Annotated in this window: 52 protein-coding genes, 1 tRNA gene and 1 riboswitch (2 of these 54 running past the window's edge); of the genes, 31 read left to right on the plus strand and 22 right to left on the minus strand. The window is 67.4% G+C overall.

Translation table 11 applies throughout. The features are described 5' to 3' along the window. On the plus strand, positions 1–893 hold the 3' portion of the coding sequence (locus tag Cte04_RS07580; protein ID WP_066474829.1) for an ATP-binding protein. Its footprint begins 331 nt before the window's first position; 893 of the gene's 1,224 nt are visible here — the last part of the coding sequence; its start codon lies beyond the left edge, outside the window; the stop codon is at positions 891–893. Positions 894–899: 6 nt separating this feature from the next. Here the strand turns inward: Cte04_RS07580 and Cte04_RS07585 are convergent, their stop codons facing one another. Then, positions 900–2,165 carry an O-antigen ligase family protein gene (locus tag Cte04_RS07585; RefSeq protein ID WP_066474839.1) on the minus strand — a complete coding sequence of 422 codons (1,266 nt, stop codon included), beginning with the start codon at positions 2,163–2,165 and terminating at the stop codon, positions 900–902. Between the two features lie 37 nt (positions 2,166–2,202). On the opposite strand from Cte04_RS07585, the gene Cte04_RS07590 reads away from it, so the two are divergent. After that, complete coding sequence (locus Cte04_RS07590) at positions 2,203–2,964, plus strand: glycosyltransferase family 25 protein (protein WP_066474841.1); 762 nt, start codon at positions 2,203–2,205, stop codon at positions 2,962–2,964. 15 nt (positions 2,965–2,979) lie between these two features. On the opposite strand, the gene Cte04_RS07595 is transcribed toward Cte04_RS07590, so the two are convergent. Continuing rightward, positions 2,980–4,125: a glycosyltransferase gene (locus Cte04_RS07595; RefSeq protein ID WP_066474846.1), complete on the minus strand. Its 1,146-nt coding sequence runs from the start codon at positions 4,123–4,125 to the stop codon at positions 2,980–2,982. Between the two features lie 122 nt (positions 4,126–4,247). Here Cte04_RS07595 and Cte04_RS07600 point away from each other — a divergent pair, with 122 nt between their 5' ends. Further along, positions 4,248–5,183 carry a glycosyltransferase family 32 protein gene (locus tag Cte04_RS07600; protein WP_083526551.1) on the plus strand — a complete coding sequence of 312 codons (936 nt, stop codon included), beginning with the start codon at positions 4,248–4,250 and terminating at the stop codon, positions 5,181–5,183. Positions 5,184–5,239: 56 nt separating this feature from the next. Here the strand turns inward: Cte04_RS07600 and Cte04_RS07605 are convergent, their stop codons facing one another. The 4 genes from Cte04_RS07605 to radA all read right to left on the minus strand — a co-directional run bounded on the left by Cte04_RS07605 (position 5,240) and on the right by radA (position 8,649). Next, the gene (locus tag Cte04_RS07605) at positions 5,240–5,449 is read right to left on the minus strand and encodes a zinc-finger domain-containing protein (protein WP_066474847.1); all 210 of its coding nucleotides are present in this window, start codon (positions 5,447–5,449) and stop codon (positions 5,240–5,242) included. Between the two features lie 136 nt (positions 5,450–5,585). Continuing rightward, a complete protein-coding gene (locus tag Cte04_RS07610) occupies positions 5,586–6,524 on the minus strand; it encodes a branched-chain amino acid transaminase (protein WP_066474849.1) in 939 nt (312 codons plus the stop codon). A gap of 94 nt (positions 6,525–6,618) precedes the next feature. Then, entirely contained in the window at positions 6,619–7,071 is a 453-nt protein-coding gene (locus Cte04_RS07615; protein ID WP_066474853.1) for a glycerate kinase, read from the minus strand. 192 nt (positions 7,072–7,263) lie between these two features. Next, the gene (radA, locus tag Cte04_RS07620) at positions 7,264–8,649 is read right to left on the minus strand and encodes a DNA repair protein RadA (RefSeq protein WP_066474856.1); all 1,386 of its coding nucleotides are present in this window, start codon (positions 8,647–8,649) and stop codon (positions 7,264–7,266) included. A 194-nt stretch (positions 8,650–8,843) separates the two neighbouring features. Here radA and Cte04_RS07625 point away from each other — a divergent pair. Then, positions 8,844–8,920: transfer RNA gene (locus Cte04_RS07625), tRNA-Met, on the plus strand. Between the two features lie 167 nt (positions 8,921–9,087). Here the strand turns inward: Cte04_RS07625 and Cte04_RS07630 are convergent. After that, complete coding sequence (locus Cte04_RS07630; protein WP_066474862.1) at positions 9,088–10,395, minus strand: Glu/Leu/Phe/Val family dehydrogenase; 1,308 nt, start codon at positions 10,393–10,395, stop codon at positions 9,088–9,090. Positions 10,396–10,603: 208 nt separating this feature from the next. Between Cte04_RS07630 and Cte04_RS07635 the strand changes: the two genes are divergently transcribed. Continuing rightward, complete coding sequence (locus tag Cte04_RS07635; protein WP_083526552.1) at positions 10,604–11,527, plus strand: fumarylacetoacetate hydrolase family protein; 924 nt, start codon at positions 10,604–10,606, stop codon at positions 11,525–11,527. A 131-nt stretch (positions 11,528–11,658) separates the two neighbouring features. Here the strand turns inward: Cte04_RS07635 and Cte04_RS07640 are convergent, their stop codons facing one another. Continuing rightward, positions 11,659–12,756: a PPK2 family polyphosphate kinase gene (locus Cte04_RS07640; protein ID WP_370671020.1), complete on the minus strand. Its 1,098-nt coding sequence runs from the start codon at positions 12,754–12,756 to the stop codon at positions 11,659–11,661. A 54-nt stretch (positions 12,757–12,810) separates the two neighbouring features. Then, entirely contained in the window at positions 12,811–13,725 is a 915-nt protein-coding gene (locus Cte04_RS07645) for a LysR family transcriptional regulator (RefSeq protein ID WP_066474865.1), read from the minus strand. Positions 13,726–13,797: 72 nt separating this feature from the next. Here Cte04_RS07645 and Cte04_RS07650 point away from each other — a divergent pair, with 72 nt between their 5' ends. The 3 genes from Cte04_RS07650 (at position 13,798) to metH (ending at position 17,779) form a co-directional block, all read left to right on the plus strand. Then, positions 13,798–14,316, plus strand: a complete 519-nt coding sequence (locus Cte04_RS07650) for a PACE efflux transporter (protein ID WP_083526554.1) — start codon at positions 13,798–13,800, stop codon at positions 14,314–14,316. Between the two features lie 148 nt (positions 14,317–14,464). Continuing rightward, positions 14,465–14,785, plus strand: coding sequence for a hypothetical protein (locus Cte04_RS07655; RefSeq protein ID WP_066474868.1), 321 nt, complete (start codon positions 14,465–14,467; stop codon positions 14,783–14,785). Between the two features lie 95 nt (positions 14,786–14,880). Next, positions 14,881–14,994: riboswitch (S-adenosyl-L-homocysteine riboswitch) on the plus strand. A 34-nt stretch (positions 14,995–15,028) separates the two neighbouring features. Further along, complete coding sequence (gene metH / locus Cte04_RS07660) at positions 15,029–17,779, plus strand: methionine synthase (protein WP_083526555.1); 2,751 nt, start codon at positions 15,029–15,031, stop codon at positions 17,777–17,779. A gap of 53 nt (positions 17,780–17,832) precedes the next feature. Here the strand turns inward: metH and Cte04_RS07665 are convergent, their stop codons facing one another. After that, positions 17,833–19,200, minus strand: a complete 1,368-nt coding sequence (locus Cte04_RS07665) for a glycerophosphodiester phosphodiesterase family protein (protein ID WP_083526556.1) — start codon at positions 19,198–19,200, stop codon at positions 17,833–17,835. Between the two features lie 122 nt (positions 19,201–19,322). Further along, entirely contained in the window at positions 19,323–20,525 is a 1,203-nt protein-coding gene (gene trpB / locus Cte04_RS07670; RefSeq protein WP_066474873.1) for a tryptophan synthase subunit beta, read from the minus strand. Between the two features lie 159 nt (positions 20,526–20,684). On the opposite strand from trpB, the gene Cte04_RS07675 reads away from it, so the two are divergent. Beyond that, a complete protein-coding gene (locus Cte04_RS07675; protein ID WP_066474876.1) occupies positions 20,685–22,181 on the plus strand; it encodes a DUF2868 domain-containing protein in 1,497 nt (498 codons plus the stop codon). Further along, positions 22,178–23,761 carry a DUF3482 domain-containing protein gene (locus tag Cte04_RS07680; RefSeq protein WP_083526557.1) on the plus strand — a complete coding sequence of 528 codons (1,584 nt, stop codon included), beginning with the start codon at positions 22,178–22,180 and terminating at the stop codon, positions 23,759–23,761. Before Cte04_RS07675 ends, Cte04_RS07680 begins: the two co-directional genes overlap by 4 nt. Positions 23,762–23,797: 36 nt before the next feature. Here Cte04_RS07680 and Cte04_RS07685 read toward each other — a convergent pair whose 3' ends face one another. The 4 genes from Cte04_RS07685 to Cte04_RS07700 form a co-directional block, all read right to left on the minus strand. After that, positions 23,798–24,481 (minus strand): GntR family transcriptional regulator, encoded by a 684-nt coding sequence (locus Cte04_RS07685; protein ID WP_066474880.1) that lies wholly within the window; start codon positions 24,479–24,481, stop codon positions 23,798–23,800. A gap of 49 nt (positions 24,482–24,530) precedes the next feature. After that, entirely contained in the window at positions 24,531–26,360 is a 1,830-nt protein-coding gene (locus Cte04_RS07690; RefSeq protein ID WP_066474883.1) for a methyl-accepting chemotaxis protein, read from the minus strand. 98 nt (positions 26,361–26,458) lie between these two features. Beyond that, a complete protein-coding gene (locus Cte04_RS07695) occupies positions 26,459–27,742 on the minus strand; it encodes a C4-dicarboxylate transporter DctA (RefSeq protein WP_066474885.1) in 1,284 nt (427 codons plus the stop codon). Between the two features lie 282 nt (positions 27,743–28,024). Then, positions 28,025–29,320: an MFS transporter gene (locus tag Cte04_RS07700; protein ID WP_066474887.1), complete on the minus strand. Its 1,296-nt coding sequence runs from the start codon at positions 29,318–29,320 to the stop codon at positions 28,025–28,027. 189 nt (positions 29,321–29,509) lie between these two features. Between Cte04_RS07700 and argE the strand changes: the two genes are divergently transcribed. The 3 genes from argE (at position 29,510) to Cte04_RS07715 (ending at position 31,789) form a co-directional block, all read left to right on the plus strand. Then, positions 29,510–30,661, plus strand: a complete 1,152-nt coding sequence (gene argE, locus Cte04_RS07705) for an acetylornithine deacetylase (RefSeq protein ID WP_066474888.1) — start codon at positions 29,510–29,512, stop codon at positions 30,659–30,661. A 132-nt stretch (positions 30,662–30,793) separates the two neighbouring features. After that, entirely contained in the window at positions 30,794–31,288 is a 495-nt protein-coding gene (locus tag Cte04_RS07710) for a DUF3761 domain-containing protein (RefSeq protein ID WP_066474890.1), read from the plus strand. 144 nt (positions 31,289–31,432) lie between these two features. Further along, a complete protein-coding gene (locus Cte04_RS07715) occupies positions 31,433–31,789 on the plus strand; it encodes a zinc ribbon domain-containing protein YjdM (protein WP_066474893.1) in 357 nt (118 codons plus the stop codon). A 5-nt stretch (positions 31,790–31,794) separates the two neighbouring features. Here Cte04_RS07715 and Cte04_RS07720 read toward each other — a convergent pair whose 3' ends face one another. Together Cte04_RS07720 and Cte04_RS07725 are read right to left on the minus strand one after the other, a co-directional pair. After that, the gene (locus Cte04_RS07720; protein ID WP_066474895.1) at positions 31,795–32,415 is read right to left on the minus strand and encodes a pseudouridine synthase; all 621 of its coding nucleotides are present in this window, start codon (positions 32,413–32,415) and stop codon (positions 31,795–31,797) included. Positions 32,416–32,529: 114 nt separating this feature from the next. Then, positions 32,530–33,414 carry a LysR family transcriptional regulator gene (locus Cte04_RS07725; RefSeq protein WP_066474898.1) on the minus strand — a complete coding sequence of 295 codons (885 nt, stop codon included), beginning with the start codon at positions 33,412–33,414 and terminating at the stop codon, positions 32,530–32,532. Positions 33,415–33,490: 76 nt separating this feature from the next. Between Cte04_RS07725 and Cte04_RS07730 the strand changes: the two genes are divergently transcribed. From Cte04_RS07730 to Cte04_RS07770, 9 genes are all read left to right on the plus strand, one after another. Further along, positions 33,491–33,976, plus strand: a complete 486-nt coding sequence (locus tag Cte04_RS07730; RefSeq protein ID WP_083526558.1) for a CidA/LrgA family protein — start codon at positions 33,491–33,493, stop codon at positions 33,974–33,976. 2 nt (positions 33,977–33,978) lie between these two features. Beyond that, the gene (locus Cte04_RS07735) at positions 33,979–34,674 is read left to right on the plus strand and encodes an LrgB family protein (RefSeq protein ID WP_066474900.1); all 696 of its coding nucleotides are present in this window, start codon (positions 33,979–33,981) and stop codon (positions 34,672–34,674) included. Between the two features lie 60 nt (positions 34,675–34,734). Continuing rightward, the gene (locus tag Cte04_RS07740) at positions 34,735–35,721 is read left to right on the plus strand and encodes a YihY/virulence factor BrkB family protein (protein ID WP_066474902.1); all 987 of its coding nucleotides are present in this window, start codon (positions 34,735–34,737) and stop codon (positions 35,719–35,721) included. Between the two features lie 73 nt (positions 35,722–35,794). Then, the gene (locus Cte04_RS07745; RefSeq protein WP_066474904.1) at positions 35,795–36,742 is read left to right on the plus strand and encodes a LysR family transcriptional regulator; all 948 of its coding nucleotides are present in this window, start codon (positions 35,795–35,797) and stop codon (positions 36,740–36,742) included. 308 nt (positions 36,743–37,050) lie between these two features. After that, on the plus strand, positions 37,051–37,914 hold the full coding sequence (locus tag Cte04_RS07750; RefSeq protein WP_066474907.1) for a branched-chain amino acid ABC transporter permease: 864 nt from the start codon (positions 37,051–37,053) through the stop codon (positions 37,912–37,914). Position 37,915: 1 nt separating this feature from the next. Beyond that, positions 37,916–38,890 (plus strand): branched-chain amino acid ABC transporter permease, encoded by a 975-nt coding sequence (locus tag Cte04_RS07755; RefSeq protein ID WP_066474914.1) that lies wholly within the window; start codon positions 37,916–37,918, stop codon positions 38,888–38,890. Then, on the plus strand, positions 38,877–39,641 hold the full coding sequence (locus Cte04_RS07760) for an ABC transporter ATP-binding protein (RefSeq protein ID WP_066474921.1): 765 nt from the start codon (positions 38,877–38,879) through the stop codon (positions 39,639–39,641). Before Cte04_RS07755 ends, Cte04_RS07760 begins: the two co-directional genes overlap by 14 nt. Continuing rightward, on the plus strand, positions 39,628–40,335 hold the full coding sequence (locus Cte04_RS07765; protein ID WP_066474923.1) for an ABC transporter ATP-binding protein: 708 nt from the start codon (positions 39,628–39,630) through the stop codon (positions 40,333–40,335). Before Cte04_RS07760 ends, Cte04_RS07765 begins: the two co-directional genes overlap by 14 nt. 200 nt (positions 40,336–40,535) lie before the next feature. Then, positions 40,536–41,705: an ABC transporter substrate-binding protein gene (locus tag Cte04_RS07770; protein ID WP_066474924.1), complete on the plus strand. Its 1,170-nt coding sequence runs from the start codon at positions 40,536–40,538 to the stop codon at positions 41,703–41,705. A gap of 111 nt (positions 41,706–41,816) precedes the next feature. Here the strand turns inward: Cte04_RS07770 and Cte04_RS07775 are convergent, their stop codons facing one another. Both Cte04_RS07775 and Cte04_RS07780 read right to left on the minus strand, forming a co-directional pair. Continuing rightward, positions 41,817–42,626 (minus strand): IclR family transcriptional regulator, encoded by an 810-nt coding sequence (locus Cte04_RS07775; RefSeq protein ID WP_066475400.1) that lies wholly within the window; start codon positions 42,624–42,626, stop codon positions 41,817–41,819. Positions 42,627–42,771: 145 nt separating this feature from the next. Further along, positions 42,772–43,545 (minus strand): ferredoxin--NADP reductase, encoded by a 774-nt coding sequence (locus Cte04_RS07780; RefSeq protein WP_066474930.1) that lies wholly within the window; start codon positions 43,543–43,545, stop codon positions 42,772–42,774. Between Cte04_RS07780 and Cte04_RS07785 the strand changes: the two genes are divergently transcribed. The 5 genes from Cte04_RS07785 to Cte04_RS07805 all read left to right on the plus strand — a co-directional run bounded on the left by Cte04_RS07785 (position 43,544) and on the right by Cte04_RS07805 (position 48,638). Next, on the plus strand, positions 43,544–43,918 hold the full coding sequence (locus tag Cte04_RS07785) for a hypothetical protein (protein WP_157081881.1): 375 nt from the start codon (positions 43,544–43,546) through the stop codon (positions 43,916–43,918). The genes Cte04_RS07780 and Cte04_RS07785 overlap by 2 nt on opposite strands. A 2-nt stretch (positions 43,919–43,920) precedes the next feature. Further along, on the plus strand, positions 43,921–45,123 hold the full coding sequence (locus Cte04_RS07790; protein WP_066474931.1) for an ABC transporter substrate-binding protein: 1,203 nt from the start codon (positions 43,921–43,923) through the stop codon (positions 45,121–45,123). Between the two features lie 112 nt (positions 45,124–45,235). Next, the gene (locus Cte04_RS07795) at positions 45,236–47,146 is read left to right on the plus strand and encodes an ABC transporter permease (RefSeq protein ID WP_066475401.1); all 1,911 of its coding nucleotides are present in this window, start codon (positions 45,236–45,238) and stop codon (positions 47,144–47,146) included. Then, positions 47,143–47,904, plus strand: coding sequence for an ABC transporter ATP-binding protein (locus Cte04_RS07800; protein ID WP_066474932.1), 762 nt, complete (start codon positions 47,143–47,145; stop codon positions 47,902–47,904). The genes Cte04_RS07795 and Cte04_RS07800 overlap by 4 nt, the downstream gene beginning before the upstream one ends. Further along, complete coding sequence (locus Cte04_RS07805) at positions 47,901–48,638, plus strand: ABC transporter ATP-binding protein (RefSeq protein WP_066474933.1); 738 nt, start codon at positions 47,901–47,903, stop codon at positions 48,636–48,638. The genes Cte04_RS07800 and Cte04_RS07805 overlap by 4 nt, the downstream gene beginning before the upstream one ends. 9 nt (positions 48,639–48,647) lie before the next feature. Here Cte04_RS07805 and Cte04_RS07810 read toward each other — a convergent pair whose 3' ends face one another. Then, positions 48,648–49,508 carry a LysR substrate-binding domain-containing protein gene (locus Cte04_RS07810; RefSeq protein ID WP_066474939.1) on the minus strand — a complete coding sequence of 287 codons (861 nt, stop codon included), beginning with the start codon at positions 49,506–49,508 and terminating at the stop codon, positions 48,648–48,650. 149 nt (positions 49,509–49,657) lie between these two features. Between Cte04_RS07810 and Cte04_RS07815 the strand changes: the two genes are divergently transcribed. From Cte04_RS07815 to metC, 4 genes are all read left to right on the plus strand, one after another. Then, on the plus strand, positions 49,658–50,194 hold the full coding sequence (locus Cte04_RS07815) for a cysteine dioxygenase family protein (protein ID WP_370671022.1): 537 nt from the start codon (positions 49,658–49,660) through the stop codon (positions 50,192–50,194). Between the two features lie 79 nt (positions 50,195–50,273). Next, positions 50,274–51,854, plus strand: a complete 1,581-nt coding sequence (locus Cte04_RS07820) for a rhodanese-like domain-containing protein (protein ID WP_066474950.1) — start codon at positions 50,274–50,276, stop codon at positions 51,852–51,854. 190 nt (positions 51,855–52,044) lie between these two features. Continuing rightward, positions 52,045–53,043: a Bug family tripartite tricarboxylate transporter substrate binding protein gene (locus Cte04_RS07825; protein WP_066474963.1), complete on the plus strand. Its 999-nt coding sequence runs from the start codon at positions 52,045–52,047 to the stop codon at positions 53,041–53,043. A gap of 29 nt (positions 53,044–53,072) precedes the next feature. Next, positions 53,073–54,275: a cystathionine beta-lyase gene (gene metC, locus Cte04_RS07830; protein WP_066474967.1), complete on the plus strand. Its 1,203-nt coding sequence runs from the start codon at positions 53,073–53,075 to the stop codon at positions 54,273–54,275. Between the two features lie 6 nt (positions 54,276–54,281). Here the strand turns inward: metC and Cte04_RS07835 are convergent, their stop codons facing one another. Both Cte04_RS07835 and Cte04_RS07840 read right to left on the minus strand, forming a co-directional pair. Then, positions 54,282–55,154, minus strand: coding sequence for an HpcH/HpaI aldolase/citrate lyase family protein (locus Cte04_RS07835; protein WP_066474975.1), 873 nt, complete (start codon positions 55,152–55,154; stop codon positions 54,282–54,284). A gap of 7 nt (positions 55,155–55,161) precedes the next feature. Next, positions 55,162–55,543 carry the 3' portion of a tripartite tricarboxylate transporter substrate binding protein BugD gene (locus Cte04_RS07840; protein WP_066475402.1) on the minus strand. 635 nt of this gene lie beyond the right edge of the window, so 382 of the gene's 1,017 nt are visible here — the last part of the coding sequence; its start codon lies beyond the right edge, outside the window; its stop codon occupies positions 55,162–55,164.

Here is a 55,543-nt window from a genome sequence, read left to right on the forward strand (position 1 = left end):
GCGCCGTGGCCTTCTGGCTGCGGCCGCCGTTCGGCTTTCTGTGGATGCTGGGCCTGGTGGGCGTGGCGGTGGCGATCGGTGTCTTTCCCATCATCCGGCGCCTGCTCAAGCGATTGGAAAACCTGCAGCGCGGCGTCAAGCGCTTTGGCGAGGGCGATCTGTCGGTGCGCGTGCCCGAGCACGGGCATGACGAGGTGGCCGATCTGGCCCACCAGTTCAACGCGGCCGCTGCGCGCATCGAGGCCCTGGTGACCTCGCACAAGTCGCTGCTGGCGAACGCATCGCACGAGCTGCGTTCGCCGCTGACCCGCATCCGCATGGGGCTGGAGTTCATGGGCGAAGATCCTGTCAGCGCGCGCGCCAAGTCCGAGATCCAGCGCAACATCAACGAGCTGGACCAGCTGGTCGACGAGATCCTGCTGGCCAGCCGCCTCGACACCCGCGAGGTCGATGTGGGCACGGTGGAGTCCGTCGATCTGATCGGACTGGCCGCCGAGGAGTGCGCGCGCATCGGCGCCGAGCTCGAGGTGCAGGCCGGCGGCGCGCTGGAGGTGCAGGGCATTGCCAAGCTGCTGCGCCGCGCGATGCGCAATCTGCTGGAAAACGCGCGCCGCTACAGCCGGGGCGATATCACGCTCATCCTGTCCCGGCAGCATGCGCAGGCCGTGATCCGCGTGGAAGACCACGGGCCCGGCGTGCCCGCGGCGCAGCGGGAGCGCATCTTCGAGAAGTTCTACCGCCTGCCCGGCGCCAGCGAACGTTCGGGCGGCGTGGGACTGGGCCTGTCGCTGGTGCGCTCGATTGCCGAACGCCACGGCGGCAGCGCGCGCTGCGAAGGCCGCCTGGACGGCCAGGGCGGAGCCAGCTTCGTGCTGAGCCTGCCCCTGGCCTGAGCCCGTTCAGCGGCCGGATGTGCGGGCGCCGGTTCTGTCCAGCGCGCAGATGGCCCCCCAGAAGGCCGCCAGCGAGAAGATGTAGAACATCTGGCCGCTGTTGTGGGCAAAGAAGACCTGGGTCCAGCCAAAGCCGAAATAGGCCAGCGGCAGCAGCGAGGCCGCAGCCCTGAGCGCCAGCAGCCGCGGCTGCTGCGCGGCATCGGCCCGTGCCAGCCGCGAAGGGGTGGGCCAGAACGCATACAGCGGCGCCGCATAGAAAAACAGCAGGATCGCCAGCCCGGCCATGCCGCGCTTGACCCACATGTCCAGGATCTCGTTGTGCGCATGGCCGTAATCCATGACTGAGGGATGTGCAGCGCCCTTGTCCACCATGGTCTGCTTGGCACGGACATAGCCTTCCAGGCCCCAGCCCGTCACGGGACGCTCCTCGATCAGGTGGATGGCCAGCCGCCATTGCTCCAGCCGCTGGCCGATGGAGGTCTCTGCGTATTTCTGGGGCTCGGCCAGATAGTTCCGGGCTTCCTGGACAGCGGTATCCGCGCGCTGTTCGAACTTCTTGTAAGCGGGCAGCACCAGTGCCGCACCGCCGACTAGCATGGCCAGGATGGCGACGGAAGCGATGCGCCTGTAGCCATTGCGCCAGGCCATGAGCCAGAGCGCTGCCAGCAGCAGGGGCATGGTCACCCAGGAGCCGCGCGACTCCGACAGCAGTGCGGCCAGCACGCCGCACGCGCCGCACAGGCCCAGCGCCACGCGCTGCGGCCAGCGCCAGCGTCCCAGCAGCGCCATGGCCCAGGCGGCGATGCCCAGGTACATGGCGATGCCGCCATACTGGATGGCATTGGTGAAGCCCTGGGCCTTGTTCCAGTGCAGCACCAGATACTGGTAGGCTGCCACCGCCAGCGCACCGACGGCGCCGGCGGCCACGCCCCAGATCACCGCACCGGCGGCCAGCCCTCTTTGGCTCAGCACCCAGAGGCTGAGCGCCGCCAGCGCATATTTGGCGCCATAGGCCATGCCCGCGCCCGACCATGCACGGTCCAATGCCGCCGTCCACAGCAGGCCGGTCAGAAACAGACTTGCGAGTAAGATTTTTGTTTCCCGGGAGAGCACCTCGCGTGGAGCTTTTTGCCAGCACCCCGCAATCGCCAGCAGCGCGAGCATGGCCGAGCCATAGGAGTAGCCAGACGGTACGGCCAGGCACAGGGCGAAAAACAAAAATGCCGAGAGATTCAATCCCCCGGCCAAGAAGTTCTTATACGAGTTCACTCAAGTTTCCTATCCAAACAGTCGTCGGATTTTCCGAATGTCCAACATTCCCATTGTTTATATCAACCTTGCCAAGGACACCGAGCGACATCAGCGCATGCAGGCGCAGTTCTCCCGGCTGGGATTGGAGGCTACCCGTCTTCCCGCCGTGTGGTGGAGCGATCTTCCGGATGAAGTCCAGGCGCGCCATTTCAACCCGGCGCTCAATTCCCATCAATACTTCAAGCCCATGGGCAATGGCGAAAAGGGCTGCTATTGCAGCCATATGACGGCCTGGCGCCAGTTGCTGGACGGCAATGCGGCCGCCATGGCCGTGTTTGAAGACGACGTGCGGCTGCTGCCGGCCCTGCCTCAGGCGCTGCAGGCGGTGGCCGCACTGCCGGCCGGCAGCTGGGACATGGTCAAGCTGTTCGGGCGCGCGCAAGAAAAGGTCGCCAGCCGGCGCCCCCTGGCGGAGCCCTCGCTCGAACTGATCACCTACCGCCGCGTGCCCAGTTTTGCGACCGGCTATGTGGTCAGCCGCAGCGGCGCGCGCAAGATGCTGGCAAGCCGCCAGCCCTTCGGCCGGCCCGTGGATGTGGACATGCGCTTCTGGTTCGAGAACGGCATGCGCGTTTTTGGCGTCCATCCCTCGGTCATCGCCCTGGACGACACCAGCGAGGTCAGCAGCATCTGGCAGGTGAAGGAGCCACCGGCATCCCTGATGCAGCGGCTGCGCAAGTTCAGGATGAAGCTGCAGCTGACCTGGGGCAATGCCAGACATAGAGCCAGTGCTCCCCATGTGTCCGAGACTCTGTGATCCGGCGGCCTGGTTTCAGGCACCGTCCCGGACCGGCTGGGCCAGCAGTGCGCGATAGTGCTCCCACATGTGCTCCCGGCCATAGGCGCTCAAGGCCTTTTGCCGGGCCGCCTGCCCCAGCCGCTGCGCAAGCAGGGGCTCCTGCAGCAGGCGCTTGAGCGCGGCAGCCATGGCCTGCGCGTCGGACTCCGGCACCAGCAGCCCGCTGCCTTCATGATCAATGACTTCGCGCACCCCCAGCACATCCGAGCCTACGCAGGCGCAGCCGGCGGCCATGCCCTCCACCAGGGCCAGGGGCATGCCTTCCCAGTGGGTGGACAGCACGAAGATCCGCGTGCGGGCCAGGCGCTGGGGCAAGTCGGAGACATTGCCCAGGAAATGAACCTGCTCCTGCAGGCCGAGCTGCTGCACCAGCCGCTCGGCCTGCGTGCGCTGCAGCTTGCGGCCGGCTCCGGCCAGATACAGCTGCGGCGCCAAGCCTTGCGCGCGCAGCAGTCCCAGCGCCTTGATCAGCGTGGCCTGGTCTTTTTGCCGCGCAAAGCGCGAGGCCATGAGAATGGCGGCTTCGCGATCCTCCCAGCGTGCCGGAAGCATCTCTTGCGGAAAGCGCGCCAGGTCGATGCCGTTGCAGATCGCTACGCAGCGGTCCGCGGGAAAGCCGCGCTGGACCAGGCTGGTGCGCACTCCCTCCGATACGCCGATGCTGGCCTGGGTGAAGGGGGCCAGGGCCAGAGCCTGCCTCAGGCGGCGCGGCGTGTAGCGCTCCCGCGAGTTGTGTTCCACATGGAAGATGCGCGGCACGCCTTCGGCGACCGCAGCGCGGCGGCCCCAGATGTGGTCGCTGAAGCCGTGGGCAAAAACCACGTCGGGCTTCCAGGCGCGCAGGATCTTGCGCAACTCCCACACGGTCATGGCATGCAGCCAGTTGGAAACGACATGGACCTGCAGCCCCTGCTCGCGCAGCGCCTGGACCTTGGCATCGGACGTGCTGCGCTTGCGGCGCAGCACCAGCATGACGTCCATGTCCGGGCTTTTCCGGGCAGCAAAGCACAGATCGATGGCGACCTGGGTCGCACCCGAAAAGCCGCCGGTCACGAAATGCAGAATCCGGGTCGGGCGCTGTGTGCAAGGCTGGTGCGATGCCGCCAAATTGTTTTCCATGGGTTCTGACGGACAATCCGCCTGCGACGAAATTTGTGTATTCAACCTTCAGAGCGTGTTGAAGATCTCTACGCGGTGCGAGGAGATCGTCAACACGTTCCAACCCTGCTCAAACAGTCACCATGACGCGGATTCCAGCCAGCCTTTTCAAGGGCGTTCTGCAGCTTGTACAGCCCTCCAACCTCAAAGGCTCTGCCGGCTATGCGACACCGGCACCCGTCATGCTCGCCGGCAAGGAGCACGTCCTGGAAGAGTTCCAGGGCATTCCCAGGATTCTGTGGACCTACTGGAACCAGATCCAGCCTGATGCCTTCGTGCGCGAGTGCATCGACAGCTGGCGCCTGCAATGCCCGGATTATGAAGTGCGTTTGGTCCACCCGGGCAATCTGCAAGCCTATGTGGCCGCCGGCGATCTGCCGGCACAGTTTGCACAGCTGCATCCCACCAAGCAGTCGGACTGGCTGCGCCTGTATCTCGTGGCGCACCATGGCGGCTTCTGGCTGGATGCCAGCACGCTGCTGACTGCATCGCTGGACTGGATGCAAGCGCCGCCCGACGCGGCCGTGGAGTTCGTCGGCTTCTATCTCGAGAAGTTCACGCGCGAGGTGCGCCTTCCCGTCATCGAGAGCTGGGCGTTCGGCGCACGGCCGGGCTCGGCCTTCATCACGGCATGGCAGCGGGAATTCCACCAGGCGCTGGTCGTGGAGGGGACGCAGGAGTATCTGAAGCGCCAGCAGGATCTGCCGGCCCTGCAGCAGGGCATCGAGGACCCGCACTATCTACTGATCCACATCACGGCCCAGAAGGTGCTGCGCAGCCAAGCGTTCACCCGAATGGCGCTGTACAAGGCCGAGGATACGGCCTACTACTATCACCGGTCGCTGCGCTGGAAGTGGTATCTGCTGTACCCGCAGCTGTGTCTGGTGAGGGCACCGAAGGTTTCAGCGCCCATCGTGAAGCTGCGCGGAGGAGAGCGCAGGCACTTCACGGAAATGTTCGGCCTGCATGGCGGCGCGGTGCCCGGCAGCATCTGGCACCGCGCTTTCCAGCGGCCTTGAACGGGCTGCTGCTGGCCCTGCAGGTATGAAAAGCCCCGGGGCCCAGAGCCACATCTTCAGTGGCCGCCCTCAAACACCTCGCCGGCCTTGAGGCGGTAGGTGGTGCCGCAGTAGGGGCAGCGGGCTTCGCCGGTCTTGGCCACATCCAGGTAGACCTTGGGATGGCTGTTCCACAGCTTCATGTCTGCCTTGGGGCTGGGGCAAAACACGCCGCCCTGGTGGTTCAGATCCTTGGCGGCCAGTTCGACAACGGCGTTCGTGCTCATGTTTTCGTATCTTTCTCGTGATTTTCAATGATGCGCGGCCCGCGGAACCGGCGCAGCCCAAGCCAGGGGCGCCGAGCAAGGGCCGCCCCTCCCGGAGAGAGAGGGGGGGAAGCGGCGCAGCCGCTCAGGGGGATTCTTACACCGGGGTCAGCCAGTGCGCGTATTTGGGATTGCGTCCGCCGACGATGTCGAAGAAGGCCTTCTGGATCTTCTCGGTGATGGGGCCGCGGCGGCCTTCGCCGATCTGGATGCGGTCCACTTCGCGAATGGGCGTGACTTCCGCGGCGGTGCCCGAGAAGAACAGCTCGTCCGAGATGTACAGCTCGTCGCGCGTGATGCGCTTTTGCACGACTTCCAGGCCCAGGTCCTGGCAGATGTGCAGCACGGTGTTGCGCGTGATGCCGTTCAAGGCGCCGGCCGACAGATCGGGTGTGTAGACCACGCCGTCCTTGACCACGAAGATATTCTCGCCCGAGCCTTCGGAGACGAAGCCCGAGGCGTCCAGCAAAATGGCCTCGTCGTAGCCGTCGTCCAGCGCCTCGCTGTTGGCCAGGATGGAGTTGGTGTAGTTGCTCACCGTCTTGGCCTGGGTCATGGTGATGTTCACATGATGGCGGGTGTAGCTGGAAATCCTGGTGCGGATGCCGCGCTCCATGCCTTCCTCGCCCAGGTAGGCGCCCCATGCCCAGGCCGCGACCATCAGGTGGATGGTGTTGCCCTTGGGCGAGACGCCGAGCTTGCGGTCGCCGATCCAGGTCAGCGGGCGCAGATAGCAGGACTTGAGGCCGTTGGCCTTGACCACGTCGATCTGGGCCTGGTTGGCCTGGTCCTGGGTGAACGGGATCTGCATGCGCAGGATCTTGGCGCTGTTGAACAGGCGCCTGGTATGGTCCTGCAGGCGGAAGATGGCCGTGCCCTGCTCGGTCTCGTAGGCGCGAACGCCTTCGAAGGCTCCGCAGCCGTAATGCAGCGTATGGGTCAGCACGTGGATCTTGGCGTCGCGCCAATCCACCATCTGTCCGTCCATCCAGATTTTGCCGTCGCGGTCGGACATCGAGGGAACAACAGGACTCATAAAACCATCCTCTTGGGGTTGTGTTCATTGGGCAGACACCGGGTGCCAGGGCCTGCCCGGTCGGCTGTCTCCAGAGAGCGCCATTTTAGGGCGCTCAGGCCTTCGGCGGCGTGTCCGTCGTCTCTGTTGTTTCCGGTGCGGCGGCGGCCTCCTCGTCCTGCACGGGGCGCTGCAGTGTCCACTTCATCAGCCGGCCACCCACGAATTCGCAGGTGACATGTGAGCGGGTGCCGTCGGTCCAGCGGTAGATCTCGGGGTCCCGGCCTTCCTCGGACAGGCGCTCGCCCAGCGAGCGCGTCATGGCCACCACATGCACCAGCGGCACCTTGGGCTTGAGCTTGGCATTGAGCATCACCGCGCTGCCCACATAGCCCATGGGACGGTCCGCCGCTTTTTTCATCACGCTCATCAGGCGCGTGAAATGCAGCAGAACCCACATCAGAATGCCGCCCGCCACGGCCGCGACGCCGGGCCAGCCCGCCGAGCGGAAGGCTGCGAACACCAGCACGATCAGACCCAGGGGAACCAGAATATTGCGCAAATTCATGGGCTTATTGTCTTACGGAGGGCGGGGGAGCCGGCTGTGGGCAGTGCGTATGCCCATGCAAGCGTCAAAACACAGAGGCTTTCAAAAACAGGAGCTGCTTGTACCTGTCTTGGCAGGGTTTCAGAGGCTTTTGCCTTTGATAACCATGTATTCCAGGCGCAACATGCTTCCATTATAAAAGCGAGCAAGCGCTTACCCCATGCCGCGCACAATGTTCATGGCCTCGTCCACGCGCTCCACGGCGTGGATGGTCAGGCCGGGAATGGCCTTCTTGGGCGCATTGGCCTTGGGCACCACGGCCATGGTGAAGCCCAGCTTGGCGGCCTCCTTCAGGCGCTCCTGGCCGCGCGGCGCGGGACGCACCTCGCCGGCCAGCCCCACCTCGCCAAAGGCGATGAAGCCCTTGGGCAGCGCCTTGCCGCGCAGGCTGGAAGTGATTGCCAACATCACGGCCAGGTCGGCCGCCGGCTCGTTGATGCGCACGCCGCCCACGGCATTGACGAACACGTCCTGGTCGGCGCAGGCCACGCCCGCATGGCGGTTGAGCACGGCCAGCAGCATGGCCAGGCGGTCGCGGTCCAGGCCCACGGACAGGCGGCGCGCGGCCGGGCCGCCCTGGTCCACCAGCGCCTGGATTTCCACCAGCATGGGGCGCGTGCCCTCCAGCGTGACCAGCACGCAGGAACCGGGCACGGGCTCGCTGTGCTGGGACAGGAAGATGGCGCTGGGGTTGGTCACGCCCTTGAGGCCTTTTTCCGTCATCGCGAACACGCCGATCTCGTTGACCGCGCCGAAGCGGTTCTTGATGGCGCGTACCAGGCGGAAATTGCTGTGCGTGTCGCCCTCGAAGTAAAGCACCGTGTCCACCATGTGCTCCAGCACGCGCGGGCCGGCCAGCGCGCCTTCCTTGGTCACATGGCCGACCAGGATCACGGTGATGCCCGTGGTCTTGGCCGCGCGCGTCAGGTGGGCCGCGCACTCGCGCACCTGGGCCACCGAGCCGGGCGCCGAGGACAGCTGGTCCGAATACACCGTCTGAATCGAGTCGATGACCACCACGGCGGGCTGGGTGGCCTCCATGGTGGCCAGGATCTTCTCCAGCTGGATCTCGGCCAGCACATTCACCTGGCTGGCCTCCAGGCCCAGGCGGCGCGAGCGCAGCGCCACCTGGGCACCGCTCTCCTCGCCCGTCACGTACAGCGTGGGCAGGCCCAGGCGATGCAGCGCATCCATGGCCTGCAGCAGAAGTGTGGACTTGCCTATGCCGGGATCGCCGCCGATCAGCACCACGCCGCCCTCGACCACGCCGCCGCCCAGCACCCGGTCCAGCTCCTCGATGCCGCTGGGCGTGCGCGCCACGTCCTGGGCCTCGATGGCCGACAGCGGCGTGACGGGCTGGGCATTGGCAAGGCCCGCATAGCCCTGGGGCTGGCTCAGGCGGTTCTTGCCGCCCGAGGCCGAGTCGGCCACCGTCTCGACCAGCGAGTTCCAGGCGCCGCAGCTGGGGCATTTGCCCAGCCAGCGCGGGCTGGTGCCGCCGCAGGCATTGCAGGTGAAAGTCGTTTTGTCTTTGGCCATGGGCGGCAACTATACAGAGCCGCCTCGGGCAGCTGCGGCGCCCGGGAATGACTGGCCTGCCTTTGGCCGGACGACAAATTTCAGAGCCAATAGCCATGAAAAAAGTGAGCTCATATAACTTGCATGCATGACAACAGAATTTCAGCTACAATTGCGTCCATCGACACAACGACAAGTTGCTGTCCCGAAATTACCGCGCGATGGAGCAGTCTGGTAGCTCGTTGGGCTCATAACCCAAAGGTCGGAGGTTCAAATCCTTCTCGCGCAACCAACAAAAAAGCCTTCTGGAAACAGAAGGCTTTTTTCGTTGTGCTCGCGCTAAAACAGGCACACCCCAACAAAGAGATGCCGAGCAAGAGCCGCCTCGCGGCGAAGGCATCGTCCCCCTCCCTTGGCGCGAAGCGCGTAGAGAGAGGGAAGGTGCAAAGCGCCGGGGGCTTATGGATACAGGCCGCGCATTTCGCGGGCATGCAGCATGCGCTTGCAGGCCACGATGAAGGTGGCGGTGCGCAGCGTCACCTTATGCTCCTGAGCCACGGCCCAGACCGCGGCAAAGGCCTCCTGCATGATGCGCACCAGGCGGGCGTTGATCTCGTCCTCGGTCCAGAAGAAGCTGGAGAAGTCCTGCACCCATTCGAAGTAGCTGACCGTCACGCCGCCGGCGTTGGCGATCACGTCTGGCAGCACCAGCACGCCCTTGTCGGTCAGGATGTCGTCGGCCTCGGGGGTGGTGGGGCCGTTGGCGCCCTCGATCACCATCTTGGCCTTGATCTGGCCGGCGTTGTCCTTGGTGATCTGGCCCTCCAGCGCTGCGGGGATCAGGATGTCGCATTCCACGCCCCAGAAGTCCTTGGCATCCATGGCTTGCGCGCCGGCAAAGCCGCCCACGCCGCCCGTGTTGGTCACATGCTCGAGCAGGGCCGGCACGTCCAGGCCGTTGGCGTTATGAATGGTGCCGGTATGGTCCTGCACGGCCACGACCTTGGCGCCAGCCTCGGCAAACAGCTTGCCCGCCGTGCCGCCCACGTTGCCGAAACCCTGCACGGCGACGCGCGCGCCCTGCACCGACAGGCCCGTCAGCTTGGCGGCTTCCACGCCCACGGTGAACACGCCGCGGCCCGTGGCTTCCACGCGGCCCAGCGAGCCGCCCAGGTCGATGGGCTTGCCCGTGACCACGCCGGTGGCCGTGGCGCCGGTGTTCATGGAGTAGGTGTCCATCATCCAGGCCATGATCTGGCCGTTGGTGTTCACGTCGGGAGCCGGAATGTCCTTGGAGGGGCCGATCAGCAGGCCGATCTCGCTGGTGTAGCGGCGGGTCAGGCGCTCCAGCTCGCCCTTGGACAGGGTGCGCGGATCGACGCGGATGCCGCCCTTGGCGCCGCCGTAGGGCACGTTCACGGCGGCGTTCTTCACCGACATCCAGGCCGACAGGGCCATCACTTCGGACAGCGTCACGTCCTGGTGGAAACGCACGCCGCCCTTGCCGGGGCCGCGGCTCAGGTTGTGCTGCACGCGGTAGCCCTCGAAGTGGGCAATGCGGCCGTCATCCATCTCGATGGGCACGTCCACCACCAGAATGCGCTTGGGGCGCTTGAGCGTTTCCACCCAGCGGGCCAGCGAGCCCAGATACGGCGTGACGCGATCGACCTGCTGCAGGTAGATGCCCCAGGGGCCGAGATGATCGGGGTTGAGGTAGGAGGGAAGAGCGTGCGCCATGGCGGGCGCCGAAGAGTCTTTGGCTTGCATGATGTTGCCTGGTTGACTGAAACAGGCGCTGCCGTTTTGCGGCGGCACCGGCTAGGTAGAGCAGATTAGAGCGGCGGCCGGCCGCTGTCCAAGGCAAGTTGCTTGCAGCTTTATGCGTTTTGTGCATAAGCAAAAAAACTGCGTTTCCGCAGCCCCGATTCGCGCCTGAAAACCGCATAGATGCACGAAATTTGCCATCATTGCCTTCATGCCTGAAAACAATGAATGCGAAAAAAGTGGGTGCGGTCCCGCCCCCTTTGCCAACACGCCGCCCATCGGCCTGGCGCCCGAGCTGCAGGAGCAGCAGGATGTGCTGCCTGACTGGAAGACGCTGGCGCCCGCGCTGCACGAGGACAGCTATGCCACGGCCGATGCGCTGTGGTGGTCGCGCAAGCTCGGGCAGACCATGGCCCTGGGCGCCGACGTGGCGCCGCTGATGCGCGGCGAGGACGATGCGCGCCAGGTGCAGCGGGCGCTGGCCCGGGCCTATGGCTGGTGGCCGGCCGATCGGGCGCCGCGCTACTGGAAGTCCGGCGCTGCCAGCCGCGCCGCACGCCTGCTGCATGTGCCGCTGCCGGAGGACGGCGTGCACCTGGACCGGCCCGTGGCACCGGCGCCGCAGGCCGTGTTCAATCTGCGCGGCGTGGAGGCCGAGGTGGCCCTGCGCCTGGGCCGCGAAGTGACGGCCGAGCAGGCGCTTGCCCTGACGGCGCAAGGCGCACTGGAGCTGATCGACGGCGTGGCCGTGGCCATCGAATGGGTGGATGTGCGCTGGCGCGACGGCCTCCAGGCACCGGCGCTGGCGCTGCTGGCCGACGGCCAGTGCCATGGCGGGCTGGCGCTGGGCCCCTGGCTGCCGGCCAGCGTGCTGCTAGGCCGTGACTGGGCGCAGCAGGTCTGTACGGTACAGGTCAACGGCGGCGACCCCCCGCGCTTTGCCGGCACGCACAGCCTGGGCGATCCGGCCTGGCTGCTGGCGGACTGGCTGCAGCATGTGGCGGCCGAATACGGCAGCGTGCCGGCCGGCACCGTGGTGACCACGGGCACCTGGTGCGGCTGCCAGAAGCTGCAGGCGGGCGACCGTTTCGATATCGCGTTCGAAGGCCTGGGGCAGCTGGGCTGGCAGTTCTAGATTTTGCTTCTGAAATGGAAGCGTCTTACGCTGGGCAGGAAACGATTTCAGGTTTATCTCTCTCTCAAATCGATACGGATCCGGCGCTGCATGCTTCACTTATGTGAGCGCGGCATGGCCGCGCCGCGCCCCTATTTCACCTTGATCTTGTCGAGCGCCGGGGCGCCGGGCGGGTATTGGAGACCGAGGTTGTGCAGCACCTCGCGCAGCAGCGTGGCAATCATCAGGTTGCGGTGGGTCTTGGAGTCGGCCGGCACAATGGTCCATGGCGCCCAGGGCGTGTGCGTGGCCGCCAGCAGGCGGGCGTAGGCCTGCTGGTAGTCGTCCCACTGGGCGCGCACCTGGAGGTCGCCTTCGTCGAATTTCCAGTGCTTGGTCGGGTCGTCCAGGCGTTCCTGCAGGCGCTGGCGCTGCTCCTCCTTGCTGATGTGCAGCATGAACTTGACGACGACGGTGCCGGTCTCGCTGAGCATGCGCTCGAAGTCGTTGATCTGCGCATAGCGCTGGGCCTGCTGTTCGGGCGTGATCCACCGGTTGACCACGGGCACCAGCACATCCTCGTAATGGCTGCGGTTGAAGACCACGATCTCGCCGCTGGCCGGCGCCTGCAGGTGGATGCGCCACAGATAGTCGCGCGCCTTCTCGGTCTCGGTGGGCGCCTTCCAGCCCACGGTGCGCACGCCCAGCGGCGTCATCTGGCTGAACACGCCGCGCAGCGTGCCGTCCTTGCCGGCTGCGTCCATGCCCTGCAGGATGACCAGCAGCTTGAAGCGGCGATCGGCATAGAAGACGTTCTGCAGCCCGTCCAGGTCCTGGGCGAGTTCGCTGACCAGCGCCTTGTCGTGGGCCTTGCCCTTGCCCGAGGAAAACGGCTTGGAAGCGGGGGCATAGCGGAGCAGGTCGATCGGCGGTGGCATCGCGTCCGCGGCCCGGCCTGCATCGCGCGCCACACCGGGTTGCCACTGCTGCCACAGGACTTGCAGCGCGGCATCGCGGCTGACGAACGGCGGCAAAGGGGCGGGCAGTGCGGCGGCCTTGCCTGCCTTGACAGCCTGTTTGCCCGAGGGCTTGCGGACAGGGCCGGACGGGCTTTGCGCGGCCTTGACCGATGCGCTGGTGGGAAACGGCACGGCGGGCAGCACCGCCTTGGGCGGCCGGGTGGTCTTGCGGGTTTGCAGCATGGCTTTAGGCTCCGGGAACAAAAAGGGGCGCTGGGCGGTGCGGGGCATCGAGCGCTGTTTTGCCACAGCTTCGGTGCCGCCGCCGTCAGCCGACTTCCGCAGTCATGCCGTGTCGGGCGGGCGCTCGCGCAGCAACTGCACGAAGCGGCGCGCCGCCAGTCCCATCGGGCGCTCCTTGGACCAGACCCAGTCCACGAACAGCGTGGTGCCGTTGCTCAGGCTTTGCACGGGTATCTCCATCAGGCTGCCGGCCGCGATATGGGGTTCGACCAGGGTCCGGGGCAGCCAACCCCAGCCCAGACCCGCGCTGATGAGGGACAGCGCCGCCTGGTGGCTGTCCGTGCGCCAGCGCTGCTGGGCAAAGACAAAGCGCGTATCGATCTGGGCGGGGTCGCGGCTGGCCATCAGCACCTGGCGCGCGGCGGCCAGCTGCTCCACCGTGAGCCGGGCCTGGGCGCCATGCTCCGTGCGGGCCTGCTGCCACGGCGCAAAGCCGGGCGCCATCACGGCCACCAGGGTTTCGCGGCCCATTTCCTGGAAGCCTTCGCGGCCATCGATGGCGGGGCGCTCGAAGACCAGGGCCAGGTGCGCGCGCCCCGCATGCAGCAGTTCCAGGGCGTCGGTCTGCGGGGCGGCCAGCACCTCGACGGGCAGGGCCGGGAATTCCTGCACCAACTGGGCCAGCGTGCCGGTCCAGTGGGTGGACAGCAGCTCGGGCGCGATGGCCAAGGTCAGCCGTTCTTCCAGACCCTGGTGCAAGGCGCTGGCCTGCCAGTTGAGCTGCTGCAGCTGTTCGGCCAGCAGGCGGGCCTGGGGCTCCAGCGCACGGGCGGCGGCCGTGGGCACGGGCTCGCGCCCGCTGCGGTCGAAAAGCTGCAGGTCCAGCTCGGCTTCGAGCTGGGCAATGGCCATGCTGACGGCCGAAGGCACGCGCCCGAGCCGGCGCGCGGCCGCGGAGAAAGAGCCGGCATCGAGCACGGCCAGAAACAGGGGTACCTGATCGGCGGCAAAGGGCATGGCTTGGACTTGTCAGAAAAACTGAAAGAAGCTGACTTTTATCTTCAATTTTCAGAACATACACTGCATCCCATGTCTCAACAAGTTTCTGTTTCCACCGCAGCGGCCGCCGCTGCGTCGTCTTCGGTTTCCAGCGCTTCCCGCACGTCCGGTTCCCGGCAGGCCACCGGCCTGCAAGGCCCCAAGCGCCGCGTCATCTACGTTTCCCTGTATGAGGCCATCGCCATCGCCGTCTCCAGCCTGATCTTCATGGCCATCGGCCAGGAAGCCGGCGCATCCGGCGTGATGGCCGTGGCCGCGTCGGCCATTGCGATCTGCTGGAACCTGGGCTTCAACTACCTGTTTGAAAAATGGGAGGCGCGCCAGAGCGTCAAGGGCCGTTCCGTGCTGCGCCGCGTGGTGCATGCGATCGGCTTCGAGGGAGGCATTGCCGCCATGCTGATCCCGCTGATGGCCTGGTGGTTCGAGGTGTCGCTGTGGCAGGCGGCGGTGATGGAAGCCGGCCTCCTGGTGTTCTTCATGGTCTATACCTTTGCCTTCAACTGGGCGTTCGACCGGATCTTCGGCCTGCCGGCATCGGCGCAGGGCTGATGACCCGTTGCGCCTCCGCGCCGCGGCGTGGGCAGGCGCTTTCACTTTCCCGGATTTGGTTACAACCGGGAGTCAACCGGGCCGCCTGGTGTCTCGTTGGAATCTCCACAAGTCATGGCGATGCCTGCGCATCGCCGGAGAGGTCAAGATGAACTACAGAAAGCTCGCCTTCGCCGGTTTGCTGGCCATGGCGGCCACCGGTGCCTTTGCCAGGGTGGACCTGAACATCGGCATCGGCGTGCCGGGCCCCGTCATGGTGGCGCCTGCCCCCGTGTATATGCCGCCGCCAGCCTATGTGGTTCCCCGGCCCGTCTACACGCCGCGCCCGGTGGTGGTCATGCCGCAGCAGCCCGTCTATGCACCGGGATGGCGAGGCTATGACGACGACCGCTGGGAACGGTGGGACCGGGGCTGGCGCAGGCACCACCATCGCCACTGGCGCCATGGCGATGACGATGACGACGATTGAGCCGCCCGGCTCCACGCTGCAGGACGGATGGTCACAGGTGCTTTGCGCAAGCCCCGGGGCGGCAGCTGCCGGAGGCGCGCGCTAGAATAGCGCTCTCTTCCGAGGAGCGCTGCAGCGCCCGCCAGCCCGTCAGGGTCTGAGCCGCGGCGTCAGGCTCGGAAGCGGCGGCCCTGCATGCCGCCCTGCATTCACAACGGCGCTCACCTGTCCTGTTTCTGTCTTGGTTTTCTACAGGTGAGCGTGATGTCTGCTGCGTCCCCCGTTTCCATTCCCCCCATGCGCCTGTCGGGCCTGGAGCCCGTCTTCATCGGCGAAGGCACGCTGTTCGTCAATGTGGGCGAGCGCACCAACGTCACGGGTTCCAAGGCGTTCGCGCGCATGATCCTCAACGAACAGTACGAGGAAGCGCTGTCGGTGGCGCGCCAGCAGGTGGAAAACGGCGCCCAGGTCATCGACGTGAACATGGACGAGGCCATGCTCGACAGCAAGGCCGCCATGGTGCGCTTCCTGAACCTCATCGCCTCCGAACCCGACATCGCCAAGGTGCCGGTGATGGTGGATTCGTCCAAGTGGGAAGTGATCGAGGCCGGCCTGCGCTGCCTGCAGGGCAAGGGCATCGTCAATTCCATCTCCATGAAGGAGGGCGTGGACGAATTCAAGCGCCAGGCCCGGCTCATCAAGCGCTACGGCGCGGCCGCCGTGGTCATGGCCTTCGACGAGCAGGGCCAGGCCGACACCTACCGGCGCAAGATCGAGATCTGCGAGCGCGCCTACCGCGTGCTGGTCGACGAGGTGGGCTTTCCGCCCGAGGACATCATCTTCGACCCCAACATCTTCGCCGTGGCCACCGGCATCGAGGAGCACAACAACTACGCGGTGGAGTTCATCGAGGCCACGCGCTGGATCAAGCAGAACCTGCCTGGTGCCAAGGTCAGTGGCGGCGTGTCCAACGTGAGCTTTTCCTTCCGCGGCAACGACCCGGTGCGCGAGGCCATCCATACCGTGTTCCTCTACCACGCCATCCAGGCGGGCATGGACATGGGCATCGTCAACGCCGGCATGGTCGGCGTCTATGACGACCTGGAGCCGCAGCTGCGCGAGCGCGTGGAGGACGTGGTGCTCAACCGCCGCCCCGATGCGGCCGAGCGCCTGCTGGAGATCGCCGAGGCCGCCAAGGGCGCGGCCAAGGACGACAGCAAGAAGCTCGAATGGCGCGGTACCCCGGACGCCCCCAAGACCGTGGGCGAGCGCCTGTCGCATGCGCTGGTGCACGGCATCACCGATTTCATCGTCGAGGACACGGAAGAGGCCTACCAGCAGATCGTGGTGCAAGGGGGCGGTCGCCCGCTGCACGTGATCGAAGGCCCGCTGATGGACGGCATGAACATCGTCGGCGACCTGTTCGGCGCCGGCAAGATGTTCCTGCCCCAGGTGGTGAAATCCGCGCGCGTGATGAAGCAGGCCGTGGCCCACCTGATCCCCTACATCGAGGAGGAAAAGCGCCAGCAGGAAGCCGCGGGCATGGACGTGTCCAGCAAGGGCAAGATCGTCATCGCCACCGTCAAGGGCGACGTGCACGACATCGGTAAGAACATCGTCACCGTGGTCCTGCAGTGCAACAACTTCGAGGTCATCAACATGGGCGTGATGGTGCCCTGCCACGAGATCCTGGCCAAGGCCAAGGCCGAGGGCGCGGACATCATCGGCCTATCTGGCCTGATCACGCCCAGCCTCGAAGAGATGCAGTACGTGGCCGGCGAGATGGACAAGGACGAGTACTTCCGTATCAGGAAGATTCCGCTGCTGATCGGCGGCGCCACCTGCTCGCGCGTGCACACGGCCGTGAAGATCGCGCCCAAGTACGACGGCCCCGTGGTCTACGTGCCCGACGCCTCGCGCAGCGTGAGCGTGGCGCAGAGCCTGCTGGGCGAAGGCAAGCAGGCCTACCTGGACGAGCTGCAGGCCGACTACGACAAGGTGCGCACCCAGCACGCCAACAAGAAGAAGACGCCGCTGTGGCCGCTGGCCCAGGCCCGCGCCAATGCCACGCCCGTGGACTTCGCCGCCCACCCCCCCGTGGCGCCGCGCGTGCTGGGCCGCCGCGTGTTCAAGAATTTCGACCTGGCCGAGATCGCCCAGTACATCGACTGGGGCCCGTTCTTCCAGACCTGGGACCTGGCCGGGCCTTACCCCGCCATCCTCGACGACGAGATCGTGGGCACCGAGGCGCGCAAGGTGCTGGCAGATGCGCAGGTCATGCTCAGGAAGATCATCGAGGGCCGCTGGCTCACGGCCAACGGCGTGATGGCCTTGTATCCCGCCAACCGCGTGGGCGACGACATCGTGTTCTACAGCGACGAGTCGCGCAGCACCGAGCTCATGACCTGGTACGGCCTGCGCCAGCAGACCGAGAAGCAGATGGTCGACGGCGCGATGAGGCCCAGCCGCTGCCTGTCGGACTTCGTGGCCACCAAAGAATCCGGCATCAAGGACTACGCCGGTTTGTTTGCCGTGACGGCCGGCATCGGCGCCGAGAAGAAGGACAAGGAGTTCCAGGCCGCGCTGGACGACTACTCGGGCATCATGTTCAAGGCCCTGGCCGACCGCCTGGCCGAGGCCTTTGCCGAGTGCCTGCACGAGCGCGTGCGCAAGGACCTGTGGGGCTACGCGGCCGACGAGCAGCTGACCAACGAGCAGCTCATCAAGGAGCAGTACCAGGGCATACGCCCCGCGCCCGGCTACCCGGCCTGCCCGGACCACACGGCCAAGATCGATCTGTTCAGGCTGCTGGACGCCAGGGAGATCGGCATGGAGCTGACCGACAGCCTGGCCATGTTCCCGGCATCGAGCGTGAGCGGCTTCTACCTGGGCAGCCCCGAGGCTACGTATTTCAACGTGGGCCAGATCGGCGAGGACCAGCTGGCCGACATGGCCGAGCGCCGCGGCATGGACATCGAGGAGCTGCGGCGCCTGCTGGCGCCGAATCTGGGCTGAGCATAAAAAGAAAAGCCACCTCGCGGTGGCTTTCTTATGGGCGCAGGCCGGTGTCAGAACGGCTTGGCCTTGAGTTCCTGCTCATAGGCCTCGCGCGCCTTCACGCCGGTGGGCGTGAAGTCGGTGAACACGCCGTCGATGCCCAGGCGGAAATAGGCCAGGAATTCCTGTACGGGGTCACCCTTGTAGATGCCGGCCAGGCGACCGGGCTCGTTGCGGAAGGTGAAGCTGTGCACCACCAGGCCTGCCTTGTGCGCATTCGCGATGAGGCCGGTATCCTTGAGCGTGTTCACGTCCTTGAGGCCGGCACCGGCCTTGTAGGGCACGACGGAATGGGCCAGCACTTCAGGCTTCCAGGGGCCGATGCCGTCGGCGTACTGCTTGATCTCGGCCAGGCCTGCGGGCGTGAGCATGGCGCCGAAGGTGCGCGCATCGCCGGCCAGCGTCCAGCTGTAGGGGCGGCCGCTGATGAAGGTCCATTCATCATTGGTGATGTAGACCATGGAGCCGTCCTGATAGTTGATGTCGTTGCCGTCGATCAGCTGCACGCCCTTGGCCTGCATGCCGGCCTTGCGCAGGTACTTGAGGCTCTCGGGGTCGAAGCTCTGGATGTAGATGGGTGCATCCTTGGTGTTGAGGCCGTTCTTCTTGAGCAGGGCCATCACCGCGTCCTCGAACGGGCGCGAGCCCGGCGCGCCGCAGCCGTTGGCAATGGCCTGCTGGTTGTTCCAGTACGGGTTCTTGGTTTCCGCATAGACGGCGATGCTGCGCTTTTGCTCCTTGCCCTTGGCCACAGCGATGTCGATCACCTCCTGGGCGCTGATCAGCGGCAGCTTGCCGTTCCATTCGGTGGGGCGTTCGCTGGCGTTGTCCAGGATGGTGCCGGCCAGCAGGGTGCGCAGCTCGTCCAGCGTGAAGTCGCTGATGGACCAGTCGTTGGTATGGTCCTCGCCGTCGACCACCAGCGGCTTGAGCACGGACTTGGGGTCGTGGGCGTCGAGCTGGTCGCTCAGGTACCGTGCCGGGCCGTCGGCGGGGCCGTTCACCGGGTATTTCACGTCGACCCAGACACCGGGCGTGGTGCGCTTGCGCGCGGCGACGCCGGCATTGGTCTTGGCCACCTCGGCGACATTCGTGCTGTCGCCGAGCCAGGCATTGTGGCGTGCCACCAGCTGGCAGTCGCGCGTCATGTGCATGTCCAGCTCCAGCATGTCCGCGCCCGCATCGGCGGCCTTTTCGTAGGCCATGCGGGTCTGTTCGGGATACAGGCCGGACAGGCCGCGGTGCGCGATCACCTGCGGCGGCTTGCCGTCCAGCGTCTGGTAGCGGATTTCCTGGGGGCCGTCTCCGCCGCCGCAGGCGGACAGGGCCAGTGCGGAGAGCAGCATGGCGCCAAGGGTGGAGAGGCGGAACTGGGGCATGGATGGTTTCATGGAATATGCGTGGTCTGGTGGGAGCTTGGAGTGCGTGCCGCCCTGGACCCTAGGCGCAAAGCATGTCAGGGGCGTGACACGGAGATGGCAGCGGTGCAGGCGCCAGGGGATCAAATGCCCAGCACCTTGGCCACGTAGTCGGCATCCTTGTCGCCGCGGCCCGAGAGATTGACGAGGATGTGCCGGTCCCCGGGCAGCGTGGGCGCCACGCGCATGGCCCAGGCCACGGCATGTGCGCTCTCCAGCGCGGGGATGATGCCCTCCACGCGCGACAGCGTCATGAAGGCGTCGAGGCATTCCTTGTCGCTGGCAATTTCGTACTGCACGCGGCCCAGGTCCTTGAGGTAGCTGTGCTGCGGCCCCACGCCCGGGTAGTCCAGGCCCGAGGCGATGCTGTGTACGGCGGCGGGCGTGCCGTCGGCGTTCTCCAGCACGTAGCACTTCATGCCGTGGATTTCGCCGGGCTTGCCCATGGTCAGCGTGGCTGCATGGCGGCCGGGGCGGTCCGTGCCCTCGCCCGAGGGTTCCACGCCCACGAGGCGCACGGATTCGTCGCCGAGGAAGGCCGTGAACATGCCCATGGCATTGCTGCCGCCGCCCACGCAGGCGGCCACATGGTCGGGCAGCCGGCCGTACTTGGCCTGAAACTGCTCCCGGGCTTCGCGGCCGATGATGGACTGGAAGTCGCGCACCATCATCGGGAACGGGTGCGGACCGACCACGGAGCCGATGGCATAGATGTAGTCCGTGGGGTTGGTGAGGTATTCCTCGAAGGCGCTGTCCACGGCTTCCTTGAGCGTGGCTGCGCCGCGCGTGACGGGCACCAGCTTGCAGCCCAGGATGCGCATCTTGGTGACGTTGGGGTGTTCCTTTTCGATGTCCACCTGGCCCATGTGGATCTCGCAGGGAATGCCCACCAGCGCGCACGCCGTGGCCAGCGCCACGCCGTGCTGGCCGGCGCCGGTCTCGGCGATGACCTTCTTCTTGCCCATGAACCTGGCCAGCAGCGCCTCGCCCAGGCAGTGGTTGATCTTGTGCGCGCCCGTGTGGTTCAGGTCCTCGCGCTTGAGGTGGATCTGCGCGCCGCCCAGCTGCGCGGACAGGCGCCGGGCATGGAAGATGGGGCTGGGCCGCCCCACGTAGTCGGCAAACAGCTGGGCCAGCTCGTCCTGGAAATCCTGCCGCTTGGCGATCTCCGCATAGGCGGCGGCGATATCGTCCATGGCCTGCTTGAGATGGGGCGGCACCAGCTGGCCGCCATAGGGGCCGAAGAAGCCGCTGGCATCGGGCATGGCGGCGGGATTCTGGGTCATCTGTTGTCTCCTGGATTGTGGATATGGCGCGAAAGCGCATTCATACCACAGGACGCTGATTGGCAATGAAAAACGCTTGAAACGCTTGCCTGTAAAGCGCTGCGTGCTCATGAATTTGCGAATACCGCATGCCACTGCGGGCTGCAACACAATAGCGGCATGAAAGCCAGCGCCCTCCGCGACATCGTTTTCGCCCATGCCATAGAAACCGCGCCGCCCCATGAGGCCCTGCCCACGGCCGCGCGCTGCGACGCCATCACGCAGGAGTGCCTGCATGCCCTGGGAAAAAGCGGCCAGAACGGCAAGAGCGGTGCGCCCCAGCGCGCGGCGTTCACCGCCTTTTTGCAGGAGCGGGCACTGCGCGTCATCGCGGCCGCGCAACTGCCTGCAGAAATCCGGGCGCTGCGCGCGCAGGCCGCCGGGGTTTCGCGCTGGGCAGTGCTGGGCGTGCTGGCCGCGGCCTTTGCGGTGGGCTATGCAGGCCATGCGATCACCGATCCGCATCGCGTGGACCTGCTCTCGCCCTCGCTGATCGCCGTGGTGCTGTGGAATCTGCTGGTCTATGTGCTCCTGGTATTGAATGGCTTGCGCGGCCTGCTGCGGCGCAAGCCGGCGGTGGCCGTGCCGCTGATGCCGGTGCAGGGCGTGGCTGCCGCACCGGCCGCCTCCGGCCCGGAGGGCTGGCTGCACAAGCTGCAGCCGAAGAAGATGCAGCTGGCCGGCACGGGCCTGCGCAAGATGGCGCTGACTTTCGAGCGCAACTGGTGGCAGCTCAGCCAGCGTCCGCGCCGGGCGCAGTGGCTGATGTGCCTGCATCTGGGAGCGGCCATGCTGGCTGCGGGAGCATTGGCTTCGCTGTGGGTCACGGGCCTGACCCGGGCCTATCTGGTGGGCTGGGAGAGCACCTTTCTGTCGCCCGCTGCCGTGCAGTCCTGCCTGAACCTGCTGTTCGCGCCGGTCCATCAACTCCTGGGCACGGCGCCCTGGAGCCTGGACGAGATCCGCGCCCTGCAGGGCTGGGCGAGCGCAGGGGGCGTGGCACAGGCCCCGCTCATGGAAGGCGAGCGCTGGGTGCAGCGCTACACGCTGCTGCTGGCCCTTACCGTGCTGGCGCCGCGCCTGCTGCTGGCGCTGTGGCAGGCCCTGCGCGCACGCTGGCTTGCCGGCCATATGGCGCTGCCGCTGCAGCAGCCGTATTTCCAGAAGCTGCAGCGCGACTGGGCAGGCCGCGCCACGGTGCTGCAGGTGCTGCCCTACAGCCTGGAAATCACGCCGCAGCGCCAGGCCGGGCTGCAGCGCCATGTGGCGCAGCGCTATGGCGCCGGGGCGCAGCTGGTGCTGCTGCCCACGCTGGCCTATGGCGGCGCCTTGCCGGCCTCCGCTGCCACCTCCGAGGGCGCGCAGCAGGTGCTGCTGCTCAATATGGCGGCCACGCCCGAGGCCGAGATCCACGGCCAGCTGCTGGCCCAGGTACAGCAGCGCTGGGGCGTGCATGCCGAAGTCTGGCTCTGGGCTGCCGACTTTGTGGCCCGCAACAGCGGTGCCCCGGCGCGCGTGCGCGAACGCGAGCATCTGTGGCAGGAATTTGTGCGCCAGCATGCGCGCGATGGCGGCCTGACGGCCCAGGTGATTACCGGCGAGGAAGCGCGGCCATGAGCACGGAAAACCACGCGGAAACGCACAGGGGCGAACCCTTGCCGCCTGCTGCGCCGCCCGCGGCCGGCGAGGGCCGGAGCATCCAGTGGTGCCTGCTGTCGCACACCAATATCGGCAAGACCACGCTGACGCGCACGCTGGCCGCCGACGACGTGGGCGAGATCGAGGACGCGGCCCACATCACCAGCCGGTCCGAGCGCTACCTGCTGCAGCAAACAGAGCAAGGCGACGAACTGTGGCTGTGGGATACGCCGGGCTTCGGCGATTCCGTGCGGCTGTACGAGCGCCTGCGGCAGCACGGCAATCCGCTGGGCTGGTTCCTCTCCAACGTCTGGGACCGCTGGCGCGACCGGCCTTTCTATCTGAGCCAGCGCGCGCTGCTGGCCGCGCGCGACCATGCGGACGTGATGCTCTATCTGGTCAATGCCGCCGAAGACCCGGCCGATGCGGGCTACTGGAGTGCGGAGATGCAGATTCTGCGGTGGATGGACAAGCCTGTCATCGTGCTGCTCAACCAGATCGGCAGCGACACCTCGCAGGCGCAGACCGAGGCCGACCTGCAGCGCTGGCGCAAGGCCACGCAAGGCTTTGCGGACACGGTGCGCGAGGTGCTGGTGCTGGATGCCTTCACGCGCAGCTGGTGGCATGAGCGGCACATGATGCAGGCGATCGCACCGCTGCTGCCGGCGGCCAAGCAGCCGGCCTACCGGCGCCTGCTGCAGGCGCGCGAACTGCAGCAGCGGCAGTGCGAGCAGCAAAGCCTGCAGGCGCTGGCGCGGCAGCTGTTGGGCACGGCAAAGCTGCAGGAAAGCCTGGACCCGGCCCAGGGCAAGCTGCTGGCCCGGGCCTGGCAATCGGTGAGCGGCAAGGTGGCGGCCACGCTGGGCGCGAAGGGGGCGGTGCAGGACGCGGACCTGCCTTCGGACCCCCGGGCCCAGGCCGCGATCCGCCAGCTGCTGCAGTCCGTGCAGCAGGCCGATGTGCAGTCCACGCAGCGCCTGCTGGAACTGCATCGGCTGGACGGGCTGGCCGCCAGCCAGATCCAGGAGCAGCTGCGCAGCCAGCTGCAGATCAGCGCGCCCGTCGACCCCAAGGCCGCCAGCCTGTGGGGCGCGCTCACGGCCGGCGCGGCCACGGGGCTGGGCGCCGATCTGGTGGCCGGCGGACTGACGCTGGGCACGGGGGCATTGCTGGGGGCCCTGGTGGGCGCCGTGACGTTTGCCGGCGCCGCCTGGGGCAGCAACAAGATGCTGGACCGCGATGCGCAGCGCTTCCAGCTCTCGGGCGAGTATCTGACGGCGCTGGCGGGCCTGGTGCTGCTCAAGTACCTGGTGATCTCCCATTTCGGCCGCGGCCGGGGGCGCTATTCGAGTCCTTCCGCGCCGCAGCGCTGGAACGAGGCGGTGCAGGCCGCCGTGGCCGCGCATGCGCCGCAGTGGTCGCAATGCTGGCAGGCCCTGCGCGCGCCGCAGCAGGGCGGCGAGGAGGGCGAGGAGAGGGTGGCCCGCCTGCTGCAGGACTGCCTGGGCCAGGTCATGGCGCAGCTATACCCTGATCTTCAGATCGAAGAAAAAGGCTGAATCGCCATCAAAGCCTTATTGAAAGCGCGTAGTCTGCTATCGTTTTGATACGGGAGCCAGCGTGGCCCGCAGCCAGCCGCTGGCATCGCTGGGCGGCACGGGCGTGATTTCCAGCGATTGCTCCACGGTGCCTATGTGCTCCAGCATCAGGGCCTTGGCCTCTTCGGTGTCGCCGCGCTCCAGCGCCGCGACGATGCGTTCGTGCTCGGCGCAGGACTGGCTGGCGCTGTGCGTGGACTGGTACAGCGTGGCCGCCAGCGTGGTGCGCGCCGTCAGGTCGCGCAGCGTGTCGGCCAGCAGCTTGTGGCCCATCTGCTCGGCCAGGCAGACATGGAAGTCCGCCAGCAGAAAGGCGCGCATGGCGTTGTCGGCGCCGGCGATCGCCTTCTGTTCCTGGGCGATGTGACGGCGCAGCTGGGTGATGACGCGCTGCAGCGGCTTGCCGGCCTCCTGCAGGATGCCGGTCTCGATGATGCGCCGCGCCGAAAAGGCATCCTTGGCCTCGGCGGCCGAGGGCTCCACGACATACCAGCCGCGGCGCGGGCGAACTTCCACGAAGCCCCGCGCCTGTAGCTGCATCAGCGCCTCGCGCACCAGCGTGCGGCTCACTCCGAACAGGTCGGCCAGCTCCTGCTCGCCCAGGCGCTCGCCGGGGGCCAGCTTCTTGGCCAGGATGGATTCCACTACCTGATGGGCGATCTGTGTCTGGTTGCTGCTCATGGTTCAAGATTAAGCGATGATGCGCCGCTGCGCGTAAAGTCAGGGCTTGCTAGTACGCCATGCTCAGTGCTCCAGGGCCGGCCTGCGGCTCCAGCGTGAAGCCTGCCACGGTGCGCGAAAGATGGTGGGCCTGCTCGTTGAGCACGGACGAGGCCGCCGTGGATTGCTCCACCAGCGCCGCGTTCTGCTGCGTGGCGTAGTCCATCTCGGCCACGGCCTGGTTGATCTGGCCGATGCCCACGCTCTGCTCGGTCAGCGTGCCGCTGATGTCCCCGATGATCTGCGCCACGCGCTGGATGCTGGAGACGATTTCCTGCATGGTGGCGCCTGCGGCATGCACGCGCTCGGTGCCGGCAGCCACGCTGCTGCCCGAGGCATCGATCAGCTCCTTGATCTCCCTGGCCGCCGTGGCGCTGCGGTGCGCGAGGCTGCGCACCTCGGAGGCCACCACGGCAAAGCCCCGGCCCTGCTCGCCGGCGCGCGCGGCCTCGACGGCCGCATTGAGCGCGAGGATGTTGGTCTGGAAGGCGATGGAGTCGATCACGCCGATGATCTCGCCGATCCTGGCCGATGCGCCCGAGATGTCGTCCATGGTGCTCACGGCCCCGGCGACCACGGCGCCGCCCCGGGTGGCCGATTCCCGTGCCGAATGCGCCAGGCGCGTGGCCTGGGCCGCGGCTTCGGCGGACTGCTTGACGTTGGCGGTGAGTTGCGAGAGCGAGGCCGCGGTCTCCTGCAGATGGCTGGCCGAGCTTTCTGTGCGATTGGACAGGTCCTGGTTGCCGGCCTTGATTTCGTCCGTGGCGGTCTTCATGGATTCGACGCCGCCGCGCACGTCCTTGAGCACGGTGCCGATCTGTTCGACGAAGGCATTGAAGGAGGAGGCGATCTGGGCCACCTCGTCCTGGCCGCTGACGGGCAGGCGCTGCGTGAGGTCGCCGCCGCCCGAGCCGATCCGGTCCATGGCGTCGCGCACCTGGGACAGGCGGCGGAAGGACTTGGCGGTCAGCGTGGCGGCCGCAGCCGCGGCAATCAGCGCCAGCAGCACGATGGCGGCGGCCAGTGTCCCGAGCACGCTGCGCAGGCCGGCCGTGGCCTCGGCCTTGTCCAGCGCCACCACCAGCAGCCAGTCCGTGCCCTGGATGGGTCGCGCCCTGAGCAGCTTGGCGGCACCGTCGAGTTCCGCTTCCAGCGGCTGGGTGGAGCCGGCCAGCGAGGCCAGCACGGCCGGCGTGAGCAGCGGCGAGATCTCGGATACCGGCTGGAGCATGCGCTTGCTGTCCGCATGGGCCAGCACCTGGCCGTCGGCGCCGACCACAAAGCCCAGGCTGCTGGGGGTGGGATGGATGGCGGCCACCACGTCGCGCACGCCCGCGAGCGGCACGGCGCCGTTGAGCACGCCCTGCAGCGCGCCGTTGCGCAGCATGGGCGCGACGAAGGCCACGAAGGGCTGGCCTGTCGTGGAGTCGCCATAGGGCTTGGTCACGGCCAGCTTGCCGGCCTGCACGGCGGTCTTGTACCAGGGGCGGGCCGTGGGGTCGTAGCCTGCGGCGGCCTGCGTGGTGGTCTTGAAGCTCTTGTCCTCCCAGCCCACGGTGGTCACGGGAAAGCCGCCGGCCTGCCCCAGGTGCGCGGCAAAGCCCTGCGGATCGCCATGCTCGATCACCGCCGCGGCGGCATTCACGGCCATGGCCCTGGAGGCCACCCACTGGTCGATGGCCATGGCGTTGCCGGCCGCGATGGCATCCAGGTCCTGCTCGATGGTCTGGAAGGTGCTGGCGCGCGTGATGGCATAGGTGGCCGCGCCGGTCACCGCCAGGGCGCAGACCACGGTGGCGGTGCTGATCAGGAGAATTTTGGTGCGCAGGGACTTGAGCATGGGAATCGGAAACGCGTGGATATGTTCTTGAATGGGAAAAGGCGAAGCGGCATCCGGAGCCTCCCGCCCCGGATGCCGCCCGCGCTGCGCCTTAAGCTTCAGCCTGCATCGGCATCCTTGGGCAGGCGGCCGTCGAGCACGGCATGGGCACGCTCGCGGTCGATGTCGCCTTCCCAGGCGGCGATGGCCACGGTGGCCACGCAGTTGCCGATCAGGTTGCCCAGCGCGCGGGCGATGCCCATGAACCAGTCCACCGACAGCACCAGCACCAGGCCGATGGCGGGAATGGCGGGAATCGCATGCAGCGTGGCGGCCAGCACCACGATGGCCGAACCGGGCACGCCGTGCGCACCCTTGGAGGTGACCAGCGCGATGGCCAGGATGGTCAGCAGGTCGGCCATGCTGATGGGCGTGTTGGTCGCCTGGGCGATGAACACGGCGGCCAGCGTGATGTAGATCGAGAACGCGTCCAGGTTGAACGAGTAGCCGGTGGGAATCACCAGGCCCACGGTGGAATCGCGCACGCCCATGTTGCGCAGCTTGGCCATGATCTGGGGCAGCACGCTGTCGGACGAGGTGGTGGCGAACACGATGGTCAGTTCTTCACGCAGGTAGCGCAGCAGCTTGATCAGGCTGAAGCCGGACAGGCGCATCACCAGGCCCAGCACCACGAACACGAAGATCAGCACCGCCACGTAGAACAGCGCCACCAGCATGCCCAGCTGCTTGAGCGAGCCGATGCCGTACTGGCCCACGGTGAAGGCGATGGCGCCCAGCACGCCCAGCGGCGCCAGCTTGATGATGATGCCCATGATCTTGAACAGCACCATGGACAGCGTGTCCACCAGGTCCGACACGGGCTTGCCGCGCTCGCCCAGCAGGGTCAGCGCGCAGCCGAACAGCACCGCGAACAGCAGCACCTGCAGCACGTCGCCCTTGGCGAAGGCTTCCACCACGGTGCCGGGGATGAGCTTCATCAGGAATTCCACCGTGCCGCCGCTGGTCAGCTTGTCGGCATTGCTGGCATAGGCCGCCATGGCCGAGGGATCGAGCTTGCTGGTGTCCACGTTCATGCCCACGCCGGGCTCGAACACGAAGGCCAGCACCAGGCCCATGCCCAGCGCGATGGTGGTCAGCACCTCGAAGTAGATCAGCGACTTCACGCCCACGCGGCCCACGCGCTTGAGGTCGCCAGCGCCGGCGATGCCGTGCACGACCACGCAGAACACCAGCACGGGGATGATCATCTTGATCAGCTTGATGAAGCCGTCGCCCAGCGGCTTGAGCTTGACGGCGAACTCCGGAACCAGGAGGCCGGCGAGCACCCCGACGATAAGGGCGATCACTACCTGCCCGAAAAGTGATTTTGCAAAACGGCGCATGTCTGCCTCTGCTGTTGGCTAATCTTGTATGCAAGGAAATCTTGTCGTTGCATACAAGAATGTAGACAAGTGGCCTGCAGAAAAACATAGGGGTTTCCTGGGCCGCGCACCGGCTTCGCGGCAAAAGAGCCTTGCCTTTTTTAGGCGGGAAATGAAATGGCGCCCTGCGTCCCCGCTGCATGGGGCCGCCGTCCCTGCGAGGAAGCGGCGGCCGGCAATGAAAAAAAGCCAAGGCATGTGCCTTGGCTTTTGGCGGGTGCGGCTGCTGCCGCGGGCCGGCGCTCAGCTCTGCTCGTGGGCGCGGGCGTGGATGAAGAACGAGGCAATGGCGCCCAGCGCCACGCCGAACATCACGTAGAAGGCCGGCGCCATGGGCGAGCCCGTGGAGCGGATCAGCCAGGTGACGATGAACTGGGCGAAGCCCCCGAACACCATGACGGCGATGTTGTACGCCATGGACATGCCGACCGAGCGCACATGGGGCGGGAACAGCTCGGCCATGACGGTGCTGAACACGCTGAAGAACATGGCCACGAACAGGCAGACCACGATCTGCGTGACCAGCAGCTTGTGCACCGTGGGTCCATCGGTGAGCCAGGAGTACATGGGGTAGAGCACGGCCAGGTAGCCGATCAGCGAGGCAATGGTCATGCCGCGGCGGCCGATGCGGTCGGACAGCGCGCCCATGAACGGCATCAGCACCACCATCAGCGCCGCGCCCGCCATCTGCACGAGGAAGGCGTCGTGTATGGGCAGCTTGAGCGTCACCGTGGAGTAGGTCACGAGGTAGGTGAAGGTGATGTAGATGGAGACCGTGGCCGTCACCACCAGGCCCATGCCCACCAGGGTCTCGCGCGCATGGGTGCGCAGCATTTCCAGCAGGCCCATCTGGCGCACCTTGCCGCTTTGCTGCTCCGCCTGCAGCTGCTTGAAGACCTCGGGCTCCTCCACGTGGCGGCGGATGTAGATGGCCACCGGCACGATGAGCAGGCCCACGGCGAACGGCAGGCGCCAGGCCCAGCCCATGAGCTGCTCCTGCGTGAACAGCTCGGTGATCAGCGTGCCCGTGGCCGCGCCGATCAAGAGGGCCAGCATCTGGCCCGTCATCTGCCAGGAGCCGTAGAAGCCGCGCTTGCCGGGCGGCGCCAGCTCGATCAGCAGCGCCGTGGAGGTGCCGAATTCGCCGCCGGCCGCAAAGCCCTGCAGCAGGCGGGCCAGCACGATGAACAGCGGCGCCAGGATGCCCACGGCCGCATAGGTCGGCGCCAGGGTGATCAGTGCGATGGCCACGGCCATCAGCATGGTCACCAGCACCATGGCGGCCTTGCGGCCCTTGCGGTCGCCGTACAGGCCCAGCAGGATGCCGCCCACCGGACGCATGAAAAAGCCCACGCCGAACACGGCCGTGGTCATCAGGATCTGGTTGATGTTGTCGTCCGGATTGTCGGGATTGCTGGGGAAGAACAGCTTGGCCACGATGGGTGTCATGAAGGCGAAGACCAGGAAGTCATACCACTCCAGGGCATTGCCAATCACGGCGGCAACGATGTTGCGCTTCGATACGGTGTGCGTTGTCACTTGGGTTGTCCTGTTGAAAGGGGCGCGGAGGCGGGACCGCAAAGGCCGACAGCCAGTATGGTGGCCTTTGCGTTTGCCTTACAGCATAGGTGAGAGCACTTACACTTTTCATAAGCACTGACCGCAGCGGCGCCGCCGGCTTCCCGCCCATCAGGAAGGTGCAGGATTCAGAGAACGAACATGACTTGGATGAACACCCGCCAATGGCTGGAGAAACTGGTGTCCTTCGACACCACCAGCCGCAATTCCAACCTGGCCCTGATCGAATGCGTGCGCGATGCGCTGGCCACCCAGGGCATACAGGCCGAGCTCATGCGCTCGCCCGATGGCGACAAGGCCAATCTGTTCGCCACCCTGCCTGCGCAGGACGGCAGCACCGAAGGCGGCATCGTGCTCTCGGGCCACACCGACGTGGTGCCCGTGGACGGCCAGCAGTGGGACACCGACCCGTTCACCCTGGTGGAGCGCGAAGCGCGCCTGTACGGTCGCGGCAGCTGCGACATGAAGGGCTTCATCGCCGCCTCGCTGGCGCTGGTGCCCGAGTTCCTGGCCATGCCGCGCGCCAAGCCCATCCACCTGGCCTTTTCCTATGATGAGGAAGTTGGCTGCGCGGGCGCGCCCGTGATGATCAACGCGCTCAAGCTGCGCGGCGCGAAGTTCGACGGCTGTGTCGTGGGAGAGCCCACGAGCATGCAGGTGGTGGTGGCGCACAAGGGCATCAACCTGTACCGCTGCCGCGTCCACGGCAAGGCCGCGCATTCCTCGCTGACGCCGCGCGGCAGCAATGCCATCGAGTATGCGGCGCGCCTGATCTGCCGCATCCGCGACATCGCCGACCACTTCAAGGCGCACGGCCCGTACGACGAGTTCTACGACGTGCCCTTCACCACCATGACGACCAACCAGATCCAGGGCGGCATTGCGGTGAATACCATTCCCGAGTTCTGCGAATTCGCCTACGAGTTCCGCAACCTGCCGGGCATGTCGGTGGACGGCATCCAGAGCCAGGTCGAGGCCTATGTGCGCGAAGAGCTGCTGCCGCGCATGCGCAGCGAATATGCCGAGGCGCGCATCGATATCGAGGCCGGTGCCAGCGCGCCGGCCCTCGAGGCTTCGGAAGAGGCCGCCATCACCCAGCTGGTGCGCGCGCTGACGGCCGACCAGGACAAGCGCAAGGTGGCCTATGGCACCGAGGCCGGCCTGTTCCACAACGCCGGCATTCCCACCGTGGTCTGCGGCCCGGGTTCCATCGAGCAGGCCCACAAGCCCAACGAATTCGTGGAGCTGTCCCAGCTCGATGCCTGCGAGCGCTTCCTGCGCAAGCTGGGCCGGTCGCTGTAGACCTGGAGCGCCGGTTTCCCCGGCTGTGTCCTGCGGTTTTCCCCGGTTTCGGCCGGCTTGCCGTTTGCCGGCGCTCGTAGCAGCATGTGCGGGTCACGCCTTTGTGACGAAGACCTCGCTAGGAGCGGATCTATGCGCAACATCTGGAAAGTTTGGCTGGCCTCGGCCTTGATGACTGGTTCGTTTGCAAGCTTTGCCCAGACCCCGGCGGCGCCGGCAGCGGCCGGCACGCAGACCTTTGTGTGCAAGGACGGCAGCACGACGAGTGCGGCCACGTCCAAGGGCGCCTGCAAGGGGCACAAGGGCATAGACAAGGACGCCACGGCCAAGGCCGCCGGCGCGGCTCCCGCTGCCGCGCCTGCCGCAGCGGCTCCGGCAGCCAAGGCCGCGGCCCCCGCAGCGGCGGCAGCCCCAGCGGCCGCGCCGGCCGCCAAGTCGGCCAAGGCACCTGCCGCGACCCCGGCTCCCGGCGGCGGCCCCGGCATGGTCTGGGCCAACGAGAACACCAAGGTCTACCACTGCCAGGGCGACCGCTACTACGGCACGACCAAGAACGGCAAGTACATGACCGAGGCCGAGGCCAAGGCGGCCGGCATGCATGCCTCGCGCAACAAGGCCTGCTCCTGACATCTCTGCCGCATATGTGCAGGCACTGCCCCGGGCGGGGCGGTGTTTCCGGCGCGGAAAGATCCCGGCCGGCCCGCAGCGGCGACAATCACCGGGTCGGGCGCGCTTCGCGCCCTTTTCCATTCACTGCTTCCCGGTCCTCCCATGTCCCAGACGATTCCGGCCTGCCCCCAGTGCGGCCTTGAGAACACCTATGCCGACGGCGCCAGCTATATCTGCCCCGACTGCGCCTTCGAATGGCCTGTGCAGGCCGCTGAGGAAGAGGGCGACGCCGGCGCGGGCGACGGCATCGTGCGCGATGCCAACGGCAATGCGCTGGCCGACGGCGATGCCGTGATCCTGGTCAAGGACCTCAAGGTCAAGGGCTCGTCCTCGGTGCTCAAGAAGGGCAGCAAGATCAAGGGCATCCGCCTGGTCGACGGCGCAGACGGCCACAACGTGGACTGCAGGACCGAGCTGGGCTCCATGCTGCTCAAGTCCGAATTCCTCAAGAAGGCCTGAACGGCTCAGGCCGGCGCCGCGTCCTTCCACTGGCCCGGCGCCAGCCCGTCGATCGAATACGGGCCTATGGCCACGCGCACCAGCCGCAGCGTGGGATGGCCGACGGCGGCCGTCATGCGGCGCACCTGCCGGTTCTTGCCCTCGCGGATGACAAGCTCGATCCAGCAGTCCGGAATGTTCTGGCGTACGCGTATCGGCGGCTCGCGCTCCCACAGCGCGGGCGCGGGCTCCAGCCGGCGCGCCCTGGCCGGCAGCGTCATGCCGTCGCGCAGCTGTACGCCGTCGCGCAGGGCCTGCAGCGCGGCTTCGTCGGGAATGCCCTCGACCTGCACCCAGTAGGTCTTTTCCATCTTGTGGCGCGGATCGGCGATGCGGGCCTGCAAGGGGCCGTTGTTGGTCAGCAGCAGCAGGCCTTCGCTGTCGGCATCCAGCCGGCCTGCCGCGTGCACGCCGGGCACGGCGATCCAGTCCTTGAGCCCCTGCCAGCGCCCTTCGGGCGTGAACTGGCTGAGCACGCCGTAAGGTTTGTTGAAGCACAGCAGCCGCAGCGGCTCCTGCGGCCCGGCCGCGGGCGCATTCAGGAGGCGGCCAGGGCGGCGGGAAGGAGGTGGAAAACGGGAAGGCATGGGAGCGCGAGCATAGCCTGCGCCAGGGCGGCATGGCGCTGAACGGATATTGCGGAACAGAGGCCAAACATGCCGCAAGCGCTTGTCCATCCAGTGCGGGCAGCTATGCTTTTTTCAGGGCTGCTGCGGATAGATTTCGCGGGCGCAATCCAGGAAGGCGCGCGCCGCGCGCGACAGGTAGCCGCTGCGCCACATCAGCACCACGTCCCAGCCCAGCGCCGGGGCGATCAACGGGCGGCTGGAGACGCGGGCCGGATCGTACTGGGCGATCACATGCTCGAACATCACGGCCACGCCCACGTCGGCGGCCACCAGGTCGCCGATGAAGTCCCAGTAGCGCGTCTGCAGCTTGACCTGCGGCTCGAAGCCCGCGGCCGCACATTGCTCGAGCACGGCGTCGTGCAGCGCAAAGCCCGAGGTGTAGAGCACGAACGGCAGGTCGCGCAGGTCGCTCCAGCGCATGGGCTGTTCGGGATTCCTGACGCGATGGGCCGCCAGCGCCACGCGGGTGTGCTGGCGCGCCAGCGTATAGCTCTCCAGCCCGGCTTCGCTGCCGTTGAACAGACCGAGGGCCATGTCCAGCGTGCCGTCCAGCACGCGCTGGCGCTGGGCCTGGGCGCCCTGTTCGTCCACCTGCAGGGTGACGCCCGGATGGCGCTGCTGGTAGCGCGCGATCACCGGCGCCATGTAGTGCCCGAACGATGGCAGGATGCCCACGGACAGCTCGCCGCGCGCAATGCCGTCCACCTCGGCCACCTCCTGGCGCAGCAACCGGGCCTGGTCCAGCACGCCGCAGCCACGCTCGTACACCACGCGGCCGGCATCGGTGAGCTGCACGCCGCGGCCCTCGCGCAGCAGCAGCGGGCCGCCCAGCTCGTCCTCCAGCGACTTGACCATCTTGCTGATCGTGGGCTGGGTGACGTGCAGCGACTGTGCGGCGCGGGTGAAGCCGTTTTGCCGGACGACCTCGATGAAGTAGCGCAGGGCGCGCAGATCCATGGATATTCCTTTGTTGCATCGAAAAAATGAGAATAATTCATTTTTAGAATATTGGTGTAAACCCTATACTCGATCCATGTCGAAAACATTGGATGACTCTGCGGCCGGCGGGCGGCCGCGCCTGCCCATCGGGGCACGCGCAGCCCTGCAGGCCGCCAAGGTGGTGCTGCAGATCGCGCTGCTGAGCACGATCTGGCTGGCCGTGGACATGGCGCGCCAGCGCTTGGGCTGGAGCATGCCGGCCGGGCTGATCGGCTTTGCGCTGCTGGCCGTGGGGCTGTTCACCGGCCTGGTCAAGGCGCGCTGGCTGCAGGGCGGCACCAACTGGCTGCTGGCCGAGATGCTGCTGTTCTTCGTGCCCGCCATGCTGGTGGTCACCGAGTATCCGGACCTGATCCTTCACCAGGGCTGGCGCATCCTGGCCGTGATCGTCACCAGCACGGCCTGCGTGATGGCCGCCACGGCGCTGGCCGTGGACCGCGTCTACCGGCTGGAGCTGTGGCTGGCGCGGCGCCGCTCCACGCGCCATGCGGGCCGGGCGGCTTTCCACGCGGGGGTGTAGCCATGCTTTCCAACCAGGTGATAGGCGTCGTCTCCCTGCTGGCCACGGTGGGCTGCTACTGGGCCAACAAGCGGCTGTACCGCCGGCATCCGCATCCGCTGCTCATGCCCATCGTGGCCACGCCCATTGTTCTCATCGGCCTGGCGCTGCTCACCCATGTGAGCTATCCGCAGTACATCGCCCAGACGCACTGGCTGGTCTGGCTGCTGGGCCCGACCACGGTGGCCTTCGCGCTGCCGCTGTACGAGCACCGCGGCATGCTGGCCAGGCACTGGATGTCCATTGCCACGGGCGTGGTGGTGGCCAGCGTGGTTTCCATCGGCACCACGGTGCTGCTGGCCCACTGGTTCGGCCTGTCGGACGCGCTGCAAAAGGGCCTGGCCGTGCGCTCGGTGACCACGCCTTTCGCCATCGAGGCCGAGCGCGTGCTCGGCGGCCCCACCGACCTGGCCGCGCTGTTCGTGCTGATGACCGGCGTGAGCGGCATGCTCATGGGCGAGACCGTGCTGCGTCTGCTGCCCCGGGTGCGCAGCAAGCTGGCCGCGGGCTCCCTCTTCGGCGCTGCGGCGCACGGCGCCGGCGTGGCCAAGGCGCGCCAGGCGGGCGAGGTGCAGGCCGTGGTCGCCTCGCTGGTGATGATGATCGCCGGCGCGCTCAATGTGCTGATCGCGCCCTGGGTGCGCAGCCTGCTGTTCTGACGGCCCAGGAGCGGCCCCTTCTGACAGGCCGCGCAGATGGCGCGGCAGACAATAGCCGGCATGGCTTTTGACCTCTCCTCGCTGCAAAGGCGCGCCCAACCCCTGCTGCGGCCCGTGCAGCCGCTGATCGATGCCACCGAGCTCTGGCTGCAGGCCGGCGGCCCGCGCATGAGCGCCGCCATGTCGTTCTACGGCATTCTGAGCCTGGCCCCGCTGCTGGTGGTGGTCGTCGGCCTGCTGGGCTGGTGGCTGGACCGCAGCTACGTGGAAAGCACGCTGATCGGGCAGGTGCAGGGCGTGGCCGGCGAGCGCGTCGCCCAGGTGGTGCAGGGCGCGCTGTCCAGCGCCAGGCGCGCGGACGAGGGCTCGCTGGCGTCCGCGCTGGGCCTGGTCATGATGGTGTCCGGCGCCACCGGCGTGTTCGTGGAGCTGCAGGCCTCGCTCGAAAAGCTCTGGAGCGTGGGCGAGCCCCCGCTGGTGCGGCAGCGGGCCGCCTGGTGGAGCCTGGCCATGGCGCGCGTGCGCGGCCTGTCCTATGTGGGCGGGCTGGGCTTTCTGCTGCTGGTGTCCATGCTGCTGTCCACCATGATCCAGCTGGTCACCAAATGGGCCGGAGACCAGCTGCAGCTGGTGCCGCTGGGGCCGCTGCTGCGGGTCATCAACGAAAGCGTGTCCTTCGTCATCGAGGTCATCCTGTTCCTGGGCCTGATGCGCATCGGCCAGGGCATCAAGCCGCGTGTGCGCCATCTGCTGTGGGGCGCCGTGGTCGGGGCCGTGCTGTTCACGCTGGGCAAGCAGGGGCTGGCCTGGTACCTGTCCACGGCGGCCGTGGTCTCGGCCTATGGTGCGGCGGGCTCGCTGGTGGTGGTGCTGATGTGGTTCTACTTCACCTCGGCCATCCTGCTGTTCTCGGCCGCCACGGCCAAGGCCTGCAGCCGCTGCGACATGCGCGTGGCCCATCTCTGGCGCGGGCGGGACGGCGACGCGCAGGACAAGCCGGCCCAGGGCAACGGCCCGCAGCCCGGTCACGCGGGCGAAAATATATGAAAAATGCGGCATTCGCGCTCTGCCATCCTGCGCAAGCCGCTATTGTTTTTCATTCACCACAATAACAAGCATCATGGATCGTTTGCTGACCATGCGGGTGTTCCAGTCCGTGGCCGACGAAGGCGGCTTTTCCGCCGCCGCCCGGCGCCTGGACATGTCCGTGCCCACCGTCACGCGGCTGGTGGCCGACCTGGAAGAGCACCTGGGCACGCGCCTGCTGCAGCGCACCACGCGCAGCGTGAGCCTGACCGAGGCCGGCGAGGCCTACCTGGAGCGCGTGCGCGGCATCATCAGCGATGTGGACGACGCGTTCTCCATGGCCCAGGCGCACACGGTGGAGCTGTCGGGCACGGTGCGCGTGCTCATGCCCCCGGTCTTTGCCGAGCACGTGCTGGCGCCGCTGATCACGCAGTTCCATGCGCAGTACCCCAAGGTCATCATCGACGTGTTCGTGGAATCGGCCACCGAGGCAGCGATCGGCGAGTACGACATCACCTTCCTGAGCGTGTCCGAGGGCTACAACGGCAACGTGATCGCGCGCCCCATCGTCAGCACCTATGGCCTGGCCTGCGCCTCGCCCGAGTACCTGCGCAAGTTCGGCACGCCGCTGCACCCCAGCGACCTGAGCGGCCACCAGGTGCTGCTGCGCCGCTCCCACCTGACGCGCGGCGACCTGCTGCACATGCACCGCATCGACGATCTGCGCGAGGAGGTCCCCGTGACGGTGACGCCGGTGCTGGTGGCCAACCACACGGGTACGCTGCTGCGCGCCACGCTGGACGGCGCGGGCATCAGCACCCAGCCGCTGGACCTGATCGCCCGCCACCTGAGCGCGGGCAGCCTGTGCCATGTGCTGCCGCAATGGACCAGCGGCGTGTTCACGCTCTACGCCACGCTGCCCTCGCGCAAGTTCATGCCCGCGCGCGTGCGGGCGTTCCTGGACTTTCTCGTGGAGAACACGCGCGGCAACATCGCCGGCGTCCTGCCGGCCGAATTCCCCACGCTGCCGCTCACGCAGTGAACCGGCGGCCCGGGCCCTGGTGCGCCCGGGGCTGTCATCTGCGTTACTCCACGGGCCTCCGATTGCTCGGGGTTTGCCCCATGAATTCCGCACTGCAGAATCTTCCTCTTGTTGATCGCAAATAGCGCCCTCTAAGCTGGCCCGGCAGATGCGCAAAAGCCGCACTGCATGAGAACGGTTCCACGCGCTTCGCGCCCCCGCGCGGAGGCCGGGAACAGGTTCCGGACCACTAGGGAGACAAGCATGCGTGACAACACCTCGATCCGCCGGCCCGGGGGCTGGCGGATTTCCCGGCACAGGGAGGCGTGATGGACGTCTTTCTGCAACAGGTGCTCAATGGGCTGACATTGGGCGGCATCTACGGTTTGGTGGCCCTGGGGCTGACGCTGGTGTACGGCATCCTGCACGTGCCCAACTTCGCCCACGGGGGCTTTTACATGATCGGCGCCTTCGTCGCCCTGCATGCCATGGTGGCCTGGAGCTGGGGCTACTGGCCGGCGCTGCTGATGGCCGCGGTGGCGGTGGCCGTACTGGGCATCGCGAGCGAGCGGCTGGTGTTCAACCCGCTGCGCAAGGCTTCGCCGCTGCATCCCAAGATAGCCTCCATCGGCCTGCTGCTGTTCCTGGAGGCCGGCGCCCAGGTACTGTGGGGCGCGGACTTCCAGCGCATGCCCACGCCCTACACCAGCATCATCGAGATGGGCGGGCTGACGGTACCCGCCCAGCGCCTGCTGATCATCGCCGCGGCCTTTGCGCTGATGGTGGCCCTGCACCTGTTCCTGACGCGCACCGTGACGGGCTCGACCATCGTGGCCATGGCGCAGAACCGCGAAGGCGCCTCGCTGGTGGGCATAGACGCGAACCGCGTGTCCATGATGACCTTCGCCATCTCGGGCCTGCTGGCCGCCGCGGCCGCCACGCTGTACGCGCCCATCAACCTGGTCTATCCGGCCATGGGCCACCTGGTCATCACCAAGGCCTTCGTGATCATCATCCTGGGCGGCATGGGCAGCATTCCGGGCGCCGTGCTGGGCGGGCTGATCATCGGCTTCGCCGAGAGCTTCGGCGCCTACTACATCTCCACCGACTACAAGGACATCATCGCCTTCGTGCTGCTGGTCGTCATTCTGTCGCTGCGCCCCCAAGGGCTGTTTGCCAAGAGGAGCCGCTGAGATGAAGAACCTGATCGACAGCCGACTGGCCTGGGCGCTGCTGCTGGCGGCGGCCATCGCCTTTCCCTGGGTGGCGGGCAACGACTACCACCTCACGGTGATGAGCACGGCCTACATCTTCGCCATCGCCACGCTGGGCCTGAACCTGATCACCGGCTACACGGGCCAGCTCAACCTCGCGCACGCGGGCTTCATGGCCGTGGGGGCCTACACGGTGGGCATTCTCACGGTGGACCACGGATGGACCTTCTGGGCCGCGCTGGCCATGTCGGGCCTGGTCTGCGCGGCCCTGGGCTATGTGATCGGCATCGTCTCGCTGCGCCTGAAGGGCCACTACTTCTCCATCTTCACGCTGTGCGTGGGCTACATCATGTTCCTCGTGATCGAGAAGTGGGAAAGCCTGACCCACGGCACGGTGGGCATCATGGGCATCCCCGAGCCCGAGGCCATCGGCGCGCTCACCTTCGACACGCCGGTACGCCTGTACTACCTCGTGCTTTTCTTCCTGGTGGTGCTGGTGTGGGTGATGCGGCGCATCGTCAAGTCGCTGCTGGGCCGCACCTTCATCGCCATCCGCAACAGCGACGAGCTGGCCGAGGCCCTGGGCATCAACCTCATGCGCAACAAGGTGCTGGCCTTCATGCTCAGCGTGTTCTACGCGGGCATCGCGGGCGGGATGTACGCGGGCTTCGTGCGCTTCATCGGCCCCGACATGGCCGGCGTGCACCACACCTTCGACATGATGATCTTCGCCATGGTCGGCGGCATGGGCACGGTGCTGGGGCCGCTGCTGGGCGCCATCGCCATGCCCTGGCTCACGCAGTCGCTGCAGTTCCTGCAGGAGTACCGCTTCATCGTCTTCGGACCGATCCTCGTGGCGCTGGTGATCTTCCTGCCGTACGGCGTGGTCGGCAGTTTTCTGCAGTGGCGTGCGCGCCGCGATGCGAAGGAGGGCAAGCCCCATGCTCAAGATTGAACGCCTGACCAAGAAGTTCGGCGGCCTGGCCGCCGTGAACGACGTCACCACCACCATCGAGGAGGGCAAGGTCAACGCCATCATCGGCCCCAACGGCGCGGGCAAGACCACCTTCTTCAACCTCATCAGCTCCATGCACAAGCCCACCAGCGGCACCATCACCTTCGACGGGCAGGACGTGACCTCGCTGCGCCCGGACCAGGTGGCGCGGCTGGGCATTGCGCGCACCTTTCAGACCACCTCGCTGTTCGACCGCGCCACGGTGCTGGACAACCTCATCGTGGGCCACCGCCTGCGCACGCGCTCGGGCCTGTGGGATGTGCTGCGCGGCTCCAGCCGCCTGCGCGAGGAAGAGCGCGTGTGCCGCGAGAAGGCGCGTGAGGCGCTGGACTTCGTGGGCCTGTCCCGCATCGCCCACCGCGTGGCCGGCGACATCACGCAGGAGGAGCGCAAGCGCGTGGCCTTCGCGCTGGCGCTGGCCACCGATCCCCGGCTGATGCTGCTCGACGAGCCCGCCGGCGGCGTCAACCCCGAGGAGACCGAGGGCCTGGCCGAGCTGATCCGCAAGATCGTGCGCCACGGCATCACGGTGGCGCTGATCGAGCACAAGATGAACATGATCATGAGCCTGGCCGACAAGATCCTGGTGCTCAGCTACGGCGAGAAGATCGCCGAGGGCACGCCCGAGGAAATCCGCCGCAACCCGGCCGTGATCGACGCCTACCTGGGGAGCGAGCATGCTGAAGTTTGAGAACGTCTCGCTGAAATACGGCAGCTTCCTGGCGCTGGACCGCGTCAGCCTGCATGCGGACCAGGGCGAGCTGGTGGTGCTGCTGGGCGCCAACGGCGCGGGCAAGAGCTCGCTGTTCCTCACGGCCAGCGGCATCCACAAGGCCGCGGGCGGCTCCATCGCCTGGCAGGGGCAGGAACTGGTGGGGCGCAAGCCCTCGGCCATCGTGCAGGCCGGGCTGGTGCAGTGCCCCGAGGGGCGCAAGCTGTTCCCGCAGATGACGGTGCGCAAGAACCTGGAGCTGGGCGCCTATGTGCACCGGTGCGACCCCGGCCCCAGCCAGCAGACGCTGGAGGAAGTGTTCGAGCTGTTTCCCATCCTGCGCGACAAGCAGCACGACCCCGCCGGCTCGCTGTCGGGCGGCCAGCAGCAGATGGTGGCCATAGGCCGCGCCATGATGGGCCGGCCCCGCGCGCTGCTGCTGGACGAACCCTCGCTGGGCCTGGCGCCGCTGGTGATCAAGCAGATGTTCGAGGTCATACAGCGCATCAACCGGGCCGGCACCACGGTGCTGCTGGCCGAGCAGAACGCCTATGCGGCGCTCAAGATCGCCCACCGCGCCTATGTGCTGGAAAACGGCCGCATCGTGCGCGAGGGCGTGCCTGCGGAGCTGCTCGCGGATGACTCCATCCGCAAGGCTTATATAGGAGCCTGACACCCCCTGAGCTGCCGCGCAGCTTCCCCCCTCTCTCGCTGCGCGGGAGGGGGACGACGCCCTCGCTGCGGGGCGGCGCGGCCGGCACAGGCCCTTGCTGGGCGTCTCTGGCAAGGGCCGTGTCCGGAGCAAAGCTCGGCGCTCAGTGGCCTTTTACGGTTTTTTTTCACGCGACACGACCATTTGCAAAGGAGACAGACATGACAGCATTTCCCCTGTTCACCCGCCGCCGCATGACCGCCGTGGCCCTGGCCGGCGCCTTGCTGGCCGCAGGCCCCGCGCTGGCGCAGGAAGTGGTCAAGATCGGCTATTCGGGCCCGCTGTCCGGCGGCGCCGCGCAGTACGGCAAGAACGTGCTCGACGGCATGCAGATGGCCGTGGCCGAGCTCAACGCGGCCGGCCCCGAAGTGGGCGGCAAGAAGGTCAGGTTCGAGATCGTGGCGCTGGACGACAAGTACAACCCGTCCGAGACCGCCATCAACGCCCAGCGCCTGGTGCAGCAGCACAAGACTGCGGCCATCCTGGTGCCGCACTCGGGCGGCATCTTCGCGCTGCAGACCACCAACGAGCGCAGCAACTTCATCGTTCTGGCCTACAGCTCCGTGCCCCAGATCACGGCGCGCGGCAACAAGCTCACGCTGCGCATTCCGCCCGAATTCACCTCCTACATCACGCCGTTTTCCAAGTACGAGATGGAGCGCTTCGGCAAGAAGGTGGCCATGATCGGCGCCGACCATGACTACGGCAAGGCCTGGGCCGCGGCCTTCAAGCCCGGCTGGGAGAAGCTGGGCGGCACCGTGGTGGCCGAGAATCCCATGAGCTACAACCGCGCCACGGACTTCTACAGCGGCGTGAGCAAGGCCCTGGCCGAAAAGCCCGACGTGCTGTTCGTCGGCGGCGCCTCCGAGCCCACGGCCCTGGTCGTCAAGCAGGCGCGCGAGCTGGGCTTCAAGGGCGGCTTCATCATCATGGACCAGGCCAAGCTCGACGAGATGGCGCGCGTGCTGGGCGGCGACTACAAGGTGCTCGAGGGCGCCATCGGCGTGATGCCGGTCTCCGAGGACAGCAAGCCGGCCAACCAGGCCTTCGTGCAGCGCTTCGGCAAGGCCTATCCGGGCCGCATCCCGGGCTCGGAGGCGCAATGGAACTACACGGCCGTGCATGCCACGGCCAAGGCCATGCAGCTGGCCGGCACCACCTCGGACCCCAAGGCCATCCATGCCAAGCTCGACGCGGCCTACAAGGCGCTGGCGGCCGACGTCAACCCCGGCGGCGTGATGGGCGTGGATGCTAAGGGCGGCACCCTGACCCGCGAGCGCGGCGCCGCGGTCAAGAACGGCAAGATCGAGCCCGTGCAGACCGAGCATTGATCCATCGCGCAAGATGCTGAAAGCATAGCTGCCAGCGCACGGCAGGTGAAGATTTCATATGCAAATCCATTTGAAACCTTTCACTGTCAAGCGCTGGCAGCTATTGTTTTGTCAGGCCGCCTGGTCGATGGCCTTCTGCAGGCGGCGCACCATGCGCTCCAGCTCGGGCTGCACGCGCTGGCGCAGGAAGTCGGCCGAGACCAGGCGGCTGGGCCCGCCGCAGCTGATGGACATCAGCGGCAGGCCGCGGCCCGGCGAGAAGGCCATGGCCACGGCGTTGACGTTGCTCTGCCAGTCGCCAAAGGAGTGGCAGACCTGGCTGCGGTTTGCATCGCCGGGCAGCGGCCATTGCGGCAGCTGCGCCATGGCGGCCTGCCATTGCTCGGGCGCATGCGAGCGCAGGTAGTCCAGCGCCTGCTGGCGCTCGGCGGCCGTGCTGGCGGCCAGCCAGGCGCGGCCTATGGCCGTGGTCGCCAGCGGCAGGCGCGAGCCCATGTCCAGGTCGCGGTGGGCAAAGCCGGGGCTGGGGCAGTGCTCGATGTAGATCATGTTGTGCCGGTCGCGCGTGCCCAGCGCGACCTCGGTGCGCGTGGCCACGGCCAGCCGGTGCATCAGCGGCCGCGCGATCTGGCGCACGTCCAGGCGCGAGAGCATGGCGCTGCCCAGGGCCAGCGTGGCCGTGCCCAGGCGGTACTTGCCTTCCTCGGGCACATGGATCAGGTAGCCCAGCTCGGTGAGCGTATAGGTCAGCCGCGAGACCGTGGACTTGGGCAGGCCGCAGCGCCTGGCGATGTCCTGGTTGCCCAGCAGCTTTTCGCCCGAGCGAAAGCACGACAGCACCTCCAGCCCGCGCGCCAGCGCGGTCACGAAGCGTCGGTCAAGCGGGTCGGAAGCCGGGGCGGGGCGCAGCGAGGAGGGCATGGCCGCATTATGGAAAGGCCTGCGGCTGCCGCTCTGGAAAAAGCCCCACGCATGCGGTCCGGCGGCAAAAAAGCCTGCGCGCACAAAGGCGGGCAGGCTTTGGTGGCGGCAGCGCGGGGCTGCCATCCGGGGGCGTGACGCCGGCTTATTTCTCGACGAAGGCGCGCTCGACCACGAAGTCGCCGGGCGTGGTGGTGTTGCCTTCCTTGAAGCCGCGGCTTTCCAGCAGCTCCTTGAGTTCGGCCAGCATGGCGGGGCTGCCGCACAGCATCACGCGGTCGGTCTCGGGGTTGAGCTCGGGCAGGCCGATGTTCTGCGGGAAGGTGCCGGCATTAATCTGGTTGGAGATGCGGCCCTGGTTGCGGAAGGGCTCGCGCGTCACCGTGGGGTAGTAGACCAGCTTGTCCTTGACGATCTCGCCGAGGAACTCGTGCTCGGGCAGTTCCTTCTCGAACAGTTCCTGGTAGGCCAGCTCGTTGATGTGGCGCACGCCGTGCACGACCACGACCTTCTCGAACTTCTCGTAGGTCTCGGGGTCGCGGGCCACGGCCAGCCAGGGCGCCAGGCCGGTGCCGGTACCGATCAGGTACAGGTTCTTGCCGGGCAGCAGGTAGTCGATGAGCAGCGTGCCCGTGGGCTTCTTGCCCACGATGATGGTGTCGCCCACCTGGATGTTCTGCAGCTTGGAGGTCAGCGGGCCATCGGGCACCTTGATCGACAGGAACTCCAGGTGCTCTTCGTAGTTGGGGCTGGCGATGGAATAGGCGCGCAGCAGGTTCTTGCCGTCCACCTTCAGGCCGATCATCGTGAAATGGCCGTTGGAAAAGCGCAGCGAGGTATCGCGGGTGGTGGTGAAAGAGAAAAGACGGTCGGTCCAGTGGTGGACCGACAGCACGCGTTCTTCAAGAAAAGCACTCATGATCGTCTACAAAAAATCAATGCAGGTCAGACGGAGCTGCCGTTGCAGCAAAAGCCCGGCGGATTGCCATGAAGGCGTTGGTGGCGAAACACGCGGGCAGGAACTGCCTAATGCGATAGCTGCCGTTTGCCAAGCGGGACAACCTATATTGTCCGGGAAATGGCGGCAAATGGGTGCATCGCATGCCAATGTCTTGAGATTGATTAGTGATAAGCAGAATGACGCCGCCTCCATGTGCCCTGGCTCGGCCTGGCTTGACAGCCATTTGCGCGCTGAACTAGCATGGCCGCCTGTGCTCCGCAAGGCAGCACTTCTTTTTCATCTATTAATACTCAAACTGAGTATTAGTACAGACAAAATACGAGGAACGTGACGATGCAGATGCGCTGGACCCTGCCCCTGCTGACCCTGGCCGCGCTGCCGGCCTGGGCGCAGGGCGTGATCAAGATCGGCGAGATCAACAGCTACAAGGCCCAGCCTGCCTTCCTGGAACCCTACAAGAAGGGCATGGAGCTGGCCGTAAGCCAAGTCAATGCGGCCGGCGGCATTGCGGGCCGGAAGCTGCAGCTGGTCACGCGCGACGACAACGCCAACCCCGGCGATGCCGTGCGTGCGGCCGAGGAGCTGTACACGCGCGAGAAGATCGATGTGCTCACGGGCAGCTTTCTCTCGCACGTGGGCCTGGCGCTGACCGACTACGCCAGGCAGAAGAAGCGCTTTTTCCTCGCCTCCGAGCCGCTGACCGACAAGATCGTCTGGGCCGACGGCAACCGCTACACCTTCCGCCTGCGCGGCTCCACCTACATGCAGACCGCCATGCTGGTCGAGCAGGCCGCCAAGCTGCACAAGAAGCGCTGGGCCATCGTCTATCCCAACTACGAGTACGGCCAGTCGGCCGCGGCCACCTTCAAGAAGCTCATGAAGGAAAGGCAGCCCGACATCGAGTTCGTGGCCGAGCAGGCCCCGGCTTTGGGCAAGATCGACGCGGGCTCGGTGGTGCAGGCGCTGCAGGATGCCAGGCCCGATGCCATCTTCAACGTGCTGTTCGCCACCGACCTGGGCAAGTTCGTGCGCGAGGGCAATACGCGCGGCCTGTTCAAGGACCGCGAAGTCGTCGGCCTGCTCACGGCCGAGCCCGAGTATCTGGATCCGCTGAAGAAAGAAGCGCCCGTGGGCTGGACCGTGACCGGCTATCCCTGGTATTCGATTTCCACGCCCGAGCATGCGGCCTTCCTCAAGGCCTACCAGGAGCGCTTCAAGGAGAGCCCGCGCCTGGGTACCGTCGTGGGCTACAACGCCATCCAGTCGATTGCCGCGGGCCTGCGCAAGACCGGCGGCAGCGCCGATACCGAAAAGCTCATCGCCGCCTTCAAGGGCCTGGAGGTGGATACGCCCTTCGGCCGCATCACCTACCGCGCGCAGGACCACCAGTCCACCATGGGCGCCTATGTGGGCAAGACGGCCTACGATGCCAGGCTGGGCCATGGCGTGCTGGTCGACTACCGCTATGCCGACGGCAAGGACTACCAGCCCTCGGACGAGGACGTGAAGAAGCTGCGGCCTGCGGCCGCGAACTGACTGGGCATCGGCGAAAATGCCAGGCCACCTGCACTGCCGCAGGTGGTTTTTTCATGTCCGAGATCGTGAACCCGTTCTGAAGGGAGAGGTGGATGCCGACAAGGAGCTCTGCATGAGCGCGACCGGGCTGCTGGCCCAGCTGCTCAACGGCCTGGCCAGCGCATCGTCGCTGTTCCTGGTGTCCGTGGGGCTGTCGCTGATCTTCGGCGTCACGCGCACCATCAACTTCGCCCACGGCTCGTTCTACATGCTGGGGGCCTTCATCGCCTACAGCAGCGTGGAAGCGCTGTCGCCCCATATCGGCTTCTGGCCCGCGCTGCTGCTGGCGCCGCTGGCCTGCGGCCTGCTGGGAGCGGCCGTGGAAATGCTGCTGCTGCGCCGCATCTACCAGGCGCCCGAGCTGTTCCAGCTGCTGGCCACCTTCGCGCTGGTGCTGGTCATCAAGGACGCGGCGCTGTGGCTGTGGGGCCCCGAGGAGCTCTTCGGCCCGCGCGCCGCGGGTTTCGAGGGCTCGGTGCAGATCCTGGACCGCCGGTTTCCTGCCTACGACCTTCTTTTGATGGCCATCGGCCCGCTCGTGCTGCTGGGCCTGACGCTGCTGCTGACCAAGACGCGCTTCGGCACGCTGGTGCGCGCGGCCACGCAGGACCGCGAAATGGTCGGCGCCCTGGGCGTGAACCAGGCGTGGCTGTTCACCGCCGTGTTCGCGCTGGGCACGCTGCTGGCGGGCCTGGGCGGCGCGCTGCAGCTGCCGCGCGAGCCGGCCAGCCTGGAGATGGACATGCTGACCATAGGCGCGGCCTTCGTGGTGGTGGTGGTCGGCGGCATGGGCAGCATTGCCGGCGCCTTCATCGCCGCGCTGCTGGTGGCCGAACTCAAGGCCGTGTGCATCTGGCTGGGCGTGCAGCAGATCGCCGGCGTGGAGATCTCGTTTTCCAAGCTCACGCTGGTGGTGGAATTCCTGGTCATGGCCGTGGTGCTGGTATGGCGGCCCTGGGGGCTGCTGGGCAAGCCCCAGGCGCTGGCGCGCAGCGGCGGCGAACCCGAGCAGCCGCTGCGTCCCGCGGGCCGGGGCGCCAGCGCGGCCTGGATCGCCTTGCTGGCCGCGCTGGTGCTGCTGCCGCTGGTGACGGGCGCAGGCGTCGGCAGCTATGCCGCCGTGCTGCTGACCGATATCTTCATCGCCGCGCTGTTCGCGGCCAGCCTGCATTTCATCCTGGGGCCGGGCGGCATGCACTCGTTCGGCCATGCGGCCTACTTCGGGCTGGGCGCCTATGGCGCGGCGCTGCTGGTGCACCTGCTGGCGCTGCCCATGGAGGCCGCGCTGCTGCTGGGCCCGCTGGTGGCCGCGGCCGGCGCGCTGCTCTACGGCTGGTTCTGCGTGCGCCTGTCGGGCGTGTACCTGACCATGCTGACCCTGGCCCTGGCCCAGATCAGCTGGGCCATCGTCTTCCAGTGGGACGATTTCACGGGCGGCAGCAACGGCGTGACCGGCGTCTGGCCGCCGGAGTGGGCATCGAGCGGCGCGGTTTTCTACTGGGTGGCGCTGGCCGTATGCGCCGCGGGCCTCTGGCTGCTGCGCCGCCTGCTGTTCTCGCCGCTGGGCTATGCCCTGCGCGCCACGCGCGACTCGGCGCTGCGCGCCGATGCCATCGGCGTGGACGTGCGCCGCGTGCAGTGGACGGCCTTCGTGATCGCGGGCTTGTTCGGCGGCCTGGCAGGCGCGCTGTTCGCGTTCTCCAAGGGCGGCGTGGCGCCCGATGCCATGTCGGTCGCCAAGTCCGTCGATGCGCTGGTCATGGTGCTGCTGGGCGGCGTGCAGACCCTGGCCGGCCCCGTGGCGGGCGCGGCGGTGTTCACCTGGCTGCACGACACCGTGGCGCGCAACACCGAATACTGGCGCGCGCTGATGGGCGCCGTCATGCTGGTGCTGGTCCTGGTGTTTCCACAGGGGATTTCCGGTTTTGCCCAGGCACTGCAGGCGCGGCTTGCTCCTGGAAAAAGAGAGGAGCCACAGCCATGAGCCTGCTGCAGATCGAGGGCATCAGCAAGTCCTTTGGCGGCGTGCAGGCCGTGCGGAACGTCTCCTTCGGCCTGCAGGCCGGCGAGCTGCTGGCGCTGATCGGCCCCAACGGCGCGGGCAAGAGCACCACCTTCAACATGGTGGGCGGGCAGCTCGCTCCGGACAGCGGGCGCGTGCGGCTGGCCGGGCGCGACATCACGGGCCTGCCGCCGCGCGCCATCTGGCGCCTGGGCGTGGGCCGCACTTTCCAGATCGCCCAGACCTTTGCCTCGCTCACCGTGGCCGAGAACGTGCAGATGGCCTTGCTGTCGGCCGACCGGCGCATCTTTGCCTGGTGGAGCCGTGCTGCTGCCCATCGCCGCGCCGATGCGCTGGCGCTGCTGGAGCAGGTGGGCATGCGGGCCCAGGCCGACCGCCCCTGCAGCGAGCTGGCCTATGGCGACGTCAAGCGCGTGGAGCTGGCCATGGCGCTGGCCCACGGCCCCCGGCTCCTGCTCATGGACGAGCCCACGGCCGGCATGGCGCCCGGCGAGCGCGTGGCGCTGATGCAGCTGGCGCGCTGCATCGCGCGCGAGCGCCAGATGGGCGTGCTGTTCACCGAGCACAGCATGGACGTGGTATTCGGCCAGGCCGACCGCGTGGCCGTGCTGGTGCGCGGCCAGTTGCTGGCCGAAGGCACGCCGCAGCAGATCCGGGACGATGCGCGCGTGCAGCAAGCCTATCTGGGCACGGGCCTGGTATTGGAAAAATCCGCATGATCGACCCTGACACGAAGCTGCTGGAGGTCGAGGACCTCAACGCCTGGTACGGCGCGGCCCACATACTGCATGGCGTGTCGCTGGCCGTGGGGCGTGGCGAGGTGGTGGCGCTGATGGGGCGCAACGGCGCGGGCAAGTCCACCACGCTCAAGAGCATCGCCGCACTGGTGCCAAGGCGCGAAGGGCGCATACGCTTCATGGGCCGGGCGCTGGAGAAGAAAGCCCTGCACCAGATTGCCCGCTGCGGCCTGGGCTATGTGCCTGAGGACCGGCGCATCTTCACCGAGCTCACGGTGCTCGAGAACCTCGAAGTCGGCCGCCAGCCGCACCGGCAGTGGCCGGACGGCACGGCCGTGCCGCACTGGACGCCGCAAAAGCTCTTCGCGCTGTTCCCCAACCTGGGCGAGATGCCCGACCGCCCGGGCGGGCGCATGAGCGGCGGCGAGCAGCAGATGCTGTCCGTGGCGCGCACGCTGATGGGCCAGCCGTATCTGGTGCTGCTCGACGAGCCCTCGGAAGGCGTGGCGCCGCTGATCGTGGAGCAGATGGCGCGCACCATCCTGGAGCTCAAGGCCCGGGGCATGGGCATTCTGCTGAGCGAGCAGAACCTGCCGTTTGCGCAGGTCGTGGCAGACCGCGCCTATGTGCTCGAAAAAGGCCAGATCGTGCATGAGGGGCCCATGGCCGAAGTGGCCGGCAATGCGCAGGTGAGAAGGCAGTACCTGGGCGTGTGAGCGCCGCCGCTATCCGGCCGAAAGGCGCACGCGCGCCCTGAGGTTTTCGAACACCTGGCGGGTCACGGGATTGACCACATGGCTGCGGATGTAGAGGTGGTAGACCAGATCGGGCAGGGCGGGCATGCCGTCGCCCGCGCCCAGCACGCGCAGGCCGGGGTCCAGCTGCTCCACGCCGCGCGCCGTGACGCCCAGGCCCGCGCGCAGCGCCGCGCGGATGCCGACCAGGCTGGTGCAGGTGTGGCGCGGTGTCCAGGCGATGCCGGCCGCGTCCAGCGCGTCGCAGCCCAGGCGCCGGAAGATGCTCGGGCCGTCGGCCATGACCAGGGGCACGGGCCGGGCCGGGTCGTGCGCATAGCCTGCGCCGCAGAGCCAGACCGTGGGACTGGAGCGCAGCACAAAGCCTTCGAAGCCCGGGTCTTCGCGGTTGGAAATGGCCATGTCCAGCTCGCCCTGGCGCAGCGCTTCCATGAGAAAGGGACTGCGGTCCACATGGATGTCGATCTGCATGCCCGGAAAGTTCAGCGCGATCTCCTGCAGCACGGGCGGCAGCATGGTGTCGGCCGCGTCGTGCGGCGCGCCTATGCGCACCAGGCCTTGCACCTGGCGCTGCTGCAGATTGCGCAGCGCCTCGTCGTGGATGGCCAGCATGTGACGCGCATAGCCGAGCAGGCGCTCGCCATGGTCGGTCAGGCGCTTTTGCCGCCCCTGCTTCTCGAACAGCGCATGGCCTATCCTTTCCTCCAGCCGCTGCATCTGCTGGGTGATCGCGGATTGCGTGCGGCCCAGCTGCACGGCCGCGGCGGCAAAGCTGCCCTTGGCGCCTATGGTGGCGAGCGTGCGCAGCAGGTCCAGGTCGAGCGTGTCCATACTTCAATTTTATTGAAGTATTTATTGGAGCCGCCTGGATTGTTGGCCCTGGGCCGCATGGCTAAAGTGGACGCAACGACTTGAAGGAGCCCCGCTTGAACCCGATCACCGAACAACGCCAGCAGGCCGTGGATACGGCCATTTCGTCCATGAAGAGCGCCATCGGCGCAGGGCCGGCCACGCGCGCCAGCCTCGACGCCGTGCTGCAGCAGCTGCTGGGCCTGGCCGCGCGGCGCGAGCTGTGGCAGCAGGCGGACTATCCGGCCCCCGAAGCCGGCGAGCACCAGGCGCGCTACCTGATCGCCGAGGACCCGGACCAGAGCTATGCGCTGTACCTGAACGTGATGCGCCCCGGCAAGAAGATCGTGCCGCACAACCATACGACCTGGGCCTGCATCGCCGCCGTCGAGGGCACGGAGCACAACCGTGTCTACGAGCGCACCGACGACGGCTCCGTTCCCGGCAAGGGCACGCTGCGCGAGACCGGCATGGTGGTGGTTGCGCCCGGCACGGGCATCGCGCTCATGCCCGAGGACATCCACTCGGTGGAGATCCGCGGCGAGCAGGTCATACGCCACCTGCACATGTATGGCCGCGCGCTGGAGACGCTGAACGAGCGCACCAGCTACGACCTGGAAGCCGGCACCTGCCAGACCATGTCCATCGGCGTGCAGACACGCCGCTAGCCCGCTTCTTTTCCATTTCCTCCTGCTGCCGCAGCGTGCCGCCCCGGCGCGTGGGCGCAGCTTTGCCCGAAATTTCGCAATGACCACCTTCGTCAACGCTACCACCCTCAAATCCTGGCTTCACGACGGCCGGGAGATCGCCCTGCTCGACGTGCGCGAGCACGGCCAGTACGGCGAGTCGCACCTGTTCTATGCGACGCCGCTGCCCTACAGCCGGCTGGAGCTGGAAATAGAGCGCCTCGTGCCGCGCCGCCAGGTGCGTGTCGTCGTCTATGACGGCGGCGACGCTGCCGGCGCCGGCGTGGCCGAGCGCGCCGCGCAGCGGCTGCAGGCCCTGGGTTATTCCCGGGTTGCCGTGCTTGAAGGCGGAACGCGGGCCTGGAGCGCGGCGGGCCATGCGCTGTTCGCCGGCGTGAACCTGCCGTCCAAGACCTTCGGCGAGCTGGCCGAGCATGCCTATGGCACGCCGCGCATCACGGCGCAGCAGCTGGCGGCGCGGCAGGCGGCAGGCGAGCCGCTGGTGGTGCTCGACGGCCGGCCGGTCCCGGAATTCCACAAGATGAACATTCCGCAAGCCGTCTGCTGCCCCAACGGCGAGCTGGCCTTGCGTGTGCGCAGCCTGGTGCCCGATGAGCACACCCCCATCGTCATCAACTGCGCGGGCCGCACGCGCTCCATCATCGGTGCGCAGACGCTGATCAACCTCGGCATTCCCAATCCGGTCTACGCGCTGGAGAACGGCACCCAGGGCTGGTATCTGGCCGATCTGCCGCTGGAGCATGGCGGCACGCGCCGATATGGCGACGATTCCGGCAGCACGGCGCTGCGCGCTCAGGCCGAGCAGCTGGCGCGGCGCTTCGAGGTGCCCTGCGTGGACGCCGCAACCGTGCGGCAGTGGAGCAGCGATGCGGACCGCACGCTTTTCCTCTGCGATGTGCGCACGCCCGAGGAATTCAGGGCCGGCACGCTGCCCGGCGCGCAGCACACGCCGGGCGGCCAGCTGATGCAGGCCGGCGACCAGTACGTGGGCGTGCGTGGCGCGCGCCTGGTGCTGTTCGACAGCGACGGCGGCGACTTCGGCCTTCGCGCGCCCGTGGTGGCGAGCTGGCTGCGCCAGATGGGACATGACGCCTGCGCGCTGCGCGGTGGCCTGCAAAGCGGGCTGGCGCTGGAGGAGCCTGTGCCGGCGCAGGCGCCCGCGCTGGCCACGATCACGGCCCAGGAGCTGGACCGCCGCATGCGGCAGGGCGAGGTGGCCGTGGTGGACCTGCGGCCGGGCATGCAGTACCGGGCCGGCCACGCCACCGGTGCGCGCTGGTCCATACGCCCGCGCCTGGCACAGGACCTGGCGGGCGAACCGCGCCAGGTGGTGCTGATTGCCGATGAGCCTGCGCTGGCGCAATGGGCCGCGCTGGAGCTGCCGCAGCCGCCATTGCTGCTGGCCGGCGGCATGGCCGCCTGGCGGCAGGCCGGGCTGCCGGTCGAATCCACGCCCGACAGCCCGGGTGATGCCGAATGCATCGACTACCTGTTCTTCGTGCACGACCGGCACGATGGCAACAAGGAGGCGGCGCGCCAATACCTGGCCTGGGAAACCGGACTTGTGGCGCAGCTCGATGCCCAGGAGCTGGCGGCTTTCCGCCTGCCAGGGGCGGCATGAAGCTCCCCCTGAGCGGCTGCGCTGCTTCCCCCTCTCTCGCTGCGCGGGAGGGGGACGGCACCCTCGCTGCGGGGCGGCCCTTGCTTGGTGCCCCTGGCCTGAGTTACGCCAGTTGCAAAGGCTGCGCCATGCATCGCTGACCTGCTGTAAAGCGCCATCAATCAGATCACATAACGACAGGAGACAAGACATGTTCGCAATCCCCACTCTGGCTAGGATGTTGGCCGTCAGCCTCGCGGCCCTGGCCCTGCTCTCGCAGGCAACTGCCGAGCCGCTGGCTGCGCGCAACGGCTTTCCGGCCCAGCCCATACGCTTTGTCTCGCCGTTCCCGCCCGGCGGCGGCAACGATGCCAGCACGCGCTGGGTGACCACGCGCCTGCCGGAAGTCACGGGCCAGCCGGCCGTGGTGGAAAACCGCGGCGGTGCCGGCGGCAACATCGGCGCCAAGGCCGTGGCCGAGGCCAAGCCCGACGGCTACACGCTGCTCACGGGCCAGGTGTCGCTGATGGCTGTCAACCCCACGCTGTATGGCGCGCCGGGCTTCGATCCGCTCAAGAACTTCGTGCCCATCACGCAGATCAATGCCGCGCCCCTGGCCATCGTGGTGCCGGCGGCATCGCCGCTCAAGAGCTTTGCGGACCTGGCGGAGCGCAGCAAGAGCGCGCCGGGCCGCGTCACCTACGCCACGCCCGGCAACGGCACGCTGTCGCACCTGGTGGGCGTGGTGCTGTCCAAGGAAAACGGCGTGCCCATGACCCATGTGCCCTACAAGGGAGCCGGTCCGGCCATCAACGACCTGCTGGGCCAGCAGGTGGATGTGCTGATCACGTCCACCTCCTCGGTGGCGGGCATGATCCAGTCCGGCCAGATCCGCGCGCTGGCCGTGACCAGCCCGCGCCGCATCGGCGTGTTCGGCAAGGTGCCGACGCTGGAGGAACTGGGCTACCGCAACGCCCGCTTCGAGGACTGGTATGGCTTCTTCGCCCCGGCGGGCACATCGCCCGAGCGCGTCGCCTATCTGCACGAAGCCATTGTGCGCACGCTGCGCATGCCCGAGGTGACGCGCCTGATCGTCGAGGGCGGCAGCGAGGTCGTGGCCAGCACGCCCGAAGCCTTTGCGGCCCAGCTGCGCCAGGACATCGACCGCTGGTCGCGTGTGGTCAAGCTGTCCGGCGCCAAGGTGGAATAGGCTGTATCCCTTGTCACACGGCCTGCAACATGAATCCTGAATTTCCCCCGGCTCCGCAATGGAACCCGCAAACCCGGCTGCTGCGCGCCGGCAAGGCGCCGGCCTACGCCGGCGGCACGGCGGTCAATCCACCGCTCGTGCGCGCGAGCACGGTGCTGTTCGACAGCACGGCGCAGCAGCGTGAAATGCGCGGGCGCCGCGGCGACGAGCGCATCTTCAGCTACGGCGCGCGCGGCACGCCCACGAGCTTTGCGCTCGAAGATGCGGTCAGCGAACTCGAAGGCGCCTACCGCACCCGGCTTCTGCCCACGGGGCTGGCGGCCATAGGCATGACGCTGCTGAGCTATCTGCGGCCCGGCGACCACGTGCTGCTCACCGACAGCGCCTACCAGCCCGTGCGCCATATGGCGAGGCAGTTCCTGCAGCCCTACGGCATCGAATACAGCTTCTTCGCGGCCGACGGCAGCGATGCCGAAGCCGGCATGCGCCCCAACACGCGCATGCTCTATGCCGAATGCCCGGGCTCGCTGGTCTACGAGATGTGCGACCTGCCCGCGCTCGCGGCCATGGCCCATGCGCGCGGCGCCCTGGTCGTGGTGGACAACACCTGGGGCTCGGGCGTGCAGTACCGGCCGCTGGCTTTGGGCGCCGATGTTTCCATCATGGCCGCGACCAAGTACCTCTCGGGCCACTCGGACGTGATGATGGGCACGGTCGCCACCACGCAGGCAGCGTGGGCGCCGCTGGCCGAGCGCTGCGACGCCTTCGGCATGGCGGTCAGCCCCGACGATGCCTGGCTGGTGCTGCGCGGCATGCGTTCGCTGGGCGCGCGCCTGCAGATGCATGGGCAGCACGCGCTGGTAGTGGCGCGCTGGCTGCAAGCCCATCCGGCCGTGGCCACGGTCTTCTGCCCGGCATTGCCCTCGCACCCCGGCCATGCGCTGTGGCAGCGCGACTGCCATGGCACGAACGGCCTGCTGTCGCTGGAATTGCGGCCCGGCACGCCGCAGGCGGCCGTGGATCGCCTGATCGACGGATTGCAGCTGTTCGGCATCGGCGCCTCCTGGGGCGGCTACGAAAGCCTGGTGACGCAGGCCCATATGGCCGAAGCCCGCAGCGTGACCGACTGGAGCCGGCGCGGCCCGGTGGTGCGGCTGCACATAGGGCTGGAAGACCCTGCCGACCTGGTGGCCGACCTGGCCCGGGCCATGGATCAGGCGGGCCTGGCCTGATGCTTCTCAGCCGGCACGCATCCTGCGCTGCTCGGCCCAGGCGTGGCGCGCCAGGGTCTGCCGGGCCATGTGGAGTATGGGCGCATCGACCATCTTGCCGTTGACCGTGCAGACACCGCCGTGGGCAGCCTGCATGGCCTGAACCACGGCGCCGGCATGGGCCACGGCCTGCTCGGAAGGCGCAAACACCTGATTGACCGTGGCGACCTGGGCCGGATGGATGCACAGCTTGGCGCCAAAGCCCATGCGCAGCGCGCGCTGCGTGTCGCTTTCGATGCGGGCGCTGTCCCGCGTATCGGTGGTGACGCCGTCCACGGGCCGGGCCAGGCCCGCGCGGCGCGAGGCCAGCACCAGGCTCAGGCGCACGGGCTGCAGTTCGGCTTCGTCCGGCGCGCACTGCATGCCGGCGTCGACCTGGAAATCCAGATGCCCGAAGGCCAGCCGCGCCACCTGCGGGACACGGGCCAGCGCATCGGCGGCATCCAGGCCCGCCACGCTTTCCACCAAAGGCACCAGCGCGCAGCGCGGGCCGGCGGCTGCGGCAATCTGCTGCAGTGCAGCGGCGCTTTCGGCCTTGGGCACCATGGTCCCGGCCGCGCCGACGGCCACCAGCCGCGCCAGGGCCTGCACGTCGTCGTCGAACCAGGGCGTGCCCGAGGCGTTGATGCGCACCAGCAACCGTGCGCGTTCGGCCGTGGAAAGCAGCTGCAGCGTCTGTTCCAGGGCGAGGCGGGCGGCCGGCTTGTCGTCCGGCGCCACGGCATCCTCCCAGTCGGCGATCACCATGTCGGCGCCGCTGGCCAGGGCCTTGGCCAGCCGCTCGGGCCGGTTGGCGGGAACGAACAGAAAGGTGCAGGCGTTGTGCAGCAAGGCGCTCATGGCTGCCTCATTCGGCCGATACGCCGGCCGCCTTGATGACGGTGCGCCAGCGGGCGACCTCGGCTTCCAGGTGCTTGCGCAGGCCTTCGGGCGTGGCCTTGTCGGGCGTGACGAGGTCCGAGCTGAGCTCGGCGATGCGTTTCTTGACGTTCTCGTCCTTGATGGCCACGTTCAGCGCCTTGTTCAGCCTGTCTATCACCTCCCCGGGCGTGCCCTTGGGGGCATACATGCCGTGCCAGACCTTGACGTCGAAGCCCTTGAGGCCCTGCTCGTCCAGCGTCGGGATATTGGGCAGGGACGACAGGCGCTGGGGCGTGGTCACGCCGAAGACCTTGGCGCGCTTGCCGTCCTGGATCACGGGCACGGTCTGGGTGGTCTGGTCGCACAGC

Source organism: Comamonas terrae (genome assembly GCF_001544075.1).
Lineage (GTDB): Bacteria > Pseudomonadota > Gammaproteobacteria > Burkholderiales > Burkholderiaceae_C > Comamonas > Comamonas terrae.

Coding starts and splice junctions, on each gene's coding strand:
- Cte04_RS07590 (WP_066474841.1), top strand. CDS start 2,203: ATGTCCAACATTCCCATTGTTTATATCAACCTTGCCAAGGACACCGAG.
- Cte04_RS07595 (WP_066474846.1), bottom strand. CDS start 4,125: ATGGAAAACAATTTGGCGGCATCGCACCAGCCTTGCACACAGCGCCCG.
- Cte04_RS07600 (WP_083526551.1), top strand. CDS start 4,248: ATGACGCGGATTCCAGCCAGCCTTTTCAAGGGCGTTCTGCAGCTTGTA.
- Cte04_RS07605 (WP_066474847.1), bottom strand. CDS start 5,449: ATGAGCACGAACGCCGTTGTCGAACTGGCCGCCAAGGATCTGAACCAC.
- Cte04_RS07610 (WP_066474849.1), bottom strand. CDS start 6,524: ATGAGTCCTGTTGTTCCCTCGATGTCCGACCGCGACGGCAAAATCTGG.
- Cte04_RS07615 (WP_066474853.1), bottom strand. CDS start 7,071: ATGAATTTGCGCAATATTCTGGTTCCCCTGGGTCTGATCGTGCTGGTG.
- radA (WP_066474856.1), bottom strand. CDS start 8,649: ATGGCCAAAGACAAAACGACTTTCACCTGCAATGCCTGCGGCGGCACC.
- Cte04_RS07630 (WP_066474862.1), bottom strand. CDS start 10,395: ATGCAAGCCAAAGACTCTTCGGCGCCCGCCATGGCGCACGCTCTTCCC.
- Cte04_RS07635 (WP_083526552.1), top strand. CDS start 10,604: ATGCCTGAAAACAATGAATGCGAAAAAAGTGGGTGCGGTCCCGCCCCC.
- Cte04_RS07640 (WP_370671020.1), bottom strand. CDS start 12,756: ATGCCCCGCACCGCCCAGCGCCCCTTTTTGTTCCCGGAGCCTAAAGCC.
- Cte04_RS07645 (WP_066474865.1), bottom strand. CDS start 13,725: ATGCCCTTTGCCGCCGATCAGGTACCCCTGTTTCTGGCCGTGCTCGAT.
- Cte04_RS07650 (WP_083526554.1), top strand. CDS start 13,798: ATGTCTCAACAAGTTTCTGTTTCCACCGCAGCGGCCGCCGCTGCGTCG.
- Cte04_RS07655 (WP_066474868.1), top strand. CDS start 14,465: ATGAACTACAGAAAGCTCGCCTTCGCCGGTTTGCTGGCCATGGCGGCC.
- metH (WP_083526555.1), top strand. CDS start 15,029: ATGTCTGCTGCGTCCCCCGTTTCCATTCCCCCCATGCGCCTGTCGGGC.
- Cte04_RS07665 (WP_083526556.1), bottom strand. CDS start 19,200: ATGCCCCAGTTCCGCCTCTCCACCCTTGGCGCCATGCTGCTCTCCGCA.
- trpB (WP_066474873.1), bottom strand. CDS start 20,525: ATGACCCAGAATCCCGCCGCCATGCCCGATGCCAGCGGCTTCTTCGGC.
- Cte04_RS07675 (WP_066474876.1), top strand. CDS start 20,685: ATGAAAGCCAGCGCCCTCCGCGACATCGTTTTCGCCCATGCCATAGAA.
- Cte04_RS07680 (WP_083526557.1), top strand. CDS start 22,178: ATGAGCACGGAAAACCACGCGGAAACGCACAGGGGCGAACCCTTGCCG.
- Cte04_RS07685 (WP_066474880.1), bottom strand. CDS start 24,481: ATGAGCAGCAACCAGACACAGATCGCCCATCAGGTAGTGGAATCCATC.
- Cte04_RS07690 (WP_066474883.1), bottom strand. CDS start 26,360: ATGCTCAAGTCCCTGCGCACCAAAATTCTCCTGATCAGCACCGCCACC.
- Cte04_RS07695 (WP_066474885.1), bottom strand. CDS start 27,742: ATGCGCCGTTTTGCAAAATCACTTTTCGGGCAGGTAGTGATCGCCCTT.
- argE (WP_066474888.1), top strand. CDS start 29,510: ATGAACACCCGCCAATGGCTGGAGAAACTGGTGTCCTTCGACACCACC.
- Cte04_RS07710 (WP_066474890.1), top strand. CDS start 30,794: ATGCGCAACATCTGGAAAGTTTGGCTGGCCTCGGCCTTGATGACTGGT.
- Cte04_RS07715 (WP_066474893.1), top strand. CDS start 31,433: ATGTCCCAGACGATTCCGGCCTGCCCCCAGTGCGGCCTTGAGAACACC.
- Cte04_RS07720 (WP_066474895.1), bottom strand. CDS start 32,415: ATGCCTTCCCGTTTTCCACCTCCTTCCCGCCGCCCTGGCCGCCTCCTG.
- Cte04_RS07725 (WP_066474898.1), bottom strand. CDS start 33,414: ATGGATCTGCGCGCCCTGCGCTACTTCATCGAGGTCGTCCGGCAAAAC.
- Cte04_RS07730 (WP_083526558.1), top strand. CDS start 33,491: ATGTCGAAAACATTGGATGACTCTGCGGCCGGCGGGCGGCCGCGCCTG.
- Cte04_RS07735 (WP_066474900.1), top strand. CDS start 33,979: ATGCTTTCCAACCAGGTGATAGGCGTCGTCTCCCTGCTGGCCACGGTG.
- Cte04_RS07740 (WP_066474902.1), top strand. CDS start 34,735: ATGGCTTTTGACCTCTCCTCGCTGCAAAGGCGCGCCCAACCCCTGCTG.
- Cte04_RS07745 (WP_066474904.1), top strand. CDS start 35,795: ATGGATCGTTTGCTGACCATGCGGGTGTTCCAGTCCGTGGCCGACGAA.
- Cte04_RS07750 (WP_066474907.1), top strand. CDS start 37,051: ATGGACGTCTTTCTGCAACAGGTGCTCAATGGGCTGACATTGGGCGGC.
- Cte04_RS07755 (WP_066474914.1), top strand. CDS start 37,916: ATGAAGAACCTGATCGACAGCCGACTGGCCTGGGCGCTGCTGCTGGCG.
- Cte04_RS07760 (WP_066474921.1), top strand. CDS start 38,877: ATGCTCAAGATTGAACGCCTGACCAAGAAGTTCGGCGGCCTGGCCGCC.
- Cte04_RS07765 (WP_066474923.1), top strand. CDS start 39,628: ATGCTGAAGTTTGAGAACGTCTCGCTGAAATACGGCAGCTTCCTGGCG.
- Cte04_RS07770 (WP_066474924.1), top strand. CDS start 40,536: ATGACAGCATTTCCCCTGTTCACCCGCCGCCGCATGACCGCCGTGGCC.
- Cte04_RS07775 (WP_066475400.1), bottom strand. CDS start 42,626: ATGCCCTCCTCGCTGCGCCCCGCCCCGGCTTCCGACCCGCTTGACCGA.
- Cte04_RS07785 (WP_157081881.1), top strand. CDS start 43,544: ATGATCGTCTACAAAAAATCAATGCAGGTCAGACGGAGCTGCCGTTGC.
- Cte04_RS07780 (WP_066474930.1), bottom strand. CDS start 43,545: ATGAGTGCTTTTCTTGAAGAACGCGTGCTGTCGGTCCACCACTGGACC.
- Cte04_RS07790 (WP_066474931.1), top strand. CDS start 43,921: ATGCAGATGCGCTGGACCCTGCCCCTGCTGACCCTGGCCGCGCTGCCG.
- Cte04_RS07795 (WP_066475401.1), top strand. CDS start 45,236: ATGAGCGCGACCGGGCTGCTGGCCCAGCTGCTCAACGGCCTGGCCAGC.
- Cte04_RS07800 (WP_066474932.1), top strand. CDS start 47,143: ATGAGCCTGCTGCAGATCGAGGGCATCAGCAAGTCCTTTGGCGGCGTG.
- Cte04_RS07805 (WP_066474933.1), top strand. CDS start 47,901: ATGATCGACCCTGACACGAAGCTGCTGGAGGTCGAGGACCTCAACGCC.
- Cte04_RS07810 (WP_066474939.1), bottom strand. CDS start 49,508: ATGGACACGCTCGACCTGGACCTGCTGCGCACGCTCGCCACCATAGGC.
- Cte04_RS07815 (WP_370671022.1), top strand. CDS start 49,658: ATGAAGAGCGCCATCGGCGCAGGGCCGGCCACGCGCGCCAGCCTCGAC.
- Cte04_RS07820 (WP_066474950.1), top strand. CDS start 50,274: ATGACCACCTTCGTCAACGCTACCACCCTCAAATCCTGGCTTCACGAC.
- Cte04_RS07825 (WP_066474963.1), top strand. CDS start 52,045: ATGTTCGCAATCCCCACTCTGGCTAGGATGTTGGCCGTCAGCCTCGCG.
- metC (WP_066474967.1), top strand. CDS start 53,073: ATGAATCCTGAATTTCCCCCGGCTCCGCAATGGAACCCGCAAACCCGG.
- Cte04_RS07835 (WP_066474975.1), bottom strand. CDS start 55,154: ATGAGCGCCTTGCTGCACAACGCCTGCACCTTTCTGTTCGTTCCCGCC.